Origin of the sequence: Polynucleobacter sp. es-GGE-1 (assembly GCF_018882005.1) — a bacterium.
In the GTDB taxonomy this organism is placed as follows: domain Bacteria; phylum Pseudomonadota; class Gammaproteobacteria; order Burkholderiales; family Burkholderiaceae; genus Polynucleobacter.
Map to the genome: position 1 here is coordinate 1 of NZ_JACVPE010000004.1, position 57,671 is coordinate 57,671.

Consider the following 57,671-nt stretch of genomic DNA (forward strand, 5'->3'; position numbering starts at 1 on the left):
AATTTAGTCAGACCACACTCAAGTTTGGATTATCAAACCCCAACAGAGTTTGTCGCTGGATGGCAAAAAGAATTAATAACGGGAGCCAGAGTTTCTAGATGAAATTGGTCCGATAAAACCAGACAGGTCATAAGCCATATCAATTTTCGTTATTAATAATGTGGCTCAAATAAAAAACCACCTTAAGTTTTCACTCAAAGTGGTTAAACCCGTAAGGATAGGGTATGCCGAATTATTATTTTTTTCTTAAAAAGACGGGAATATCGCCTTCATAAACATTGGCGTTTACTTTTGCTTGCTCAACACAAGGTTGCTCCTTGTAATCACTCAATTCAATATCTAAGGCTTTAGCATAAATTTGGGCGTTGGATAAGGTATTCTCTGGCACTTGCTGGTACCCCAACAGTTCTCCATTTTCTATACGAACGATCTCAAAAATTTTTAATCCGCAAGTGCTGGCTGCTGCAGACAATGTCAGGCCCCGCAACTCCCGCGCACTACGAAGATGCCTGCCAATCTGCTTAAAGGATTGAATTTCTGCTAAGTTCATAAAAAACCCATACAAATGTAGGCTCTTATGTTCGCCCTCGCTGTAGCCCTAGTCAATTAGCCCTGAGGCTAATGAGAGAGAGGTAGCTCCACAATGAATCGTGCGCCGCTACCAAAGGCGTCCTCATAATGAATAGAACCTCGATATCTAGTGACAATGTGCTTGCAAAGCCATAGGCCTAGACCCATTCCAGTCTGCTTGGTGGTACTTAACAGCTCAAATAGTTGAGGTTTAAATTCAGTAGGTACGCCCCCGCCATTATCAGAAATGCTTAATTTGACGGAATGGCCAGATCTCATGGCCTCTATAGCAATACGACGCTGGAGTGTTCCTGAATTAGCCAAAGCCTGAGTGGCATTGTTCACAAGATTCAATAACACTTGCTCAATTTCAGCTGGGTTAACCTTCACTGCTAAGTCATCATCTACCTTTAACTGAATTTGGATATTCTTTGACTTTAGCTCTGGCTTCACAATATCTAGCACCTTAGAAATGGAATCGCCTAATTGAATATCCTGAGCATTCAAATCACCCTCAGTAAATATTGACCTTAAAGATTTGACAATCGTAGCGGCTCGCTTGTTATCCTCTTCCAAGGAATCTAAAATTTCTTTACCCAACTCCGGATTGAGGACTCCTTTTTCCAATTTCATTTTGAGAAACTGGATATTCAGATTAGATGCTCCAAGAGGTTGATTGAGTTCATGAGCAATTGATGCCGATAAAGCACCAGTAGCGGCCGTTTTATTGGCTTTCATCAGCCCATAAATCAAACGCTCTTTTTCTTTTAAGAGCTCGGTGATTTTCTCGTTTTCTTCTCTTGTTTTCTCAAGCGTATTAGCAATTTGATTTTCTTTTGTGATTTGTTTTTCTAAATAAAAACTGCCTAGAGCCATATATACCAATATCGTACTGCCATAGCCAATCCATAAAAGCGTTAAAGCTACTGCATCTTGGGCATATAAAAAGAAATTAGTTTGAGTACTACCAATTAACACCCAAAGCGTTCTGACAATTTCTCCGAATAAGGTTAATACTGATAAAAAAATAAGCCACTTTACAACCACTGTTCGGTCTTTTTTGTAATACTCCCTCAACTCCCATATTTGCCAGATTAAAAATAGCTCTTGAGTAGTAGTAATTAAGGCAACGCGATGCTTAAAGGTATCTGGAATTACCCGCAAGTAATCATAGAAAAAGAAAATAAAGATCGAAATAATTGATACAAGCAAAGCTTGAAACTTAGTAAAAGGCCGTTTATTCCATGAACGATATAAAAATATCAGGAGGAGAACTGAAACAATAAATGAGCTATTTGCAATTGTGAGAAAAAACTGATGAAACCACAAGGCAATTCCAAAACAAAAGGAAGAGAGTGAAAAAAGGCCGACACTCATTGGCCAATAGATACTGAAATCACCTTTTTCATTGGCACGATATTGATACAAGGCGCTTAAAAATAATCCCAGGCCAATGAGCGAAAAAACAATAAAAAAGATTTGATTAGCGACTTCCATCACTGAATATTACAGATAGCAGACTGAAATGTCGCTTAAAAAGGGACCCCGCTTGAGGATCCTTGCAATGAAGGGCTGTTGTAACAAAGGCATAGAAGATGAGATCTGATTAGCTATAGGGCTAATATCCTCAGGCTGTACTTTGATTTAAATTGACCTAATTAGCTAAATATAAACCCTCTCTTTATGACTAAATCAGGCCATATTTTCATAATCGATGACGATGACTCAATGCGCATTTCACTCTCCAGAATGTTGAGCGAGGTAGGCTATACCGTAGATCATTACCAATCTGGCATCAATTTTTTAAAAGAATCTCTCCCAATCTCTCCAGCAGTGATTCTTTTGGATATGCAAATGCCTGATATGTCTGGAGTTGAACTGCAGCAGCAGTTGTTAGCGCTGGGTCGCATAACACCTATTATTTTTATTAGCGGACAAAGTCATCCCCATCAAATTGTTTCTAGTCTTAAAAATGGTGCCATAGATTTTTTATTTAAACCATTCAATCTCGAAGATCTATTAATTGCCTTGAGCAAGGCGCTTGAGCTAGATAAGCAACAACTGGTTCAATTATCCAAAGAGTTAGATATCAAACAATGTTTTCTCACTCTAACGCCAAGGGAAAAAGAGGTTTGCTCTTTATTGGTTAGAGGCTTATTAAACAAAGAAATTGCTGTTGAGCTAGGCACGGTTGATGCCACGATCAAAGTGCACAAGGCAAGAGTGATGGAGAAAATGCATGCGGACTCTATACAAGCCCTAGTGAGAATGTATCTTGAGGCAGATTTAGTTAATGCTTAGATAAAAAATCTGGCAAGAGTAAAAAAAGTCATTCCCAATAATATGGTTGCCAAGATACTGTTGGTTACTAAAAATCCAATCACTCCGCCGATGGCACCAAATAGTTGGGGTGAATACAGGTTTAGTTCAAATAGTTGGGTTGCTGGATCTTTTGCAAATAGTACGTCTGGCAAAACAATGGCAATGAGAGCCGCAGTAGGTGCATAGCGCAAAAACTCATGAATACTTCTGGGAATGGGAAATTTTGAGCCCACTAAAAGAATAGAGCCCCTACTCAGTATGCTCACTAGCATCAAGCCAAAAAAAGCAATCCATAAGTCCACTGTATTCATGCATTCCTCTTTTGAGATTGTTTGTCTACCAATACCGCAGCCATCACACCAGCAATCACTGAGCAAACAATCGTTAAGCGATACGGCAGATTGATAGTTAAGATACAAGTGCCAGCAGCAGCTAATGCTGAGATAACAGCAGTTTTATGTTTAATGGCAGGAATAATCAAGGCTAACAATGCTAGAGGTCCAGCAAAGCCAAGACCCCAAGAGATCGGAATATAAGACCCAAAAAAAATGGCAATTAATGCACCTATCTGCCAAAAAACCCAATGCGCTAGAACCATTCCCATGAAGTAGAGCAGCTCAACTTGGCTCCCTTGAGGGTTATCTGGCGCAGGAAACTTTTCTACAAATTTTGCGAAACTCATATCGGTGTTTAAGCTCCCGATACCCAGTCTTTGCCAGAAAGAATAACGTTTAAAGTGAGGTTGAAGGACTGCGCTAAAAATAACAAAACGCGACATCACAATCAATGCAGTCAGCCAAACAGTCCAAAAGGGATAATCTCCAGCGATCAATGGCATCACTGCTAATTGCGAAGATCCTGCATAGACGAGGATGTTGAACCAAAATGTATTTACCGGGCTCAGTCCCGCGCCCAGCAAACTAATGCTCGTGACCAAGGACCAAGCAATAATCCCCGGAGATGATTCGAGCATCACTTTTAAACCCTGAATAAAAGGGGGTCGTTGGAAAAATTTCAAGGAAGTTAAATACTGTATTTAGCGGATTGGACAGTAACTCAATCGTGAGTTTCTATTCCCACTCAATCGTTGCCGGTGGTTTGCCGCTGATATCGTAGACAACGCGATTGATGCCACGCACTTCATTGATGATGCGATTGGAAACCTTACCTAGTAACTCATGTGGCAAGTGAGCCCAATGGGCCGTCATAAAGTCTTGCGTTTGCACTGCTCTGAGTGCCACAACATATTCATAAGTTCTGCCATCACCCATGACACCAACTGATTTCACCGGCAAAAAGACGGCGAAAGCCTGACTGGTCAGGTCATACCAGGACTTCTGGCTAGCTTCATCAATCGTGCTGCGCAATTCTTCTATGAAGATCGCATCAGCGCGTTGCAGCAAGTCTGCAAACTCTGCTTTGACTTCACCCAAAATGCGCACACCCAAACCCGGTCCTGGGAAAGGGTGACGATAGACCATCTCACGCGGCAGACCTAAAGCAACGCCCAGCTCGCGTACCTCATCTTTAAATAACTCACGCAATGGCTCTAGTAATTTGAGATGCATGTCTTCAGGCAGGCCACCAACGTTATGGTGACTCTTAATCGTATGCGCGCCCTTCTTACCTTTACCGGCAGACTCAATCACGTCTGGATAAATAGTGCCCTGAGCTAACCACTGAGCATTCTTGATCTTGCCAGACTCAGTTTGGAAGATTTCAACGAATTCTTTACCGATGATTTTTCGCTTCGCTTCGGGATCAGAAACGCCTGCTAACTTACCCATGAAAGTATTTTTTGCATCGACACGAATAACTTTAACGCCCAGGTTACGTGCAAACATTTCCATGACCATGTCACCTTCGTTCAAACGAAGCAGGCCGTGATCAACAAACACGCAAGTCAGTTGATCGCCAATAGCACGATGGATTAAAGCGGCAGCAACACTCGAGTCAACGCCACCAGACAAACCAAGGATAACTTCTTCATTACCCACTTGCCTGCGAATATTCTCAACTGCCTCGGCAATATAGTCGCCCATGACCCAATCAGACTTGCACTGGCAGATCTCATGCACGAAGCGCTCAAGGATTGCGGTGCCTTGAATGGTATGGGTCACTTCTGGGTGAAACTGAAATGCATAGAAGCGGCGCTCTTCATCAGCCATACCCGCAATCGGGCAAGATTCAGTGGAAGCCATCAATTGAAAAGATGGCGGCATGTTGGTTACTGAATCACCATGACTCATCCACACCTTGAGAATGCCATGGCCTTCACTGGTAGAAAAATCCTGAATGCCCTTGAGTAAGTTAGTGTGGCCATGAGCGCGCACTTCTGAGTAACCAAACTCACGTGCCTTACCCAATGACTCAGCTGAAGCCACTGCACCTCCCAATTGGGTTGCCATGGTCTGCATGCCATAGCAAATCCCCAAAACGGGAACGTCTAATTCAAATAAGATTTGTGGAGCACGCGGACTACCATCTTCGGTCACTGAGCTAGGACCGCCAGAGAGAATGATGCCTTTGCCACCCTGCTCTTGAATAAATTTGCGAATAAATTCTGGATCGCAATCGTAGGGGTGAATCTCTGAATACACGCGGGCATCACGCACACGCCTAGCAATTAATTGAGTTACTTGTGAACCAAAGTCGAGAATCAGTATTTTGTCGTGCACGAAAGAATCAGTCTTTAATTCAGCCTTAATTTCAGCTTTTATTTAGTTATTAATCAATGTGGTAATTTGGTGCTTCCTTGGTGATCTTCACATCATGTACGTGTGACTCGCGCACACCAGCTGATGTAATTTCCACAAAATTGGCTTTTTCATGAAGCTCGGCAATCGTCTTGCACCCAAGGTAACCCATGGAAGAACGAATACCGCCAGTGAGCTGATGCAAGATTGCAAGCACACTCCCCTTATACGGCACTTGGCCTTCAATACCTTCTGGCACGAGCTTCTCAGCATTGGCAACAATATCGCTCTGGAAGTATCGGTCAGCAGAGCCATCGGCCATTGCTCCTAAAGAACCCATGCCACGATAACTCTTGTAGGAACGTCCTTGATACAAAAACACTTCGCCAGGAGCTTCTTCAGTACCGGCAAACATACCGCCCATCATCACAGAACTGGCGCCAGCTGCTAACGCTTTAGCCACATCACCAGAGTAACGGACGCCGCCGTCAGCAATCAAAGGAATGCCCGTACCTTTTAATGCAGTAGCCACATTCACAATCGCTGTAATTTGAGGAACGCCTACACCCGCAACAATCCGAGTCGTACAAATAGAGCCAGGACCAATACCAACTTTCACGCCATCAGCACCATGATCGGCCAATGCTTTAGCAGCTTCACCGGTAGCAATATTGCCGCCGATTACTTGTACATGGGGGTAATTTTTCTTAACCCATTTGACACGATCCAAAACACCTTGGCTATGGCCATGAGCGGTATCCACCACAATGACATCGACACCAGCGCGCACTAAGAGCTCAATACGCTCGTCGTTATCAGGACCTACCCCTACGGCTGCACCAACCCGCAACTTACCCTCGCCATCCTTACACGCATTAGGATGCTCGGTGGCTTTCAAAATATCTTTCACTGTGATCAAGCCGCGTAATTCAAATTGGTCATTGACTACTAAAACACGCTCTAGGCGATGCTGACTCATCAAGCGCTTGGCTTCTTCCAGCGTGCAACCTTCTTTAACAGTCACCAAACGCTCACGCGGAGTCATCTTGGTTTTGACAGGGGCATCCAAATCTTCTTCAAACCGTAAGTCGCGGTTGGTAATGATTCCAACCACTTCTTTACCGGTCAAGACAGGAAATCCAGAAAAACCATGTTCGCGTGAAAGCTGAATCACTTGACGCAGAGTGACATCAGGACCAATCGTGATGGGATCCCGAAGAACACCAGATTCATAGCGCTTCACTTTTGCCACTTCACGCGCCTGTTCTGCAGGCTTGAGGTTTTTATGAATAATGCCGATACCACCTTCACTGGCCATGGCAATCGCCAAACGACCTTCTGTGACGGTATCCATCGCAGCGGACACTAATGGTGTATTAAGTGAAATATCCCGAGTTAACTTACTTGCCAAGCTGGCATCTCGAGGGAGCACCGCAGAATAGGCCGGTACGAGGAGCACATCGTCAAAAGTGAGTGCTTTTTGAATGAGTCGCATGCAAAACCCCTAATCGCAAAAACAGATTATAGCCTCCTAGCCTTCCTTTTGGCTGCCGCTGCCTGGAATTTGGCGTCCTGGTTCTGGTTTGCCTTTTTGCGCCGGACCGCCTTAGGGTCAATTAATAAGGGGGAGTAGAGCTCTAAGCGATCTCCGGCATAAATTGGGCTATCCCACTCCTTACGTTTTCCAAAAACGCCGTAACAGCCCTTTCTAGACAAAGCCGGGTCTGCTTGATCCACCACTACGCCAGCTTTTAGGAGTGCCAAGCCCACTGTCGGGGTTTCAGTAGGGGTGAGGACCAGTTGAAAAGGACTGAGTATCGGATTGCCTTGCCTAGCATCACAAATCCAGATCTCCATCATGCGATTAGCCATACAGCTCTTCTGCGCGCTTTACAAAACAATCCACAAATGTCCCTGCAATGTGTCCAAACACAGGTCCAATGATCTTATCCAGAATCATGCTCTTAAATTCCCAATGGAGCTTAAATTCCACCTTACAAGCATCTTCTCGCAAAGGAATGAAATTCCACTGCCCTGAAAAATGTTTGAATGGACCATCCACAAAAACCATATCAATGGTCTCGGGGCGATGGTTCACATTGCGGGTATGAAAGTACTGATTAATGCCCTTGAAATTGATATTGATTTTGGCATCCAAAACGGTTTCGGTTTGCTCAAAAATTTCTACCCCACCACACCAAGGTAAAAACTCTGGGTAACGCGCTACATCAGTCACCAAACCATACATTCGGTCGGCTGATTGGCCAATTAAAACGGTCTTGTAGACGTCTGCCATAATCGATCTTGGAAGCTAAATAAATATGAGTATCGTCGATAACAAAAAAGCCTTCTTTGATTATTTTATCGAGGAGCGCTTTGAGGCAGGGCTAGTGCTAGAGGGCTGGGAAGTAAAAGCCATCCGAGCTGGTCGCGTGCACGTCAAAGAAGCCTATGTCGTCATTCGCAAAGCGGAGCTTTTTCTGATTGGTTGCCACATTACCCCCCTGCTATCAGCCTCTACCCATATCGTTCCAGACAGCACCCGCACCCGAAAGCTTCTGCTAAATGCCATTGAGATCCGCAAATTGATCGGTAAGGTTGAGCAAAAGGGTTATACCCTCGTACCACTCAATCTGCACTTTTCCAAAGGCAATGTGAAGTGCGAAATCGGTCTGGCTAGGGGTAAAAAGCAACATGACAAGCGTGCTGCTACCAAGGAACGAGAGTGGGAAGTTCAAAAAGGCCGAATCGCGAGAGGCGATTTAAACGCTTAAAAGCCCAAAAACTGGGGTAGGATAGCCTAAAAGCTAATATCCGCGCTTTTATGCACTTATATAGTGCAATACAGCACCAAGCTGCTTCAAACCCCAAAGCTTATAACTCTTAAAGGCATTAGTTTGGTAACTATGAAATTGCCTTTTGACGAAATGCTGGATGCCGCAGGCAAAGCACGCCCTCACTACCAAGTTTTTCATAACTGGTTAAAGCAACAGAGCGACACGCTTATGGGTCTTAAGCGTGCTGAAGCTGACCTGATCTTTAGGCGCGTGGGCATTACATTCGCCGTCTACGGAGATGATCTAGGTTCTGAAAGAACCATTCCCTTTGATCAAATCCCCCGAATTTTCACTGCCAAAGAATGGCATCAGCTTGAGGCAGGTTTACGTCAACGCGTCAAAGCACTCAATCGCTTTATTTATGACGTCTATCACGATGAAGACATCATCAAAGCTGGCATCGTTCCCGCTGAGCAAATTTTTAATAATGCGCAATATCGCCTAGAGATGCGTAACGTCAGTGTGCCACGGGATATCTATGCACAAATTGCGGGTATCGATATCGTGCGCGCAGGCGAAGGTGAGTTCTACGTTTTAGAAGATAACTTGCGCGTGCCTTCTGGCGTTTCTTATATGGTTGAAGATCGCAAGATGATGATGCGTCTTTTCCCGGACCTATTCCAAAAATATCGTATTGCTCCCGTAGAGCACTACCCCGACCTCTTATTGGAATGCCTCAAGTCTGTTAAACCGGATGATGTCAAGAAACCAAATGTCGTGCTACTAACCCCTGGCATGTATAACTCTGCTTACTTTGAGCATAGCTATCTCGCCCAACAAATGGGGGTAGAACTCGTCGAAGGCAAGGACCTGTTTGTGAAGAATGAGCAAGTTTTCATGCGCACCACTCAAGGACCTGAGCGGGTAGATGTGATCTATCGGCGCGTTGATGATGACTTCTTAGATCCATTAGCCTTCCGCTCAGATTCGACCCTTGGGGTTGCAGGATTACTGTCTGCGTACCGCGCTGGCAATGTCACTTTAGCTAACGCTATTGGTACCGGTGTTGCCGATGACAAATCAATTTATCCATACGTTCCAGAAATGATTGAGTTTTATCTCGGTGAAAAACCTATTCTGAATAACGTGCCTACCTTCCAGTGCCGTAAGACAGATGATTTAGCTTACACCTTAGCCAACTTGGAAAAGTTAGTAGTCAAACTGACTCATGGTGCTGGTGGCTATGGCATGCTAGTTGGCCCAGCTTCTACTAAAGCAGAGATTGAAGCATTTAGAACCCATCTCATTGCCAATCCAGATAAATATATTGCTCAACCTACGCTGGCACTTTCTACTTGCCCCACCTTTGTGGAATCAGGTGTTGCTCCCAGACATATTGATTTACGCCCTTTTGTACTCTCTGGAAAGACGATCAAGATGGTCCCGGGTGGCCTCACTAGAGTCGCCCTCAAAGAAGGTTCTTTGGTAGTGAACTCCTCCCAAGGTGGTGGCACTAAAGATACCTGGGTCTTAGAAGAATAAGAGGGATAGCAAAAAATGTTAAGTCGTACTGCAGACTGCTTATATTGGATGGCGCGTTATACAGAGCGCGCAGAAAATACTGCTCGCATGTTGGATGTGAATCACCAAACTTCTCTACTGCCACAGCCAGCAGAATTTCTAGAGCAAAGTTGGAAGAAGTTGCTCACCATCTCTAAGCTAGAAGATGCTTTCTTAAGTAAATATGATGTCGTCAATCGTGAGAATGTTTTGGATTTCATGATTTATGAAACCAGCAACTCTTCTAGCATTGTTTCTTGTTTATACGCTGCTCGTGAAAATGCTCGCGTGATTCGCGGCAAAATTACTTCTGAAGTTTGGGAAACCCAAAATACTACCTGGCTTGAGCTCCAACGCATCTTAGAGGCAAGACATCAAGCCGACTCCAGCAGATTATTAGAGTGGGTAAAACATCGCTGCCACCTCTTTAGAGGCGTGATGCACGGCACGATGCTCAAGAATGAAGCTTTCTACTTTATTAACGTTGGCACTCTATTAGAGCGCGCTGATAATACTGGTCGTATTCTAGAAACCAAATATGAGGATCAGGCCACCCTCAAAGTATTGAGCACTCAAAAGAATCCCGATGATAGTTCAGATGGTGCATTCTTTGATTTTTATCATTGGGCTGCTCTGCTGCGCTCAGTCTCTGCATTTGAGATCTACCGTCAGATCTATTCTGATCAAGTTACTCCAAAGCAAGTTGCTCAACTCTTGATTTTTAATAAACAAATGCCACGTTCATTAGTTTGCTGTGTTAATGAATTAATTCCTTTAGTTTCTGAAGTGAAGAATCAACAATCCAAAGAAATTGAACGCTTACTGGGTAAACTCAAAGCAAGCTTAGATTACTCAGACATTGATGAAGTCTTTGAACAAGGTCTTGAAGAGTTTATTGAAGTCTTCCTTGAGCGCATCAACCATATTGCCGATGAGTTTAGCAACGCTTATCTCATCCCATTGGCTGCTGCCTAAGACTTCGTAAAGAATATATGCATCTGAAAATTCGTCATCGCACTGAGTATCGCTATGAAACACCAGTGCGCTATTCCATTCAAGAGCTGCGTCTGACACCCCCGACAACTGCAGGCCAGCAAATCGATAAGTGGAAAATCAGTACGCCCATTAAGGCATCAAGCTCTATCGATACCTTTGGTAACTTCTATAGTGTATTTGTGCAGGAATCGCCTTATACGTCCATGATGATTGAAGCGGAGGGTGAAGTTCATACCCAAGATGCCTTTGAGTTTAAGGATGATGCAAAAGCGGTCTCCCCTTATTATCTGCTGCAGCAAACCAATCTCACCGAACCCACAGATGAAATGCTGGGCTACTTTGCATCAAGTCTACCTAAGAAAAATTCGGTGGATGAGGTTTTAAAACTGGCTACTGCGGTTCAACAAGCAATTGGGTATGTTCCAGGTCAAACGACCTTTGCCACTACTGCTGCCCAATCCTTTGCCCTAAAATCTGGTGTATGCCAAGATCATGCTCATGTCATGCTGAGCCTATGCAGGGCTGCACAGATTCCTGCGAGATACGTTAGTGGCTACTTCTTTGCCGAAGAATCTCCCAACTTGGCTAGCCATGCTTGGATCGATTTTTGCAGCGATATTGAAAAAGGGATTTGGATCAGCATAGATATTACCCATGCCTGCCTAATTGATGCGCGCCATATACGCCTAGCGATTGGTCGCGACTATTACTCCGCAGCACCAGTCAAAGGTGTTCGTACCGGCGGGGGTGGCGAGGAGCTCAGCGCAAACATCTCGATTCAGCAGCTACCCTAAATCCTGATCGATATTTAAGAGATAATCCTAGATAATTATTAAGAGGATATGGGTATATGACATATTGCGTTGGGCTTTGCCTCAAAGATGGTCTAGTCTTTTTATCCGACACCCGCACCAATGCTGGGGTAGATCAAATTGGTACATTCAGGAAAATGACTTTGTTCCAAAAGGACAATGATCGTTTCTTTGCCTTAATGAGTGCTGGCAATCTTGCAATTACCCAAGCCGTCAAAGAAATACTCCTGCAAGGTCAACTGCTGAATGGCAAAAATCTTTGGACTGCTGAAAATACGCATGATGCAGCAGCAGTGATTGGCGATGCCATCAAACAGGTGTATGAACGTGATCATGTAGCCCTTGAAAAAGCAGGCATTGACTTCAACTGCAACCTCATTTTTGGCGGTCAAGTCAAAGGAGAGAGGCCGCGGCTCTTTAATATTTATTCTGCTGGTAATTTTATTGAAGCTACCCCAGAAACTTTCTACTTCCAGATTGGCGAATCCAAATACGGTAAACCCATTCTCGATAGAGTCCTGAATTTTTCTACTCCGCTTAATTTAGCAACAAAGTGCGCCTTAATTTCAATGGACTCAACTCTGAATAGTAATATTTCTGTTGGTTTACCTCTAGATCTTTTGGTATACGAGAAGAACTCTCTCAAAGCCAGCAAACTGGTAACGATGGATGAATCAAACCCCTACTTCCAAATGATTCATCAGCTCTGGGGCGAAAAATTACGCGCTGCCTTCAACTCGATATCAGAACCCAGTTGGAGCGGTGCCCATAAATCGAGCGCTATCTCAGCGCCCGCCAAGAAAATGGGTGCAGTACCTATCAATCATCAACCACCAAAAGCAAAACTAGCGAAATCCTCAGCTAAACCAACGAGCAACTCCAAGAAAACTTCAAGCGCTAAAGGAAAGCCTACGAAGAAGTCGTAATCCTTTAGCTTTAGCCTGAGTAGATTTCACTGATCTCAATGAGATTGAGATCGGGATCGCGTACATATATGGAATGGATTTTTGAAATGGCCCCCGTACGCATCACAGGACCTTCAACAATGGGCCAAGCTTCTTTTTCAAGCTTTGCAATGACCTCGCCTAAGGATCGCTCAGCAATAAAACAAAGGTCTAATGCTCCTGGAGTTGGAATATTGGCTTTAGGCTCGAACTCTTTGCCTTTGATGTGCAAATTAATTTTTTGATTGCCGAATTTAAAAGCCTTACGCTCAACTGGCGGAGTGCCGCCGATGAAAGATTCGAGTGTCATCCCCATCACGCGCGTATAGAAGTCAATGCAAGCAGTTTCATTTGCTGTGGTCAGAACTAAATGGTCAAAATGATCAATCATCTTCCCTCCACATCTATTACTGACGCAGCTCTTTGACATACTCTGGCGCTTGATGCAAATCACAAGTACGCCCTGCTTTAGCAACCTGACCAGGAACAGTGTGGCCAACAATAGCAGGCAACTCCCGAGCAATCGCTAACAAGCTTGGAATATTCATGCCGGTGTCATAACCCATCGCATCTAGCATATGAATCGCATCTTCACTTGATATATTGCCGCTAGCCCCAGGTGCATATGGGCAACCCCCAAGACCACCAAGCGAGCCATCAAATCTGGTAATACCTGATTGCACTGCTGCCAGCACATTGGCTAAGCCCATACCTCTCGTATTATGAAAATGCATCGTGACCTGCATCTCTGGGAATAACTTTTGCATCGACTCCGACATACTGATCACTTGAGCAGGGTTGGCCATACCAGTGGTATCGCAAATCGTGAGGCCACGGACGCCAAGATCAGCAAAGCGCTGCGCAAACCCTTCAACAACCTTCTGCGGCACATCACCCTCCATAGGGCAACCAAAGGATGTGGATAAAGAAACATTGATCGGCGTTCTACCATCGACATATTTGATCACCTCAGCTAAGCCAGCAAAACTCTTTTCGCGTGTCATACGCAAATTGGCTAGGTTGTGGGTCTCAGAGGTAGACATCACTAGGTTAAATTCGTCAGCCTGCGATTCAAAGGCGCGCTCAGCACCTCGAAGATTGGGCACGAGCACTGTGTACTCAACACTAGGAACTCTCTTAATTCTACCCATCACCTCTTCGGCATCTCTGAGCATTGGAATCGCTTTAGGAGAAGTAAACGAAGTCACTTCGATTTTGGCAAAGCCACATTGACTAAGCTCATCGATTAAGCGAACTTTGTCATCAGTCGGAATGAAGTTGGGCTCTATCTGAAAGCCATCGCGTGTCACTACGTCATTAAAGTAAATTCTAGTCATCGTTATCTGTATTGATTCTCTGTGCTTGTTTTGCATTTATTTAGTGAAGGCGACGCCACGCTCTTTCAGTGAAGCAATTTGTGTATCACTTAATCCAATACCCCGTAATATCTCATCGGTATTTTGACCGATGTCTGGTGCCAGTGTTCTGATAGAGCCTGGCGTACGAGAAAGCTTTGGAATGACTCCTGGAACGTCAACCTTAGTACCATCATGCATCTGAATAGTTTCAATATTTCCACGGGCTTTATAGTGTGGATCTTGTGCAATATCGGCGACGGTATAAATTCTGCCGGCAGGCACTGCTACAGCATCTAGGGCTTCTAATGCTTTATCAGTCGTTAAGGTTTTGGCCCATTCACCAATCGCCTGGTCAAGCTCTACAACCCGCTTAACTCGACCTTCATTATTTTCTAATTGCGGATCATTACCTAAATCATCCCGACCAATCAACTTCATGAGTCTTTTAAAGATACTATCGCCATTGCCTGCAACCAATACATAACCACCGTCCGCACAAAGATAAGCGTTAGTGGGCGCAATCCCAGGCAATGCGCTACCAGCAGCCTGCCTAACCTCTCCAAACGCACTATATTCAGGCAGCAAGCTTTCCATACAATTAAAGACGGCCTCGTAAAGAGCAATATCAATCACTTGGCCTTCACCACTTTGATGGCGCTCTTGCAGTGCTAACAGAATTCCGATAACACCATGCAAAGAGGCCAAGGTATCGCCAATGCTAATGCCAACACGCACTGGGACTCTACCTGGTTCAGCAGTTAAATGACGTAAGCCACCCATGGCTTCTGCAACGACACCAAAGCCAGGCTTATCCCGATATGGACCAGTCTGGCCATAACCACTAATACGTAGAACAATTAAGCGCGGATTAATTTTGAGCAAATCTTGCGGATCAAGACCCCAGCCCTCTAAAGTGCCAGGACGAAAATTTTCGATGAGAACATCGGACTCTTTGACCAGAGCTCTCACAATCTCTTGCGCTTCTGTCTGCTTTAAATCCAAGGAAAGAGAACGCTTATTACGAGATTGGACTTGCCACCAAATTGAGGTGCCATCTTTTAACAAACGCCACTTACGCAAAGCATCCCCAAGTTTGGGTGGCTCAATCTTGACTACATCAGCGCCGAAGTCAGCCAATGTTTTAGCAGCAAATGGCCCAGCAATCAGCTGACCCATCTCAATCACTTTTAAACCCGATAACGGCTCCATAAGACAACCCTCTATAACTCCAAAAATAAGCTCAAGGCACCCTAATTATGCAATCAACTTCTCAGACTCACCAAAACAATAAGGCGCAACTCAATTGCGCCTTATTGTAGTTTTGGGCCTAAATTTACCCCTATTTCTTACCCAACATTTCCCAGGTCTCTACTACGCTATCTGGGTTCAGTGAGATGGAGGTGATACCTTTTTCTACCAGCCAACGGGCAAAGTCTGGATGGTCTGAAGGTCCTTGACCGCAAATACCAACATATTTATTTTGCTTGCGACAAGCATCGATTGAACGGGCGATCATAAATTCCACCGCTGGATCACGCTCATCGAAGTCAATCGCGAGCAGCTCCATACCGGAGTCACGATCCAGCCCAAGTGTTAACTGAGTCATATCGTTTGAACCAATTGAGAAGCCATCAAAATATTCAAGGAATTGATCTGCCAGAATCGCATTGGATGGAATCTCACACATCATAATCAGGCGCAAACCATTGACTCCCCTTTTGAGACCAAACTTCTCCATCATATCGATCACGCGTTTAGCCTGATTAATGGTACGCACAAATGGCACCATGATCTCGACGTTATCAAGACCCATCTCTTCACGAACGCGCTTCATTGCTGCGCACTCTAGAGCAAATGCTTCGCCAAAGTCTTCAGAGACATAACGTGATGCGCCGCGGAAGCCGAGCATTGGATTTTCTTCATCAGGCTCATAGCGTGAACCGCCAATCAACTTTTTGTACTCATTGGACTTGAAATCAGATAAGCGCACAATAACGGGTTTCGGATAGAAAGCGGCTGCAATGGTTGCCACACCTTCAACCAATTTATCCTCATAGAACTGACGTGGACTTGCATAACCACGAGCAACACTTTCTACAGCACGCTTGAGATCCGGATCGATATTAGGATACTCAAGAACTGCACGGGGATGCACGCCAATATAGTTATTGATGATGAACTCGAGACGCGCAAGACCAACGCCTGCATTAGGAATTTGGCAGAAATCAAATGCCAACTGAGGATTACCAATGTTCATAGTGATCTTCACCGGAATCTCTGGTAATACACCACGAGATATTTCAGAGACTTCGGTTTCGATCAAGCCATCATAGATATGACCTTCATCACCCTCAGCGCAAGAGACGGTAACCATCATGCCGTCTTGTAATTGCTCGGTCGCATCACCACAACCGACTACTGCAGGGACACCCAACTCACGCGCAATAATCGCAGCGTGACAGGTGCGACCACCACGATTGGTCACAATCGCAGCAGCACGCTTCATGACTGGCTCCCAGTTAGGGTCTGTCATATCAGCAACCAATACATCGCCTGGCTGAACCCGATCCATCTCGCTAGGGTCACGAATAATACGTACTGGACCCGCACCAATCTTCTGACCAATGGCGCGGCCTTTTGCTAATACCTTTGAGCTGCCTTTAAGCTTGTAGCGCATCTCTACCTGGCCAGCTGCTTGACTCTTCACGGTCTCAGGGCGAGCTTGCAAAATATAGATACGGCCATCTTGTCCATCTTTGCCCCACTCGATATCCATTGGACGACCGTAGTGTTTTTCAATAATGACGGCGTACTTCGCCAACTCAGTAATGTCAGCATCTTCCAAAGAAAAACGATTACGCTTCTCTGGAGTGACATCCACGGTTTGCACTTTCTCAGCAGAACCCTTGGGTGCAAATTGCATCTGAATTAACTTTGAACCTAAAGAGCGACGAATGATCGCTTTTTTGTTCTGCGCCAAAGTTGTCTTAAATACATAGAACTCATCAGGATTCACTGCACCCTGCACCACAGTCTCACCTAAACCATAGCTAGAGGTAATAAAGACGACATCCTCAAAACCAGACTCAGTATCTAAGGTAAACATCACACCAGCAGCGCCTAGGTCAGAGCGCACCATCCGCTGAATACCAGCAGACAAGGCTACTTCCGCATGGGCAAAGCCTTTGTGTACACGGTAAGAAATGGCACGATCGTTGTATAGGGAGGCAAATACTTCGCGGATTTTTTTGAGAACATCATCAATACCCTCGACGTTCAAGAAAGTCTCTTGCTGACCTGCAAAAGAGGCATCCGGTAAGTCTTCGGCAGTAGCAGAAGAGCGCACTGCAAACGAACCTTTGCCAGAGTCATCGAGAACTGCGAATGCTTTACGAATCTCTTCTTCCAGCTTAGGCTGAAATGGCGCAGTCTCAATCCAGTTGCGGATTTCAGCGCCAGCTTCTGCTAAGGCGCGGACATCATCAATATTGAGATTCTCTAAGCGCTTTTGAATACGCTCGGTGAGGTTGTTATGTTTTAGAAAATCGCGGAATGCTAATGCGGTAGTGGCAAAACCTGTTGGAACACGCACTCCAGTTGAGGCCAGTTGTGAGATCATTTCGCCTAAGGAGGCATTCTTACCGCCGACTGACTCAACATCTGTCATGCGAAGTTGCTCAAAAGGTAAGACATAGGCATCTGCCATACTGCTATTTTGCTGCTGTTGGTTGGACATAAAATACTCTCTAAAGATAAGGAAAGCGGTCTAGCTGTCGCCTAAAATGCGACTTACTCTAATATGACGCTATTGTAGTGCTGACCCCCCACTTTTAGGCCAAATCCATGTCTACCGAAACCCGTATTGTTTTTATTGTTTCCGATGGAACCGGCATCACCGCCGAGAACTTCAGCCAATCGATTTTGGCCCAATTTGAGGCCACTTTTAAGCAGGTTCGGCTGCCTTTTGTAGACAGCGTAGATAAGGCCCATGATGCAGTCAACAGCATCAATCAAGCGGCTAGTAAATATGGTGTCCAGCCGATTGTTTTCACCACCTTGGTGAATGCTGAACTCAATAGCATTGTCAGCAAAGCCAATGGACTCATTTTGGATATGTTCCAGACCTTCGTGGCACCACTTGAAGCCGCCTTAGGCATGAAGTCTACACATGCCATGAACCGCTTGCACCACAATGCGGATACTGAAGCCTATAAGAACCGTATTGAGGCCATTAACTATTCGTTAGCACATGATGACGGGCAGTCAAACCAGAACTTGGTCGAGGCCGACGTCATTTTGATTGGCATCTCCCGAGTCGGTAAAACCCCAACCAGTCTCTATCTAGCCATGCAGTATGGATTGAAGGCAGCCAATTACCCCCTAATTCCGGAAGATTTTGAACGGGGGCAACTACCAAAGGATTTAGTACCTTATCGTCAGAAGATTTTTGGCTTGATGATTGATGCTGAACGCCTCTCAGAGATACGCAATGAGCGTCGTCCTGGTAGTAACTACGCAAAACTAGAAAATTGTCGTTATGAAATTAACGAGGCGACTGCGATGATGAAGAAGCAATCCATTCCATGGGTGATGACTACTAGCAAATCTATCGAAGAGATAGCTACCACTGTCTTGCAAGCCATGAAGTCTGATAAGACGATTTTAGGGTAGCTTGGTTTAACTCAACTACGCCTAACGCGCATTGTTTCAAACAGGCAAACGGCAGCAGCGGTAGAAACATTCAAGGACTCCACTCGCGGGTCGATTGGTATAGCAACGCCTTTTGCTTGCGCTAAAAGATCTTCAGACACACCATGACCTTCGTTACCCATCACCCAAGCAACAGGATGCTGTAATTCTTTTTGTAGCGCAAAGAGTTCGTATTCTGCATCTACTGTAGCAGCAAGCATGGGGGCGGTGACAGCACTCAATACTTGTTGATTGGACCAACCCTCATAAAGATCTAATAAGCGATGAGCACCCATGCCCGCACGCAAGACTTTGCTTGACCATAAATGGGCGCATCCCGATAAAGTAATTACCTGAGTAAAGCCCGCTGCTGCTGCAGTACGTAAGATCGAGCCAACATTACCAGCATCTTGTATGCGATCTAATATCAGGACATCACCAGCTAATGTGCTAATTGACTGTGGGGGCATTAAGCAAGATTGAGGAAGATCAAGCAAGCCTGCAATATGAGGCGCATTGACTAACTCACCCAGCAAATCCCAGAGAGCGCTATCCAACTGGAAAACTTTAGTGTCGGGATAGATTTCAATATGAGAGTAGACCGCTTCAGAAATTTCGGGATTTTGTAAACCCACTTCCGAGGTAAGTAAGATCTTTAAGGAAGGGTCTCCCACCCAAGTCTGAACCAAATGAATGCCTTCCAATAAGGCTTGACCTCTGGCGTTTCTAGCCTTCTGCCCCTTTGATCCAGCGGCTTGCAAAAGACGAATCTCTTTGAAAAGCGGATTCTCTTTAGAGATGATGAGATCTAAATTCATATAGAGTTAGCTTGCATTCATCTCGAGTACTTTTCTGACTGGAGAAAAACTTCTACGGTGCTGCTCACAAGCGCCATACTGCTTTAACGCAGCAAAATGAGCCTCGGTCGGATAACCCATATGCTGAGCAAAACCATATTCCGGGTGACGCTCATGTAGGATTTGCATCTGATGGTCACGAGTCACTTTAGCCAAGATAGAGGCTGCTGATATTGCTGGCTCTTTAGCATCCCCTTTAATGATGGCTTCTGCAGCAATGGGTAGCTCTGGACAACGATTGCCGTCGATTAAAGCCTTATCAGGCCATTGTCCTAAACGTGAGCTCAAATCCTCAACAGCCCGTCGCATCGCCAACATAGTTGCTTGCAAAATGTTGATCTCATCAATTTCTGCAGGGCTAGCTTCGCCTATTCCCCAGGCCTTAGCCTTTTCCATAATTTGTTGATACAAAAACTCACGGCGTGCCGCAGTCAGTTTTTTTGAGTCCTTAAGACCATTAATAGGATTATGGGGATCTAGCACGACTGCACCCGCAACAACAGCACCAACAAGCGGACCTCGCCCTGCTTCATCTACGCCACAGATCCACACAATACTCATTGAGCCACCTGGCTCTTGCGACTATTGGTAATCGTTTGTACAACTGCTTGAGCAACAAGCAATCCCGTTGGTCGGCGCAGTGTTTCATGCATCTGCACAAAGCGTGCTTTTAACTCTGCGACCTGATTGGGATGATCTAGCCATTCTTGCAATGCATTGGCTAACTTTTGAGGAGTGGCATCATCTTGTAATAACTCTGGCACTACAAATTCACCGCACAAAATATTAGGTAAACCTACATAAGGCAGATAACCCTGACGCTTCATAATCTGGGCTGTGAGCCAAGGTACCTTATAAGAAATCACCATCGGCTTTTTCCACAAGGCAGCCTGCAGGGTAGCGGTACCACTAGCTATGAGGACTATGTCAGAGGCTTCCAACACCTCATCTGCCAACCCATCAAGTAAATGAATCTTAATGTCAGGATTGATATTCTTCGTTTTCAGCAATAGCTGCTCTAGTGGATCACGCAATCGCGGCGTTGCCACTGGAATTAAAAAATGGATTTTTTGATCCTTGAAACGCTCGGCCAATAATTGCATCGTTTCAAAAAAGACAGGGGCAATCAGCTCAATTTCAGAGTCACGACTTCCAGGCAATACTGCAACGACTATTCCATCCAGTGCAGTTGTTGACAGCCTTAAAGTCTCAATAATTTTTTTGCGGGCCTGAGGAACATCTGGAGTCAAAGGAATTTCAGTGGCTAATGGATGTCCAACATAAGTAGATGCTATACCTGCACGATCATAGATTTCAGTTTCAAAAGGAAAAATGCAGAGCATACGGTCAACTGCTTGTGCAATCTTTTTAATGCGCCCAGATCTCCATGCCCAAACAGAGGGAGAAACTAGATGCAACGTCGGAATACCGGCTTTACGCAATTGCAGCTCAACCCCTAAGTTAAAGTCAGGCGCATCAATCCCCAAGTAGACGTCAGGACGGCCCTCACCCAATAGATGGTTAATCAGTTCTTTACGAAGTTTCAGAATAGCTGGAAGTTGTTTGATAGCCTCAACATAGCCACGCACACTTAAGATTTCCATGGGCCAATCTGATCGCATACCTTCAGCTTGCATGCGTGATCCACCAATGCCATATACCTCTAAACCAGCCATATCCGGAATTTGATTTAATGCACTCAGAACTGGCGCAGCGAGTAAATCACCAGAGGGTTCGCCAGCTACACAAGCTAACTTTGGCAAAGTATTCCTATCGTTACCGAATAATGCCGCGAGTAGAGGCGGCAATAAAGTCATAGAACTCCGTCAGCTTTTCTACAGTGGCTACATCGGCCGAGCTTGCAGAAATCATTTTCTGAATTTCTACTTTAGCATCTTCAAAACTGAGACCATCCTTGTAGAGAACCTTATAAGCCTGACGCAATGCAGAAATCGTTTCACTGGAAAAACCGCGACGCTTTAAGCCCTCTACGTTAATGCCATGAGGTGAGGCTTTATCGCCAGCCGCAATTACAAATGGCGGAATATCCTGCACCAGCGCTGAAGCACCACCCAACATCGCATGTTGCCCAATGCGCACAAATTGATGAACCCCAGACATGCCACCCATAATGGCCCAATCATGCACATGCACATGACCCGCAATTTGCGCATTACTCGAGAAAATGGTGTGATTACCAACTTGGCAATCATGCGCAATGTGGACATAAGCCATGATCCAGTTGTCATTACCTATACGGGTAATACCTTCATCCTGAGAGGTACCTGTATGAATGGTAGTGAATTCACGAATCGTATTGCGATCACCAATCATGAGTTGCGTTGGCTCACCACGATATTTCATATCTTGGGGAGGCCCACCAATAGCAGCAAAGTGAGCAAAGTTATTGTCCTGGCCAATCGTAGTGTGACCCTCGATCACAGTATGCGATCCAATCTTGGTACCTGAGCCAATTTTGACGTGAGGACCAATCACAGAATAGGGACCAATTTCGACATCACTGGCAACCTCTGCTTTGCTGTCCACTACAGCAGATGAATGAATCTGGGTCATCATGCGCCTTTCGAACGAACCGCACAGGTGATATTGGCCTCAGCAGCTATCTCACCATCTACAGTTGCCTGGACTGCAAACTTATAAATACCAGCACGACCGCGCTCCAACTTTGCAGTCATGATGAGTTGATCTCCTGGTAATACTGGCTTTTTAAAGCGAGCGCCATCAATGCCAGCAAAGTAATAGACCGCATCTTCGGCACGCTCTTCAGAAAAGGTCAGTAAAGCAGCAGTTTGTGCCAAAGCTTCAATGATCAGTACACCAGGCATTACCGGAAAGTCCGGAAAGTGTCCTTGAAAGAAAGGTTCATTCATGGTCACATTCTTCAATGCAGTAATAGTCTCGCGTGGAGTTATTTCTAAGACACGGTCTACCAATAAGAATGGATAGCGATGTGGCAACAACTGGAGAATCTTATGGATATCGATCGCAATTGGTGTTCTCATAAATGACCTACTAAGAAGTGAATGAAATTGATCTACTAAAAAGTCCTAAGACTCAGAATTCTTATTTTTGTCTAATAAACGCAAGCGTTGACGTATTTTATCTAGACCACGCAAGATTGCAGCGTTTTTCTCCCAAGCGCTATGCAGCATCGAGGGGTAAACCCCCGTGAAATGCTGTCCTGGCTCAGTAATTGAACGAATAATGGAGGTATTACCAGAGACTGTTGTCCTATCAGCAATGGTGAGATGACCAGCAAAATTTGCAGCTCCCCCAATGATGCAAAAATTACCTATTTTTGTACTTCCGGAGATAGCAGCACAACCAGCAATAACACAACAACTACCCACAACTACGTTATGCGCAATCTGCACTTGGTTATCAATCTTAGTACCCGAACCAATCACGGTATCACTCATCGCGCCACGATCAATCGTAGTAGAGGCACCAATCTCAACATCATCGCCAATAACTACCTTACCTGTTTGTGGAATTTTGACCCACTCTCCACCAGCCGCAGAGAAGTCGGGCGCAAATCCAAAACCATCAGCACCAATCACGGCACCGCTATGAATAATACAACGCTCCCCAATTTGAGTGCCGTGATAAATCGAAACAGAAGGATAAATCAGAGTATCGCTATTGATGACACTATTTCTAGCAACCGTTGTATTGCCCAAGATAGAAACGCGTTCTCCCAGTTTTACGCCAGCCTCAATTTGGACAAAAGGTCCAATATGGCATGAGCTTGGAATATGGGCTGTCGGATCTATCGCCGCACTCGGGTGAGCCCCTGGAACATAAGTCGGCGAACTTTGTTTTGCAAAAAGTTGCGCCATCCTTGCAAAGGTAGCATAAGGATTCTTAGAAACAAAGTACGCACGCTGTGCAGTATTTTCACCAGGATTTGCATTTAGAAAATCCAAATCCGCTTTATTAACAATGAGAGCACCAGCTCTGCTATTAGAGGCCTGTTGACGATACAGTGGGTTTGACAGAAACGATATTTGATTTTTTTGGGCGAGCTCTAGTGGAGCGAGGCCAATGAATTCGCTTGAGGCCTCCCCCACCAAGCTTGCTTGAAACTGATCGGCCAGCTCAATGGCGGTAGGCATAAAACTTACTTCTGGCTATTTAAAGCCTTGATGACATCATCGGTGATATCTGCTTTTGGACTAACGAAAGCCGCTTCCTGAACGATGACATCTAATTTTCTTTGCTCGGCGATTTGACGCAGAACTGCGTTTGCTTTTTCAGCAATTTTTGCACGCTCTTCAAATGTACGCTGATTGAGATCTTCGGTAAATTCACGTTGTTTACGTTGCAACTCGCGATCCTGATCGGCCAATTCACGTTGGCGACGAACTCGTTCAGCCTCAGCCATTACCGCACCATCGCGGTCCAACTTCTCTGCAGCAGTCTGAATTTTTTGTGCGCTATCACGCAAATCATTCTGACGCTTAGTGAATTCATTCTGTAAACGAGTTTGCATCGCTTTTGCGAGATTAGACTCGTTAAAAACTTTTTCAGAATTAACCACAGCAACACGAGTTCCCGCATCTTGTGCATTTGCTTGGGAGACTCCAAATGCAATAGCTGTAACTGCCAAAGCAACTGAAATCCAATTTAAAGATTGATAAAACTTCATAAAACTTTCCTTAAGCAATTAAAACGCCGTACCCACCTGGAACTGCAAACGCTGGATATTATCCGTTGGTTGGGATTTAATCGGAATACCGTAACTAAACTTCAAAGGTCCTAATGGTGATATCCATGATAAACCCAATCCATAAGAGTATCTTAAGACTAAATTGATATTTTGCCCAAAGGCATTACCACCATCTACAAAGGTAAATACTCGCAAGGTCTTATCAACGCCAGAACCTGGGACGGGAACCGTATATTCCACATTACTTACAATCTTGGACTGTCCACCAGTAGGCTGATAAATGCCGTAGGTTGAGTTGTAGTACTGGGGGCCCAAAGAACCAGGAGCATATCCCCGCACAGAGCCAATACCACCAACATAATAGTTTTTAGTAATTGGAAAGGGGTTGCTACCATATGCATCGCCATAACCCACCTCGCCATTGAATGAGAGGATGTTGCCCTTAGAGAAAGAATGATATTTTTGGTACTGCCCAAACAGTCGATAGAAGGTCATATTCCCTACTGGAGTACCCACTTCACCAGATAGCTGTTGCAAAGAGCCATCGGAAGGAATTAAAGCGCTATCGCGTCCATCACGAGCCCAACCCACAGTCAAAGGGACGTTATACGTAGTCAAGGTTGCAGGGTAGCCAGGGGCTGCAATACCATAACTCTGTGCATAATTTAAATAGGGTATGGGAGTGTTAGCCGTTGTCTGTATCTGAAAGGCCTCAATACCACTTCCAAAAAATACTCGATCAACCTCGGTATATGGGACTCCAAATTTAATATTTGAGCCTACTGATTTAATTTGGTAATCAGGATCACCTGCATAGTACAAAGGCTTAGATGAACGATAGTACAAATCGGAGTAGCGACTAATGCCATCCTCTGTAAAGTAGGGGTCATAATTTGACAAGGTCAAGCTTTGATTAATCTTACCAACAGAGGCATTCAAGCCAACCGAAGTTCCAGTACCAAAAGCATTGTCCTGATTGATACCAGCAGACAAAATCAGTTTTTCAGTAGAAGAAAAACCAGCGCCAATCGTCACTGCACCTGTTGGTTTTTCTGTAACCTTCACATTGACATCCACCTGATCAGGTGATCCAGGCACATCTTGTGTAGTTATGTCAGTCTCAGTGAAGTACCCCAGCCTACCCAAGCGCTTTTTAGATAAATCAATTTTGTCACTATCAAACCAAGAACTTTCAAATTGACGCATCTCCCGGCGAACCACCATATCGCGAGTTTTTGCATTACCTGAAATTTCTACTTTACGAACATAGATACGACGCCCTGGATCTATCACCAAAGTAAGATCAACTTCAGATAATTCTCGGCGAATATCTGGCTGAGGATTAATGGTTGCAAAAGCATAGCCATAGGTACCCAACACCTCTGCAATAGCCTTGGTACTCTCCGTTAAACGAGCGGATGAGAATGTATCCCCCGGCTTTAATACGATCAACTGCTTAAACTCAGCCTCTTTACCCAATAACTCACCCGCCAGACGCACGTCTTTTACTGTAAATTTCTTACCCTCACGAATGCTGACGGTTAAGTAAATTCCTTTTTTATCGGGCGTAATCGAAACCTGAGTAGACTCAATCACAAACTCAAGGTAACCACGATTTAAATAATATGAGCGTATGGTTTCCAAATCAGCGGTAAGCTTTTGCTTGGAGTAGAGGTTATCTTTACTGTACCAAGAGAGCCATCCACCCGTCTTGAGTTGCATTTCACCTTTTAGAGTATTTTCGCTGAAAGCCTCAGTACCAATAAAATTAATCTCTTGGATTTTGGCAACAGGGCCTTCGTCAATATTGAAATAAACAGCAACCTGATTGCGCTCAACCGGAGTAACAGTGGCAACTACTTCGGCCGCAAACATGCCTTTGCCCACATATTGTCGCTTTAATTCTTGCTCAGCTTTATCAATTAAAGCTTTATCATAAAAACGCGCTTCAGCAACACCTACGGTCTTTAAAGATTTGCGAACAATTTCTTGATCAAACTCTTTCATTCCCGTAAATTCAATTCGAGAAATCGTTGGGCGCTCCTCAACAATCACAATCAGCACATCGCCCTGAGCCTGAATTTGTACATCTCTAAAAAATCCAGTGCTATATAGGGCTTTAATTGCTTCCGCGCCCTTTTCTTCAGTAAATGTTTCACCAACCTGAACAGATAAATAACTAAATACTGTGCCAGGTTCCACGCGCTGCAATCCTTCAACCCGAATATCTTTCACAACGAAAGAATCTGCCGCAGAAACATTAAAGCTAAGCCCAATAGTCACAATCAATAGCAATCTAGCTAAAAAACGACCAAAAAGAGAATAAAGTAGTGTTAGAAAATTCAAGGCGACAAATAGCGTTGTAAATCGTTAAACAAAGCCAGTAAGGATAACGAAATCAGCAACAGAAAGCCCACTTTTTGGAACTGTTCCTGCATCGAAATCGAAATCCGTTTTCCAGCGACCAACTCCCATGCATCATACAGGAGCTGACCCCCGTCAAGCATGGGAAAAGGGAGTAAGTTGAGGAGCCCAATGCTGATGCTAATTAATGCTAAAAATGCCAAAAAGGGTTGCCAGCCAATCTGGGCAGACCTACCAGCCATGTCAGCAATACTTAAGGGGCCTCCCAACTGCTTTATGGAGGTTTGACCGGTAAACATTCCCGCCATAAGCCTGAGAGATACCTTGCTGATTAACCAAACTCGCTGGCTTGCAAATCCCCAGGCTTGAAGGGGGTTCAATTTGAGCTCATCCCATTGAGCCAAAGGAGTGGCCTGAGGCAGTAAGCCCAGACTTTTCATGGGATCACCTTCCGGGGTGATCTTTGGCAAATCATCAGCCTTAAAAGCTTTGATAAAGCGGCTGCCACTTGAATCCTGGAGCTCCAGCGCGAACCCAGACCCTCCGGTTAGAGCATCCATGAGATTCCAGCGCAAAGCGTTCCAACTTGGAACGGAGTCAAATTCCCCAGAAATGGGCGCAGCACCCGAATCGAGAGTCTGCCATCCAGTTACCCTATCTCCCGCAGCAACACCGAATTTTGCAGCAACTGAATTTTCTGGGGGGCTTTGTAAGACTGCTGGGAGTTGTGGCACACCAGAAATATAGATGATAGAAAATAGCGTGACCGCTAAGAAGAAATTTGCAAATGGTCCTGCCGCCACAATCATAGAGCGCTGCCAAAGAGGCTTTTGATCAAAAGCCTGCATCTCATCCTCCACCGCAATATCTTGAGAACGATCTCGACCATCTAATAATTTGACGTAGCCACCTAGAGGTATTGAAGCAAGTACCCATTCAGTTTTGTTTTTTGCGTGACAAGTAAAGAGTGGTTTTCCGAAACCGACTGCAAAGCGCAGGACTTTTACGCCGCATGCACGAGCTGCTAAAAAATGGCCAAACTCATGAAAGCTCACCAATACACCAAGAGTCAGCAAAAATGCACCAAGGGTAATTAATGCTTGCAAAGAAAATCCTTAATCACCTTAATTACTTTTGTAGAACTTGAATAAACTCACGCGCCACTTTTCTGGCTTGTGCATCCGTACTCAAAATATCCTCCAATGAATCTGCATTAGTCAGAGCAATGGCGTTCAAGGTCTTCTCCACTACTGCGGGGATTTGGAGATAAGGCAAGCCCGCGTCTAAAAACACAGCGACAGCAACTTCATTGGCAGCATTCAGTACTGTAGGCGCTGTACCACCTGCTTTGGCTGCAGCAAAAGCCAAAGCAAGACACGGGAAGCGAGCAAGCTCTGGCTCTGAAAAATGGAGACTAGCCAGTTGAGTTAAGTTTAAGGGCGCTACTCCAGCCTCAATACGCTCTGGCCAGGCTAAACCATAAGCAATGGGGGTGCGCATATCCGGTTGACCTAACTGTGCCAATACTGAGCCATCACGATAGCGCACCATTGAATGCACTACGCTTTGAGGATGAATCAAGACCTTAATTTTTTCAAGCGGCAAACCAAATAACCAGAAGGCCTCAATGACTTCAAGCCCCTTATTCATCATGGTTGCAGAATCCACAGATATCTTTCTACCCATGACCCAATTTGGATGGGCGCAAGCCTGATCTGGAGTAATGCTCGCTAATTGATCTAATGGCGTATTTCTAAAAGGCCCACCTGATGCAGTGAGCCATAATTCTTCCACGCCATGATTGGAATGTGGAGCCTTAGTAAATTCATTTGGCAAGCATTGAAAAATAGCATTGTGCTCGCTATCAATTGGAAGTAATTCCCCACCTCCATCTTTCATGGCTTGCATAAACAAATTGCCAGACATCACCAGGGCTTCTTTATTTGCAAGCAGAACACGTTTTCCAGCTTTGGCTGCTGCAAGGGTTGGCACTAAGCCTGCTGCGCCGACAATGGCTGCCATCACTGTGTCACATCCAGAATCTGTTACCGCTGTTACTAAGGCTTGAGGACCATACAACACTTGAGTCTTAATATTGTTCTCAAGCAATAATTTTTCTAAGCGCACAGCATCGCTGGCTTCTGAGACAACAGCAATAGCAGGCTTAAATTCAATACACTGCTCTGCCAAGCGATCAACTTGCTTACCCGCAGTAAGTGCTGCCACCTGAAAGCGATCAGGATGCGCCCGAATCACATCCAACGTATTCACACCAATAGAGCCAGTAGAGCCCAGAACGGTAATAAGTCTCTTCATTACACCAGCCCCGCAAGTAAAGCTGCAATTGGCATAGTAGGTATCAATGCATCAACACGATCCAATACCCCACCATGCCCTGGCAACAAATGACTGCTATCTTTCACGCCAGCCAAACGCTTTAATTGGGACTCAAAGAGGTCACCAAAAATACTGAAGGCTGTTAATACTGTCACCATCAGAAACATGGCGACCCAACCAAAGCGTATCGCCCATGCACCAAATAAAGTAGCTTCGAAGGGTAAGTAAAACACGCACAAAAATGCGTATGTGTAACAGAGAGCCAGACCGCCTATTGCACCCTCAACTGATTTCCCCGGGCTAATTTGGATGGCTAATTTGTGTTTTCCAAACGCCTTACCAACAAAGTAGGCGCCAATATCGGCTACCCACACCAAAGCAATCGTGGTTAACAAAAATACGAGCCCTAACTCTCGCAAGAAAACCAAAGCGAACCAAGTTGCTGGCAGCAAAATGAGTCCGAGTACTCCGTAAAAAGGACGCAACTTTTGCAAAGAGAGATTCATGCCTTTAGCAAGCATCAATGGGGCGATAAAAAACCAAAAGAAGACTGCTAAGAGCAATAGAGCAAATTGCCAATCGACGTTTTTCATCCCTAGCAAAAATAAAATAATCATTAAGCAAAATAGAGCGTAAAGCCAGGCTGCCCGCCCTGCTTCAGGCGCAAGCAAACGACTCCACTCCCAAGCAGCAGCAAGTAGAGTCGCCAAAAAGAATGCGCCAACATACACGGATGGCAGTAAAAATAAGATTGGCAATAGAACTGCAAGTAAAACAAGGGCAGTAATCACGCGGGTTTTTAACATGTGGAGTAGTTTAGATAATTAAACTGCATCACTCATCACTTGCGATGCAAGCTGAGCGCTGGTTCGCCCGAAACGACGTTCGCGCTGACTAAACCAATCAAACGCCTTATGGAGCTCAGCTTCATCAAAGTCTGGCCATAAAACATCTGTGAAATATAACTCTGTATAAGCTAACTGCCATAATAAAAAGTTGCTGATGCGTTGTTCACCACCAGTGCGGATAAATAAATCTGGCTCTGGGGCATAAGCCATCGAAAAATGGGGTTGCAATAAATCCTCACTGACATCTTCCGGCTTCAAATTTGGATTGGCAGCCAAGCAACGACTCATCGCCTGCAAGATATCCCAGCGTCCGCCATAGTTTGCAGCGACAGTAATTGTCAGCGCCTTACATCCAGCAGTCTTTTCTGCTGAGAAATGAACCATTTCCTGAATTGCCTTATCAAAGCGACTGAGATCGCCAATCACACGCAAACAAATATCATTTTCTGCAAGACGAGAAACTTCCGCCTTGAGCGATTTTAGAAAGAGCTTCATTAAGAAACCCACCTCTTCTGGTGGGCGACGCCAGTTCTCAGAACTAAAAGCAAATATCGTCAAATACTCAACGCCGGTACGACGGCACTCTTGAACGATTTTCCGAACCGCAGCTAAGCCTTCAGTATGGCCTGTCACTCGAGGCATCATACGTTTACTCGCCCAACGCCCATTACCATCCATGATGATCGCAACATGGCGAGGAATAGCGCTTACCTCTGGAATGGCTTGAGTAGAACTGAGGTGTTGGGTCATAAAAGAATCAAACTCAATCCGGCCTTAAACCGTCATGATCTCTTTTTCTTTTTCAGTAATGATCTTGTCGATATCTACGACTGCTTTATCGGTCATCTTCTGAATCTCGTCAGTGGCACGACGCTCTTCATCTTCAGAAATCTCTTTATCTTTGGTTAAGCGCTTGAGATGTTCATTGGCATCGCGACGTAAGTTACGCACTGCAATCTTAGTGTCTTCACCCTCGCTTTTGACGACTTTAGTGAGCTCGCGACGACGCTCTTCAGTCAATGCAGGCATTGGCACGCGAATCACAGTACCTTGTGAGGCAGGATTCAAACCCAAATCCGAATCTCGAATCGCCTTCTCCACGGCAGCAACCATGGTCTTTTCAAATGGCTGAACATTAATCGTGCGAGCATCTGCTAGGCCCAAACTCGCCACTTGACTTAGTGGTGTTGGATTACCGTAATACTCCACTTGAATATGTTCCAGTATTCCTGGATTGGCACGCCCAGAACGAATCTTCGCCAAATTCGTTTTCAAAGCCTCAAGAGACTTTTCCATCTTTTGATTGGTATTGGTTTTAATTTCTGCTGCAGACATCAGGCCTCCTATTAAACGTGCACCAAAGTACCTTCAGATTCACCCTGCACTACACGCATCAATGCGCCTGGCTTGAGAATCGAAAATACTTTGATTGGTAATTTGCGGTCACGACACAATGCAAATGCAGTAGCGTCCATAACTTGTAAGTTCTTAATTAACGCCTCATCAAAGGTGATAGTCTTATAAAAAGTCGCAGTAGGATCCTTGACTGGATCGGCGCTATAGATGCCATCCACCTTAGTAGCTTTCAGCATCACTTCCACACCCATTTCAGCGCCACGCAAGGCGGCGGCAGTATCGGTTGTAAAGAACGGGTTACCTGTACCGGCTGCAAAGATCACTACTTTGCCTTCGCTCATCGCGCGAATGGCACGTGGGCGTATGTAAGGCTCAACCACTTGGTCCATTCTCAGGGCGGATTGCACGCGCGCTTCAACCCCTTTTTGACGCAAAGCATCTTGTAATGCGAGAGAGTTCATCATGGTCGCCAACATGCCCATATAATCAGCAGTTGCACGATCCATACCAGCAGCGCCACCAGCAACGCCGCGGAAAATATTCCCACCACCAATGACGATGGCGAGCTCAACACCACTATTGACCACTTGGGCGATTTCAGAAACCATGGAATCAATAGTGATCGGATTGATGCCAAAAGCATCTTCCCCCATCAGGGCTTCACCAGATAATTTGAGGAGGACGCGTTTGTAGCCTGGCATGTTTTTATTTTCCGTAATTTGCCAAGTACTTTGCATACTTAGCTTATTGATCTTTAAGTACTTTTTAATATCTCCGCCAAATTATAAAGGGCTTGGGAAAGATCAAACAAAAGGGCACAGAAACCTGAGTTTCTATGCCCTTTTGGGTATTACTGACCTACTGGGGCAAGCCCAGAGCTGGCTAATTACGCAGTAGCTTTAGAGGCGGCAGCTACCTGAGCAGCCACTTCAGCCGCAAAGTCGTCTTGACGCTTCTCAATGCCTTCACCCACAACAAACATCGTAAAACCTTTGACGTTTGTGTTGGCAGCTTTGAGCATTTGCTCAACGGTTTGCTTATCGTTCTTTACAAAAGTCTGATTCAGTAAAGAAACTTCTTTGAGGTACTTCTGAATGGAACCTTCCACCATCTTCTCAACGATTTCAGGTGGTTTACCAGATTCAGCAGCCTTTTGAACCGCGACGCTACGCTCAATCGCAATCGACTCAGCAGGAACGTCAGCCGTAGACAAAGCAACTGGCTTCATGGCAGCAACGTGCATCGCAACATCTTTAGCAGCAGTGTCGTCGCCTTCAAACTCAACCACAACACCAATGCGGGTGCCATGGAGGTAAGAAACTAACTTATTGCTACCAGTAAAACGCTTGAAGCGACGTGGCATGATGTTCTCGCCAATTTTGCCAATCAATGCGCTGCGCACTGTATCCACCGTAGATCCGTTTAAAGGCAGTGCGAGCAATGCAGCAACATCAGCTGGGTTCTTTTCAGCAACCAACTTGACGCAGTCATTTGCAAATGCCAAGAAGTCATCATTCTTAGAAACGAAGTCAGTTTCGCAATTCACCTCTAACAAAGCACCGTTAGTACCATTGATAGAAACGGCTACGATACCTTCAGCAGTAACGCGTGAAGCCGCTTTACCAGCTTTGCTACCCAGCTTTACGCGCAGAATTTCTTCTGCACGAGCCATATCACCATCAGCCTCTGTCAAAGCTTTTTTGCACTCCATCATCGGAGCATCAGTCTTGGCGCGCAATTCGCCAACCATTGCAGCGGTAATAGCGGCCATTATTCAGCTTTCCCTTCTTCAACAAACTCTTCTTCACCTTCTTTAACGGCTGTCAAGATTTCTTGAACAGAGTTCGCTTTGCCTTCGAGGATTGCGTCAGCAATGCCACGCGCATAGAGGGTTACAGCTTTGCTTGAGTCATCGTTACCAGGGATGATGTAATCAACACCTTCTGGTGAGTGATTAGTATCCACCACAGCAATCACTGGAATACCGAGCTTGTTCGCTTCAGTAATCGCAATCTTGTGATAACCAACGTCCACTACGAAAATCGCATCAGGAACGCCGTTCAAATCTTTAATACCACCTAGAGCTTTTTGTAGTTTGTCGAGATCACGGTCATTCGTCAAAGCTTCTTTCTTGGAAAGCTTTTCCCAGTCGCCAGCTTCTTTAGCAACTTCCATGTCCTTCAAACGCTTGAGGGAACCTTTAACTGTTTTGAAGTTGGTTAGTGTGCCACCCAACCAACGGCTATCGATATAAGGCATACCAGCACGAGCAGCTTCTTCAGCAATGATCTCGCGTGATTGACGCTTAGTACCAACAAACAAAATCGTGCCACGATTAGCAGCAACTTGTTTTGCAAATTTCAGGGCGTCCTGAAACATTGGCAATGTTTTTTCCAAGTTGATGATGTGGATCTTATTGCGATGACCGAAAATAAATGGGGCCATCTTTGGGGACCAGAAGCGTGTTTGGTGACCAAAATGGCAACCGGCTTCCAGCATTTGACGCATTGTTACTGACATAACATCTCCTAGGGGTTAGTTCTAAAGTTGAGTCCTAGCTGCGCTAAAAAACGCCACCCTGGAGGGCTCAACTCGCGATTTCAAGTCCAAAATAGACTTGAGTCCAAAATTATAGCTTAAATATCAAGGCTCTAGCTAGTCTTAGCCAAGTCTGTCCCAAGACCCAGTGCGATAAAACTGGCTCTGAATACCCTAAAAACTGGGTTACCGCCTATTTTTTAGGCAGTATTGGTAAGCTAAGACTGTCCAAGTCGTTGATAATCAAGGAATGAATAGTGTATTTACCGCAGAAAAAGACATCCTTGGGATGCGTGAGGCTGGTCGCTTAGCGAGTGAAGTTTTGGATTATGTAGCTCCCCATATTAAGGCTGGCGTTACCACTGGCGAACTTGATCGCATTTGCCACGAGTACATGCGGGACGTGCAAAAAACTATTCCTGCGCCACTGAACTACCAACCCCCAGGTTACCCACCATTTCCGGCGTCCATTTGCACCTCGGTCAATGATGTGATTTGCCACGGCATTCCTGGGGACAAAGTTCTCAAAATTGGTGATGTGGTTAACTTAGATATCACCGTTATTACTCCCGATGGTTATTACGGCGACACCAGTCGAATGTTTATGGTTGGTGAAGTTTCTCTGCTGGCCAAGCGTCTGACGCAAATTACTTTTGAATGCATGTGGCTGGGCATTGCTCAAGTGAAACCAGGTGCATCACTCGGTGACATTGGTCACGTGATTCAAACACATGCTGAAAAAGCAGGTTATTCCGTTGTGCGTGAGTACTGCGGGCACGGTATCGGCAAAGTGTTTCATCAAGACCCGCAAATCCTTCACTATGGTCGCCCAGGCACTGGTGAGAAATTAGAAGCTGGCATGACTTTTACCATTGAGCCGATGATCAACGCAGGTCGTCGTGAAATTAGAACCATGCCAGATCAGTGGACTGTTAAAACCAAAGATCGTAGCTTGTCTGCGCAGTGGGAACATACTCTTTTGGTGACGCAAACTGGCGTTGAGGTATTAACCTGGTCAGAGGGCAGCAATCCTCCGCCGGACTGCGTTAAAGGTCTTGCATTCAGGCCTTTAACAGCTAGCGCGTAATCACATGACTCAGTTGCAGACAGTCAATAAGATTACTGATGCGGCAGGTCTGCGTGTCGCTCGTGAAGTTGCTTATACAGAGTTTAAAAGAACACAGGCTGCCGGCAAGCTTACTAAACAACTAAGCAAACTGACTGATCAACTACTCGCTCACTTGTGGAATGACTATGACTTGAACAGCGAAGCAACCCTGGTAGCTGTTGGCGGATACGGAAGAGGCGCCCTCTTCCCTTATTCTGATATTGACATTCTGATATTGCTTCCACCCAACACAACTATGGTTGATGCTGTATCAAAAAAAGTAGAGCAATTTGTTGCAAGGTGCTGGGATACTGGCCTTGAAATTGCCTCCTCAGTAAGAACCGTTGCAGAGTGCATTTCAGAGTCAGAGCAGGACATCACGGTTCGCACTTCACTTCTTGAAGCGCGCTTAATCTGCGGGAAAAAACAACTCTTCAAAGAATTTGCCGCCGCTTATGAATCTGCAATGGATTCAAAGAGCTTCTTTCAAGCTAAACAAGCAGAGCAAATACAACGTCACTACAAATATCAAAATACACCTTACTCGCTTGAGCCTAACTGTAAAGAGAGTCCCGGTGGCTTACGTGATCTGCAGGTCATCTCTTGGGTCAGTAAGGCGGCATTATTGGGTAACACCTTTAAAGACTTAAATGAAGCCGGCTTAGTCACCCAGCGCGAGCTAACAGAACTGAATCGCAATCAACGCTTTCTGGACACCCTGAGGGCCAATTTGCATCTGCTCGCAGGACGTCGCCAAGATGTGATTGCTTTTGACTTACAGGCGCCACTGGCGAAATCGATGGGCATTGAAACCGATTCTTCACGCCAAGCCAGTGAAGCGATTATGCGTCGCTACTACTGGGCTGCTAAAGCGGTCACGCAATTAAACGATGTTCTTTTACAAAACATTGAAGCACTCCTCTTTCCGCAAGAATCTAAAACCACTCGCCCTATTCCAGGCGAAGGTAATGAGTATTTCATTGAGCGGCAAGGTGTACTCGATATCACTGATCCACAATTATTTCAGAATCATCCTGAACAAATTTTGCGAACCTTCCTGGTATTTTCGCAAACAGCTAACGTCAAAAGCCTTTCAGCAACTATTTTTCGAGCACTGTATAACGCCCGCCAAAAAATGGATGCTAAGTGGCGAGCCAACCCTATTAATCGAGCCCTCTTTATCGAGATTCTGAAGCAACCCGAAGGTGTAAGTCGAGCATTCCACTTAATGAACCGTAGTAGCGTTCTCGGTCGATACCTGCCTGCCTTCAGAAAAATTGTTGGGCAGATGCAGCATGATTTGTTTCATGTCTACACCGTTGATCAGCACATCTTGATGGTGTTGCGTAATGTGCGCCGCTTCATGGTTGTTGAACATACCCATGAGTTTCCATTTTGTAGTAGCTTAATTGCCCATTTTGAAAAGCCCTGGTTACTAGTGATTGCCGCACTTTTCCACGACATTGCCAAAGGACGTGGCGGGGATCATTCGCAACTTGGCAAAGCCGATATGCGCAAGTTTGCAAAAGACCATGGTCTTGATAAAAAAGATACTGAGCTCTTGATCTGGTTAATTGCAGAACATCTCAATATGAGCCAGGTAGCTCAAAAGCAAGACATCACAGATCCAGATATAGTACGGGCTTTTGCCAAGAAGATGGGTGATGAACGTCATCTCACCGCTTTGTACCTCTTAACCGTAGCTGATGTCCGTGGCACCAGCCCTAAAGTCTGGAATGCCTGGAAAGGCAAACTGCTTGAAGATCTCTATCGCGCCACTCTTAGAGTCTTAGGTGGAGCCAAGCCAGATGCCTCTTCAGAATTGGCGCAACACCAAGAAGAGTCTAAAGCTAAATTACGCCTGTATGGCATCAATGACGAAGCTTATGAAGAACTATGGAAACAATTAGATGTTGCCTTCTTCCTTCGCCAGGACTCATCTGATATAGCCTGGTTAACGCGTCATCTCTATAACAAGGTGAATAACGACCAGCCCATTGTGCGCGCAAGGTTGTCGCCCATTGGCGAAGGTTTGCAGGTCGCGGTGTATATCAAAGATCAAGAAGATCTATTTGCCAGAATCTGCGCGTACTTTGAAAAGCATGGTTTCTCTATCTGGGATGCACGCATTCATACCACTCGCCATGGTTACGCTTTAGATACCTTCCAAATTTCTGGTAGCACTCTGGTAGATGAAGGCAGTAGCTACCGCGACATCATTCAACTGGTAGAGTTTGAACTAACTGCTGCATTAAGCAATGCAGATCCCTTACCCACTCCAAGCATGGGTCGCCTCTCTAGACAATCTCGCACCTTCCCCATTAAGCCCCGGGTTTATATGGCTCCAGATGATCGCGGGCGCTATTACACACTTGCACTCTCTGCAAGCGATCGGACTGGACTGCTCTACACCATCTCTAGAGTGCTAGCTAAACATCAAGTATCGATTCATACCGCGCGGATCAATACTCTTGGCGAACGAGTAGAAGACGTATTACTGCTGGATGCCGCCAACTTGGGCAAAAATCCAAAGCTACAGATTCAATTAGAGACCGAGTTACTTGAAGCTTTAGGGGCTTAGATTAACTACCTAAGTAGCTAACTAAGAATCTATTTATGCAAAAGCAGACTCATGATGAGAATGCTCATACTTCTCCATCCATGCAAGGCCTGCAGCAGTGTTCTTGAGAGGCTTATATTCACAACCAATCCAGCCCTTGTATCCAATCTTATCTAAGAAGCCCAATAGGAAGTCATAGTTAATTTCGCCAGTACCAGGCTCATTACGTCCAGGATTGTCTGCTAACTGAATATGCCCAATTCTAGGGAGATATTTTTGAATCGTATTTGCTAACTCACCTTCCATGCGCTGAGCATGATAGATGTCATATTGCAAATACAAGTTATCAGCACCTACCTCATCCATGATTTCAATCGCTTGCTGAGTTCTTGATAAGTAGAACCCTGGAATATCATAAGTATTGATAGGCTCAATTAAGAGATTGAGTTTTGCTTTGCTTAACTGCTCTGCTGCGTAGCCTAAGTTACCAACAAAAGTATCGCGTAGCACTTTAGGATCAACCCCGGCAGGCGCCTTGCCTGCTAAACAATTTAACTGCTTAACATTTAAAAAAGTGGCATATTCAATCGCTTTATCTACCCCAGCACGAAACTCTGCAACGCGATCAGGGTGGCAAGCAATACCTCGCTCGCCAGCCTCCCAATCGCCTGCAGGCAGGTTATGCAAAACCAATTTCAACGCATAAGTATCCAAACAAGACTTAATTTCATCCTTAGAAAATGCATAAGGAAATAAAAATTCTACAGCCTTAAAACCACCAACTCGAGCAAGCGCAAAGCGATTTAAGAATGCATCTTCTGTAAAGAGCATGGACAAATTGGCGGCAAAACGAGGCATTGAATATTCTCTTTTCTGAATGACAAACTAGGACTGAAGAACTGCTACTGGAGCATCTTCAATAGATTTAGCAACAGGCTCAAACTCGTTAACGCTATCGATTTCTGTTCCCATCGCAATGTTAGTGACTCGCTCTAGAATCACTTCAACTACGACTGGTACTCTAAATTCAGCAATCCATGCCTCGGCTTGAGCAATTGCAGGAGCCAATTGGTCTTCACGCTCTACTCTGATGGCCTTACAGCCAAGTCCCTCAACAACCTTCACGTGATCGACGCCATAGCCCTTCACAATACCAGCGCTTTCCGGAATATTGACGTTATCGAAAGCCAATTGCACACAGTAATCCATCTCAAAGCCACGCTGTGCTTGTCGGATTAATCCAAGATAACTGTTGTTAACCAAAATTTGGATGAATGGCAACTTAAACTGTGCGCCGACAGCCAACTCTTCAATCATGAACTGGAAGTCATAGTCGCCTGAGAGGGCCACAATCTTACGGGTTGGATCAGCAGCACGTACACCTAGAGCTGCTGGAACTGTCCAGCCCAATGGACCAGCTTGACCACAGTTAATCCAATGACGAGGCTTGAATACTTTCAAGAATTGAGCGCCAGCAATTTGCGAGAGACCAATCGTACTGACATAGGTGACATCTTCGCCAAACGTTTGAACCATCTCTTGATACACGCGCTGCGGCTTCATTGGAGATTCATTAAAGTTTGTCTTGCGCTGATAGTCGATGGAATTTTTTCTACCCAAGCATTCAGCTGACCACTTAGTGCGATCTTTCAGCTTGCCAGCTTTCTTCATCTCCGTTGCAACTTCTATAAACAGGGCTAACGCAGCTTTTGCATCGGACACAATACCAAAATCAGGAGTAAAGATACGACCGATCTGAGTAGGCTCAATATCGACGTGGATAAACTTACGGCCCTTGCAATACACCTCGGTTGAACCCGTGTGGCGATTTGCCCAACGGTTACCGATGCCTAAAACAAAATCACTTGCCAACATCGTGGCATTGCCATAACGATGTGATGTTTGTAAACCAACCATACCAGCCATCAATGGATGACTATCAGGGATCGAGCCCCAACCCATGAGCGTTGGAATGACAGGAATGCCAGTGATCTCTGCAAACTGCACTAAAAGATCTGAAGCATCAGAATTAATCACGCCACCACCAGACACAATTAAGGGACGCTCAGATTCATTGAGCATTTCAAGCGCTCTTTCAATCTGCTTGCGAGTTGCCTGTGGTTTATAGGCAGGCAATGGCTCATAAGTATCGATATCAAACTCGATCTCAGCCATCTGCACGTCAATTGGCAAATCAATCAATACTGGTCCAGGACGGCCAGAGCGCATTAAGTGAAAAGCCTGTTGGAATACTCTTGGAACCAATGCTGGCTCAAGTACGGTAACTGCCATCTTGGTTAAAGGCTTAGCGATTGAAGCAATATCCACCGCCTGGAAATCTTCTTTATGCAATTTAGCGCGTGGAGCTTGACCTGTAATACATAAAATTGGAATGCTATCTGCTTGCGCTGAATACAAGCCGGTGATCATATCTGTGCCGCCGGGGCCCGATGTACCAATACAGACACCGATATTTCCTGGAGCGGCTCTTGTGTAGCCCTCTGCCATATGAGAAGCACCCTCTACGTGTCTCGCCAATACATGGGCAATCGACTGACGTTCGCGCATTTGGGCGTATAGGGGATTAATTGCAGCACCTGGTACTCCAAAGGCTTGGGTAACGCCCTCTTTTTCCATCACCAACACTGCTGCCATTGCTGCTTTCATTTTTGCCATGATTCATCTCCTCATATGGGTATGGACGAATCATCCCCAAATTCAGGTAAATAGAGAACCTCAGCAAATCTATATCTAGTATTCCACTGTGGAATAGTGTAAAAATCACCTATCTATTGCCACCAGAGAACCCTGTCATGGATCGCGTACAAGGAATATCCCTCTTTATTCGAGTCGTAGAAACGGGCTCATTTAGTAAGGCTGCTGAAGATTTAGGCATTACCCAACCCACAGCCACCAAATTTGTTGCATCCATGGAGAAGCGCTTAGGGGCATTACTGCTGCACCGCAGCACTCGTGGAGTCACCCCCACTGAGATTGGGAAAATTTATTACGAGAAATGCAAGTTGATAGCCCGTGAAATTGAAGAGGCTGATGACCTAGCTTCCTTGATGCAATCCAAAGTTCGCGGCAGGCTAACGATTAATTCATCGGTTGCTTTTGGGCGGCGGGTTCTCACACCCTCCATTCTCGAATTTATGGCACTTCATCCAGAGCTTGAAGTCAATCTCAGTATGGATGATCGATATATCAATCTTGTCGAACAAGGTGTCGATTTAGCGATTCGGATGCGACGTTTACCAGACTCTTCTTTAGGATCGAGATTTCTTGGTACCAACCCTTGGGTATTGGTTGCTACCCCTCAGTATCTCGAAAAACACTCGATCCCAAAAGCCCCAGAGGAAATCCGTAAACACCTTGCCTTAATCTACTCCACGGTGCAAGGCGACCATCGCTGGAGTTTCACAGACCAATCAGGTCATTCAGAATCTATCGAGGTGAAAGGGCCGTTTACCTCTAACAATCTCTCTTCCGTCTTATCAGCAGCTAGAGCAGGTATGGGTTTGGCTGCACTCCCCTGTTATGTAGCGCATCAATCGATGAAGGATGGAGTTCTGAGACCCATCTTGGAGGATTGGACACTACCAAGTCAAGAAATTCATGCGGTCTTCTCCTCACCAAAACATGTCCCCACCAAAGTAGTCCAATGTATTGATTGGCTGCAGGGACAATTTAAAGGGGAATGGTGGAAGGGTTTACCGGCAGGAAAGTCTGAATAAAAAAAATCCCATCATCAAGATGGGATCAAACTACAACATACTGCAGGACTTTGGTAAGACTAATGTTCAAGTACAAGCTCTGGCAGAGCCAACCTGCCTTGTGAGGTTTGAACCTTAGTGTTTAAAAGTTTAGTTAAAGCAAATACAGTGCTTAAACAAGGTGTCAGAGTATTGGTAATGCGCCCAAGCTCAATCACAGAACCAAGGAGTGCATCGATCTCTAAGTTATTGCCAGCTTCGAGATCCTGAAGCATTGAGGTTTTGTGTTTACCAACTTTTTCTGCTCCAGAAATACGTCTTTCAACATCCACCCGGAATATAACTCCTAACTTCTCAGCAATAGTTTGTGCCTCGAGCATCATATTGCGCGCCAAATCCTTAGTCAGAGGATTTCTGCAAATGCCCTCAAGATGCTCATGAGTGAGCGCACTGATAGGATTAAAAGTCATATTACCCCAGAGCTTTAACCAAATCTCTGAGCGGATATCTTCTAAGATAGGTGACTTAAATCCAGCATCTGACATCATCTGAGAAATTTTTTGGATGCGCTCGGATTGAGATCCATCAAGCTCACCAAGCGGAAAACGATTGCCCTCTACATGACGGATTACGCCAGGAGACTCTGCATAGGTGGCTGGATAGACAACACAACCAATCACATTTCGTGGATGAATCTTTTTCATAATCTGCCCACCAGCATCGACCGTCTCTACCGGGAAGTTTTCAAATGGGCCTGGTAGATTTTGGAAGTACCACCATGGAATGCCGTTTTGCATTGGGATCAATGTGGTCTCAGGGCCAACAATGCTAGCCAAATCATCAATGATTGGCTCAATTTGATGTGCCTTTACAGCCAACATGATGACATCAGGTATGCCGACATCACTAATTTTTTCCACTGCCCTAACCTGAGCAACAATAGGACGAGGCTCGCTCTCCATATAGAGTGTTAGACCATTTTTTTGGATTGTTGCAAGGGTAGCGCCCCGCGCAACTACGGTTACTTGATTACCAGCCCTGGCTAATTTAGCAGCCAAGTAACCACCAATTGCTCCACCACCTCCAATGACGCAGATTTTCATACAGCCTCCTCAGAATCTAAAAATATGATTTGAAGTATCTTGCGCAAACTATGTTCGCTTGTGAATACAAGAGATGCTATATGAGATATTCCCGGAAGGAATATCGAGTATTTAATAGCTAGGAATCACTCCACAGTTTTCCTGCTGTCGCCCAATCAGATTTTTTTACATCCTGATAAATCACATCGACTGATGCTGCAGTGCAACCCATAATTTTTACAGCAGCCTCTGTGATGGCTTTTGCATATTCCCGCTTTACATCATCACTGCGACCTTCAAATAATTGCACTTGAATTAATGGCATTGTTTTCTCCTTTTAGCTATCCATCAAAGCTCTTTCATATGCAGGCCATTCTAGCCGACCCTCATCATCCCCATCACTACATAGCTGTCCATAAGTTAATTCACAGATTTCAGCAGGTGGACAAATGAAATCCTGATCAGACCTAGATAGCACCTGAATTTTGCAGGCCTTATCCAGAACATCCATTAAATAAAATGCTTGCTGTATGGAAGCTCCACAAACAATGCTACCGTGGTTATGCAAAAGGATTGCTTTCTTATCAGCCAAATTTTCTAATAGAGTAGCCTGCTCCTTGGCAGACAATGCCAATCCCTGATAGTCGTGGTACGCCACATCACGATAAAAACGTAAAGCATGCTGCGAAATTGGCAAGAGTCCTTTTGCTTGAGCCGATACGGCAATTACTGAATCTACGTGAAGATGTAATACACACTTTGCATCAGAGCGCGCAGCATGTACTGCACCATGAATCGCAAATCCTGTCTGATTGACAGGGCCCTCCCCTGTCAATACCTGGCACTGCAGATTTACCTTTACTAAATTTTGAGGAGTCACTTCATTAAAGCGCAATCCAAATCGATTGAGTAAATAAGTACCATCTTCATCAGGCACTGAAGCTGAAATATGGGTATAGATTCCATCATCCCAATTCTTTAAATAAGCCAATTGATAAGCTGTCGCTAAATCAATGCGAACTTGTTTTTCTTGGTCAGAGATTGGCTCTAAGCCAGCCCAATCCTCAGAGTTGATATGAAATTTAGAATGCAAGGAATTCATCTGAGAATAGAGCTACTTTAATAACTGCAACATTGCTGACTCATCAATCACTGGTACACCCAACTCTTCTGCCTTAGTAAGCTTGCTGCCTGCATCCTCTCCAGCAACGACATAGTCAGTTTTTTTAGAAACTGAGCCAGCGACTTTAGCACCTGCTTTTTCCAGGAGGTCCTTAGCCTCATCGCGGGTCATGGTTGGGAAGGTACCAGTAAGGACAAAAGTTTTACCCGCTACAGCTGCGCTGATGATTTTTTCCTCGACAGAAAGCTGCATTCCTGAGGCCAGGAGTTGCTCAATGACCTCTCGGTTATGTGCTTCTTGCATAAAGCTGGTGATTGAATCTGCAACCACAGGACCCACATCTTTAACAGTCAACAAATCCTCGATACTGGCATCCATGAGTGCATGCATCGATTGATAATGATTGGCCAAGTCCTTTGCAGTGGTCTCACCAACATGACGAATACCGAGGGCGAAGATAAATCTAGCTAAGGTGGTATTTCTGGATTGATTAATCGCCTGAATGAGATTATCCGCTGACTTATCACCCATCCGCTCTAGATTCGCTAAAGCAGTGAAACCGAGGCGATAAAGATCAGCCGGCGTTCTCACGAGATTCTGATCTACCAATTGATCAACAATCTTTTCACCCAAACCTTCAATATCGAGAGCCCTTCTGTGGGCAAAGTGTATTAAAGCTTGCTTACGCTGCGCACCACAAAATAAGCCACCACTGCAGCGTGCCACTGCTTCATCGGCTAAACGCTCAATATGAGAATCACATACTGGGCAATTGACTGGCATCACAAATTCTTTCGTATCTGCAGGGCGGCGATCTTTGATCACCGAAACTACTTCGGGAATCACATCACCTGCTCTTCGTACCGAAACGGTATCCCCAATACGCACATCCTTGCGCTTGACTTCATCTTCGTTATGCAAGGTAGCATTGGTAACAGTAACACCCCCCACCTCGACTGGAGCCAGTCGTGCAACGGGAGTAATCGCACCAGTACGACCTACTTGCACATCGATTCCCAATACAGTAGTCAGCGCCTCTTGAGCTGGATACTTATGGGCTAATGCAAATCGTGGAGCTCTAGATACAAAGCCAAGTTTTGTCTGCTCTGCAAATGAATTGACTTTATAGACAACACCGTCGATGTCATAGGGCAATGCATCACGTTTGGCACCAATCTCATTGTAGAAAGCCAAGATCTCCGCAACTGAATGAAGAATCCTGCGCTCTGAGCACACTGGCAACCCAAGTTTTATATAAGCGTTGAGTAATTCTTCATGAGTTTTTGGTAGCCAAGACTGCGGCTCTAAAGCACCCAGCCCATAGGCAAAGAAAGAAAGTGGTCTTTTTGCAGTGATCTTTGAATCTAATTGACGTAAGCTTCCCGCAGCAGCATTGCGAGGGTTGGCAAATTCTTTTTCGCCACTAGCAGCTGCCTGTTGATTCATTTTTTGAAAGTCTTGAAGGTACATAAAGACCTCACCACGAACCTCTAAAACTCGTGGAATACTTTTACCCGTTAATTTCAGAGGGATGGCGCGAATTGTTTTGATGTTCGCAGTAACGTCCTCACCACTAGCCCCATCACCACGAGTAGCGGCTCTGACTAGAGAGCCATTTTCATAACGCAGAGAAATGGCCAGACCATCAAACTTCAACTCGCCTGCATAAGCTACATGATCCGCGTGCAAGCCTTCACGACAACGACGATCAAAAGCGCTTAGCTCAGCTTCTTCAAATGCATTATTGAGCGAGAGCATGGGTACTTCATGAGTCACTGAATCAAACTCTTTTAAGGCAGTACCACCGACCCGTTGAGATAAGGACTCTGGTGTAATCCACTCTGGATGAGCCGCTTCAATATCTAATAACTCTCGATAGAGGCGGTCATATTCAATATCAGGTAATAGTGGATTATCTAGAACATAGTAAGCATGCTCTAGGCGGGCAAGCTCAGCCTGTAAGAATGCGTAACGCTCCGCTGTATTTATCGGACTATTCGACGACAAAGTGATGTCCTAGCTAAAGAGTCTGTTAGCTGTGGAAGATCCAGCAGGGATGCCAGATTTCTCAAGATTGGCATAAAGGCCATCAAGATGCTGACGAATACTGATCACAGCTGCTTCGCTCAAATTAATACCATTGTCATCTACTAAACGACCATGAGCAGCTTGTGCAATCTCCACGCCCTCAGCCAACATTCTTTCAAAGGCGCGCTCTTCTTGCGCAACCAGAGGAACTTCTAAGAGTAAGGTCAATTGCATTACCGGCTTATTTGGATCTAAACCTGCGCTGGTAAAGATCAATGCCCCACTACTATAGAACTCATATTCACGGCCGTTACGCGCTAACTTGAAGCCACGTTGACGCATCAGTGCATCAAAATTACCCCAAGGGCAAGCTTCATCAAAGAGTACGTTGATGCTGAGTTGAATATCACTATCTGCCGCCATCACATCCAACTCCTTAGCGCTCTCTAGCATGGAGTTGACGCTAGGCATGTCGATTTGGGAACCCAGGGTATCGGCGAGCGCTTGAGCGCGAGAACAGAAATCAGATAATTCCAAGACGCCAATAGCACCTCGGCGACTTGCTAATTGAATAGCTAATTGGAGTTCAGAGTATGAAGATTGCGGGTTTAACTCTTCCCACCCCTGATCAATATTCAAACCTTCGCACATCCACTTTGCAGCAGATTGCGTTTGTAAGTCTGTCCATGTATTAATTTCTTCAAGAATCTCTGCCCCGCTGATACCCTCATCAAAGCGTAGCATAATGACGCAGTCAATGCGAGGATCGATGGCAAACTTCTCAGGAGAAGAAGTCGTTGCTAAAAGCGCGCTACCAAAACTAGGTTCATTACGCTCACTTGAGTCAGCATCTGCAAAACCCTGACCAAAACTAGGCTCGCGTGCAAAGCGATCATCAAGAGCATATTCACTCTGCTCTCTTGCTTTACGACGTGCCCGGGAGTACTTAAGGTTGAGGATGGCTACCAATATCAAAATCAGTAGCCCAATAACTGCTAAGGCAAACTGCAAATCAGACAAACCCAACATTGTCATGATTTGTTCTACGTACACTTAAGCAGCCTCTACCATTGAAACCGCTGAAGAGATATCCACGGCAACAATGCGTGATACGCCTTGCTCTTGCATCGTGACACCAATCAACTGATGGGCAATTTCCATGGTGATTTTGTTGTGGGAAATAAACAAAAACTGTGTTTTATCTGACATTTTGGCGACCAGTTGAGAATAGCGCAGGGTATTGGCATCGTCTAACGGTGCATCAACCTCATCAAGTAAGCAGAATGGAGCTGGATTCAACAAGAAAAGAGAGAAAACCAGTGCGATCGCCGTCAAAGCCTTTTCACCACCGGAGAGCAAGTAGATGCTGCTATTTTTCTTGCCTGGAGGTTGGGCCATTACTTGAACGCCCGCGTCCAAAATCTCTTCACCAGTCATCACCAATTCAGCATGACCACCGCCGAACAGTTCTGGGAATAATTTTCCAAAGTGACCATTGACTTGATCAAAGGTGCCTTGCAATAAATCACGAGTCTCTGCATCAATCTTGGCAATCGCATCAGTCAGAGTCTGCATTGCTTCATTCAAGTCAGCAGATTGTGCATCTAAAAACTGCTTACGCTCACGTGAGCTGGATAACTCATCAAGCGCAGCCATATTCACTGGACCCAATGATTGAATCTCAGTATTTAAACGATTGACTTCAGTCTGCAAGGCACCCACCTTTAGGTCAGGACTAAAGTTTGCTTCCAAGGCAGTTAAGTCAGCTTCTGCATCGGTCAACAAAGTCGCAAATTGCTCATAGTTCAAGCGGGCAGCCTGCTCACGCAATTGCAAATCCACCACCTTATCGCGCATTGGCTGCAAGCTACGCTCTATCTGCATACGGGCTTCATCAGCCTCACGCAATTGATGTAATAAAGCATCTTGCTCAGTACGAGCGTTTGCCAAAGCCGCTTCACGCGCGCTACGAGCTAACAAGAGTCCCTGTAATTTTTCTTGCGCTTCTTCGTCACTTAAGGAAACTAACTCTTGAGTGGCCTGATCAAACTTATCCTGAATCTCCATGATCTGAGTGCGAGCAGTACTTTGATCACGTTGCAAGTCTGCTATACGCTGTTGCAGTGAGCGAGTTGCAAAGGCAGCCTCTTGTGCAGACATTTCTGCTGCGCGTAAAGATTCACGCAAACGATCACGTTCTTGCGTGGCAGCCTCTAATTTTTCTTGAGCAGATGCTAAAGCATCTTGGAGGCCCTGCTTAGATTCTTCTGCTTGACTTAACTCTGCCGCAGATTGCTCTTGTGTATTACCTAATTGCTCACCTTGCAGACGCAACTCACCCAATTCATCCTGAATTTGGGCAGCGCGCTGGCTATATTGTTCTTCAGCCTGAGTTAACTGCATTCTCTCTACTTCAAAGCCATGAGCTTCTTGCACTGCCTGCTCAGCATTGATACGAGCTTGCTCTGCTGCTTGATGAGCCGCTTGATAGTTAGCAACGCATTGATCTAGTTCACCTTGCAATTCGCTCTGCATCAATTTTTGAGCGCGTAACTGTTTCTCAAGACTTTCCATCTCTTGCGCACGGGCCAACATACCAGCCTGCTCAGAATCTGCTGCATATAACTGCACGCTTACACGACTCACTAAATGGCCTTGCTGAGTAACAAATGCACCACCAGCTGGTAATTTTTCACGGCGATGCAAAGCATCTTCGAGACTGGAGGCAATATAAATATTGTCTAACCACTCTTGCAACACAGAGGTAAGCCTTGGGGCACCAGCACTTTGCACACGACTTAATAAAGGTGTGAAATCCGCTGGAGCTGATGTATGTGCTGGGCTAATTTCTTCTGTCAGCAAAATCGCCAAACGACTTGGAGGCGCATCATTGGCTAAAGCGAGAGTTTCTTGCACACTCTTTGCAGTCACTGCAGCCAAACGCTCACGCAATACCGACTCCAAAGCGGCTTCCCAACCGCTCTCTACTTTGAGCTCTTGCCAGAGACGCTTACTTTCTTTAAGACCTTTACTTTCAAGCCATGGACCAATCTTGCCTTGCGCTTGCACGCTGGCTTGTAAGGCGGTCAAAGCAGTTAACTTAGCCTCAGTTTGAGCCAAATCTTGATTGGCTGTCTGAATTTTTTGTTGGGCAGCATTACGTGCCTCATCTGCAGCAGGCACGCGTTGCTGTGTTTCACCTGCGCGTTGTTTTGACTCTTCAACTTTGCGCTGCGCCATAGCTTGACGATCAATCGCCATTTGCAAAGCTTCTGCATCTGGCCTACGCATACCATCAAGCTCACCTCTTAAGCGGGCTTCACGCCCTTTGAGCTCATCGGATTGAGCTGACATGGCACGAATACGCTCACCCAAACTCGCAAGACGTTGTTCAATAGAGGCTAAGCTTTCGCGGGCGTTATTGAGATCACGTGCAGCAGTTTGATAAGCCTCTTCACGACTTGGCATCTGCCCTTGTAAGCCAGTGAGGTCTGCCAAGAGAGTTTGTTCTTTTTCTGAAGCTTCATTTAGTTCATGCTCAGCAGTGCGTTGCGCTTGAGCAGCATCAGTTTCTTGCACGGTCCAGCGCTGCAATTGTGCCTGCAAATCTTGAGTTTGTTGTTGTAAGCGTTGGCGCGCTTCTTGTACATAATGAATCTGTGATTCAACCTGACTCACATCAGAGTTGGTTTCATATAACTCACCTTGCGCCTCAGAGACTTTATCTTGCAATGCGTATTGTTGAGTACGCATGGTTTCCAGTTCAGACTCAGCATGACGCAGCTTAGCAGTCTGCTCTTCCAAGTTCACTTGGGTATCACGGATAGCATTGGCATGACGCTCTTGCTCTTTTCCAGCCTCGGTCTGACGCACAAACCAGAGTAACTGTTGCTGGGATTTCATTTGCGCAGAGAGCTCTGCATGACGCTCGGCAACTGTTGCTTGTTTTTCTAAGCGAGTGAGTTGTTGATCAAGCTCACGCAAAATGTCTTCAACACGGGTTAAATTTTCGACAGTGTCCTCTAAACGAGAAGCAGTTTCTTTACGACGCTCTTTGTATTTAGAAACCCCAGCTGCCTCTTCCAAGAACACACGCAACTCTTCTGGTTTTGCCTCTAAGATGCGATTAATTGTTCCTTGACCAATAATGGCGTAACCTCTTGGACCCATACCGGTACCCAAGAAAATATCTTGAATATCTTTGCGGCGGACCACTTGGTTGTTGACGTAATAACTAGAATTACCGTCACGAGTCAAAACACGTTTGATACCTAATTCTGTAAAAGCACTCCACTGACCTTGAGCACGTCCTTCAGAATTATCAAAAATGAGTTCTACGCTGGCACGACCAGATGGTTTGCGTAAACCTGAGCCATTAAAAATAACGTCTTGCATGGACTCACCACGCAACTCACTGGCGCGGGATTCACCCAAAACCCAACGTACAGCGTCAATAATGTTCGACTTTCCGCAACCGTTAGGGCCTACAACACCAATTAATTGGCCAGGCATTTCAAAATGGGTTGGGTCAACGAAAGACTTAAAGCCGGAAAGTTTGATGGATTTCAGTTGCACGGCGTACTTTGCAGGGAAAAAAGAGGTTCAAAAAAGGGGTAAAAATTTACATCTAAAGTGGGAAGATGATAGCAAGCTTAAGGCTACTTAGACGCGTTTTTGCCCCATCGATATAATGGTAGATCTACCTCCAGGGACAAAATCCCTTAACAATCTGATAGTTAACTGAAAAGCATGAGCCAATCACCACAAAGCATCATTGAACAAGCCTGGGAAAACCGCGCAGACCTCTCACCCAACAGCGCCCCTGGAAGCGTCCAGAGCGCTGTAAATGCGGTCTTGGAAGGCCTCAATGCGGGCGCCATTCGAGTCGCCGAGCGTCGCGATGTCGGTAAGTGGGAAGTAAATCAGTGGGTTAAGAAAGCCGTACTGCTTTCTTTCCGACTAGAGGACAACGTTCCAATGAGTGCTGGTGGTTACACCCAGTTCTACGATAAGGTTCCTAGCAAATTTGAAGGTTATACGGCTGCTGACTTTGCAGCGGGCGGATTCCGCGTGGTTCCCCCTGCTATGGCTCGGCGAGGCTCTTTTATTGGCAAAAATGCTGTTTTGATGCCTTCTTACGTCAATATTGGTGCTTATGTTGGTGAAGGCACTATGGTCGACACTTGGGCAACCGTTGGTTCTTGCGCTCAAATTGGTAAAAACGTTCACCTTTCTGGTGGCGTTGGCATTGGCGGTGTTTTAGAGCCAATTCAAGCCGGCCCAGTGATTATTGAAGATAACTGCTTTATTGGCGCCCGCTCTGAAGTAGTTGAAGGGGTCGTCATTGAAGAGAATTCGGTTCTCTCCATGGGTGTCTATATTGGTCAAAGTACCAAAATTTATGATCGTGAAACTGGTGAAGTGCATTACGGTCGTGTTCCTGCTGGCTCAGTAGTAGTTCCAGGCTCATTGCCTTCTGCTTGCGGTAAGTACAGTTTGTATGCCGCAATCATTGTAAAAAAAGTGGATGCACAAACCAGAGCCAAGACTGCCATCAACGAACTGCTGCGCGACTAAAAATCTATGAGCGCCACGCTTGAGCTTACTGAAGCTCTGATCGCTTGCCATTCCGTAACACCGGCAGATGGTGGCTGCCAGGATTTAATTGCTCAACGCTTACAAGCAATTGGCTTTCATACTGAGAGCGTTATTAGTGGGCCTGAGAATTTTCAGGTCACCAATCTTTGGGCCATCAAAAAAGGGAAAGCGGGCGATCAAGGCAAAGTGCTGATGTTTGCTGGTCATACCGATGTAGTGCCCACTGGCCCGCTTGAAAAATGGACCAGCAACCCATTTACGCCAACGATTCGTGATGGCTTACTCTACGGTCGTGGTGCAGCTGATATGAAAACCTCTCTAGCTGGATTTGTAGTTGCCACAGAAGAATTTGTTACTACCCATCCTGATCATCAAGGTTCCATTGCCTTCTTAATTACTAGCGATGAAGAGGGTCCCGCCAATGATGGCACTGTCATCATGTGTGAGCGTTTACAACAACATGGTCAACGCTTGGATTACTGCGTGATTGGCGAACCAACCTCTGTTGATCAGTTGGGTGACATGATTAAAAATGGTCGTCGCGGCTCTTTATCCGGCAAAGTGAAGATCAAAGGTATACAGGCGCATATTGCCTACCCTCATTTAGGTGCGAATCCCATTCACTTGTCTGCGCCAGCCATTACAGCATTGGTAGAGACTGAGTGGGATAAGGGCAATCAATATTTTCAGCCAACCAGTTTTCAGATTTCGAATGTTCATGCGGGCACTGGTGCCAATAATGTGATTCCTGGTGAGCTAGTAATCGACTTTAATTTCCGCTTCTCTACCGAGAGCAAACCAGAACAATTGCGCGAACGTCTTGAAAACATTCTCAAAAACGCTGGTCTTGATTTTGAGATCGACTGGGTATTAGGTGGCAGCCCATTCATTACTGGTGATGGCGATTTAGCAGGTGCCTTACGCAAAGCCATTAAAGCCGAGACACGAGTGGATACCGAACTCTCCACTACTGGGGGTACTAGCGATGGTCGCTTTATCGCCAAGATCTGCAAAGAGGTTGTGGAATTTGGGCCGCTCAATGCGACTAGCCACAAAATCGATGAGTGCGTCATCATTGATGATGTTGAGCCCCTCAAAAATATCTATCGCAAAACGCTTGAGCAGCTCATAGCTTAATCTCACCCCACTGCTTTTCTTTTTTAATACACAATTCATCCATCATGGACCCTGAGCCTTCACAAGCCTTTACAGTCAATCAGTGCATTGATCAAGTCGCACTCAAACTAAAGGCCGCAAAATTGCATTATGGGCATGGCGCTAGCGATGCGCAGAGTGAAGCCTTGTGGATTACCAGCAAACAATTGGAACTCAGTCCTGCAGAAGCACTAGATCATCTAGAGCGAACACTAACGAGCGATCAATACCAAATGGCATTCGCTATCGCTGAGCAAAGAATTGCAACTCGTAAACCACTGGCCTACATTTTGGGTGAAGCTTGGTTAATGGGTGTGCCATTTTTCTGTAGCGAACAAAGTATTGTTCCCCGTTCATGGATTGCGGAGCTGATTGTGGATGGATCATTGGAGCCATGGTTACCGGCCGATGGCAAAGCATTAGATCTTTGCACTGGCAATGGCTCTTTGGCTATCTTGCTTGCTCTTTCTTGTCCTGATATTCATGTGAGCGCTTGTGATATCAGCATGCCAGCCTTATCTGTTGCAGCACGCAATGTGGATCGCCATAGCTTAAGCTCTCAAGTGGAATTATTAGATGGCGATCTTTGGGATGCACTACCCGAGCCCAATGAAGACAACCTCTTTGATCTGATTATTTGCAACCCACCTTATGTCAATGCCACTTCAATGAGCGCTCTACCAGCTGAATATCAAGCTGAACCAGCCTTGGCCCTTGCGGGTGGTGATGACGGTATGGATTTAATTCGCAGGATTATTGCTCAAGCGCTAGATTATCTCTCTGAACGTGGCGCTATTCTGCTTGAAATTGGTAATGAGTATGAGAACTTTAAAAAGGCGTTCCCACAAATTCCTGTGATTTGGATGGAAGTGTCCGCTGGCGAAGAGCAAGTACTCTTAATACAAGCAGAAGATCTGCGTTAAAAAATAAAACGATTTACTGAAAATTAACTGAGTTCTGCAGCAGCTGCGATCGCTTGATCAATTCGCTCTACAGGAATTACTTTTAAGCCCGGGATCTTGGTCTTGGGCATATTCGCCTTTGGAATAATGGCCACTGTAAAGCCTAACTTAGCAGCCTCTTTCAAACGCTCTTGACCGCGCGGACAAGGACGAATCTCTCCAGCCAATCCTACCTCACCAAAAACGATGAGCTCCTTAGGTAAGGCGCGATTACGAATCGATGACTGAATTGCTAGCAGCACTGCCAAGTCTGCCGCTGGTTCTGAAATCTTGACACCGCCAACAGCATTTAAAAATACATCTTGATCAAAACACGCCACGCCCGCATGGCGATGCAATACCGCTAAGAGCATTGCTAAACGGGCTTGCTCTAAGCCAACTGCAAGACGCCGTGGGTTAGGAACATGTGCTGTATTTACCAATGCCTGAATTTCTACCAAGAGTGGTCTACTGCCCTCTTGAGTGACTAATACGCAAGCGCCGGGAACCATTTGCTCATGCTGCGATAAGAAGATTGCCGAGGGGTTGGTGACACCTCGTAGACCTTTTTCAGTCATTGCAAATACACCAAGCTCGTTAACGGCACCAAAACGATTCTTAATCGAGCGCACTAAACGAAATGAAGAATGGGTATCACCCTCAAAATACAATACCGTATCCACAATGTGCTCCAGCACCCGTGGGCCAGCCAAGTGGCCATCTTTAGTCACATGACCCACCATCAATACACAGATCCCACTGGATTTTGCAGCTCTGGTGAGTTGGGCAGCGCACTCACGCACTTGGGCGACGGAACCTGGCGCTGAACTTAACACCTCAGAATACAAAGTCTGAATAGAGTCCACCACCAATACCTGTGGCTTGACAGTATCCATGATGGAGATGAGTTTTTCTAACTGAATTTCTGCTAAGACCTCTAGTTGTGGCGCATTGAGCGCGATGCGTTTTGCACGCAATGCTATTTGTGCAGCCGATTCTTCACCACTGCTATAGAGCACATTCATACCTGCAGAGCTCATCTCAGCCAAAGCTTGCAGTAGGAGTGTTGATTTACCAATTCCTGGATCGCCACCCAATAAAACTACGCCACCAGGTACTAGCCCACCACCTAATACGCGATCAAACTCTTCAACACCAGTACTAAAACGTGGCAAATCTTCGGCAGTAATTGCAGAGAGTTTTTGTCTTGGTAATGATTGCGCTAAACCCTGAAACCGCGAGTTAGACGTGGTCTCGGGCAAGCCCTCTTCCATAGTGTTCCACGCCTGACACGATGGGCACTGGCCCTGCCACTTTGCAGAAGTGCCGCCACAAGATTGGCAGATATAAACCGTTTTGACTTTAGCCAAGGGATTCCTAGTAATTGAAGCTAATAAATTCAGTGTTAATCGAGTTGCGTGCCAGCTTTATTTTCTTGGGCACGCTTAGGGGCGTCCTTGCGACGCTGCTCCAGATCGGCCGCTCTTGCAGCCGCAGCTTTTTGCTTATCTTCAAACTCGCGTTGATTATCAACCCGTTCTGCAGCCTTGACAGGCGAGGCCCGCTCAGCGGCACGCTTTTGATCTTCCTGATCTTTAATACTCTTACGTAAATTGCGTTGTACTTCATGCAAAGCACGTTCTTGCTCGCTAATGGGATCAATTTCTTTACGATATTCTGCTCTAGCGCTACGCAAGCAATAGTTCACCCAATAGTTTTGATAGCAATCTGATGAAGCTTTGCCCCAGCGGTACTTAGCCCAGTCTCTTTGCAACTCTAGCTCTGACTCGATCTTATCCAATTTAGCTAACTCAGCCTCTTCAGCAGGCGTTGCTAAAGTAATACCGCTAATGGAGCTCAGTAATAAAAATATCCCAATGAATATTTTGGATCGCCGAGAAAAATTCTTTCTCAAATTTCCACCTTTGCGCCCAACTCAACCAAGCGATTTGCAGGAATTTTGAAAAAGTCTGATTGACGACCGGCATTTTGATACATCCAGCAAAACAAGCGTTCACGCCACAATGCCATACCCGGAATCTCCGTAGAGACAATGGTGTCACGTGACAGGAAGAATGAGGTATTCATTAAATCAAACTTCAAGTCAGAAGACTTCTGCAGTAATTCGATGATCTGGCCCATGTCCGGAGTTTCATTAAACCCATACACAGTGCGAACTACGTAAACACCATTACCAAGATCTCGCAAGGTAATGCGCTCATCATCCTTAACATAAGGGACATCCCAAATACTGACCTTTAAGAAAAAAACTCTTTCATGAAGCACGTGGTTGTGTTTGAGGTTATGTAAAAAAGATACCGGTAAATAATCGACGTGAGCCGTTAAGAAAATGGCTGTACCTTCAACTCGATGCGGTGGATGCATCATCAAGGCTTCGATAAAACTCTTTAACTCAATGCCATTATTGATCGCCTTCTGACGTAAGATCTTGCGGCCTTGATACCAAGTCATCAAGAAAATGAAGCAGACTGCGCCCAATAACAGCGGAAACCAACCGCCTTCCATAATCTTCAATAAATTAGCCGTTAAGAATGCGAGATCAACAGCTAAGAATGCACTGATTACCAAGGTTACTAGGATAGTATTCCAGCGCCACACTACACGCATCACAATCGCTGCCAAGAAGGTGGTGACGATCATAGTGGTAGTCACCGCAATGCCGTAGGCTGCAGCTAAGTTTTCAGACTTCTTAAACGCTAACACCACCACAATAACCAAAACCAATAAAGCCCAATTAACTAATGGCATATAAATCTGACCGATTTCCCGTTCAGACGTGTGACGCACTTTCATACGAGGTAAAAAACCTAACAAGATGGCTTGGCTAGTCATTGAAAAAGCACCGGATATTACCGCTTGGGATGCAATCACGGTTGCGGCAGTAGCTAAGATCACCAATGGGAAAACAAACGCTTCGGGCACCATCAAGAAAAATGGGTTGCTAATAGTTTCTGGGTTATTCAAAAACATTGCACCCTGTCCAAAGTAATTTAAAAGCAAACAAGGCATCACGATAAAGAACCAACCCATCCGAATAGGCTTCACTCCGAAGTGGCCCATATCGGCATAAAGCGCTTCAGCACCAGTCAGCACTAGGAACACCGCGCCCAGCACAATAAAGCCTTGCAGAGCATGCTCATCCATAAAGTGAATGGCATACATTGGATTGATAGCAGCAAAGATAGCTGGATGCTGTACGACCTGATATATACCCATTAGGCCAATCACTGCAAACCACAGCACCATAATGGGTCCAAATAATTTTCCAACTACATCGGTACCAGTCTTTTGAATCACAAATAGGATAACTAAGATCACTACTGTAATCGGCAACACAAAACGAGTGAGATCACTAGATATCACCTCCAGACCCTCGACTGCAGACAGAACTGATATTGCAGGTGTAATGATTGCATCACCGTAAAACATACAGGCCCCAAAAACACCGGCCATGATGATTAACAATGAGCGCTTGGAACCGCTTGGTGCCGTCCTTAAGGCCAATGCCATCAGCGCCAAAATACCACCCTCACCATGATTATTGGCGCGCATCACAAACAAAACATATTTCAACGACACCACAATTGCAAAAGCCCAAAAGACCATGGAGATCACACCATAAACAGCATCGGCTGAAAAAGGAATACCATGCTCAGGACTAAAACACTCTTTCAGTGCATATAGAGGGCTGGTACCAATGTCCCCAAAGACCACGCCAATCGCAGCAAACATTAAAGCAATCGAAGCGCCTTTTTTGTGAGGATGATCCTCTCGTGAAATTTCTACCGGCCTCAATAGAGATGATTCAGAAAACTCCGGATTACTCACTGACATGAATTGTTCCTAGCGTGTTGTTGCGTGGCAATATATTACTCCTTATGTCAGATCATTAAATCTGGAATTTTTGGCAGAAAACCGCATATTTACGCGTCTTTTGAAGGTTTACCTCGACAGAGGGGTCCAAAAAATGGTAGAGTCTATGTCTTCAGACGCGGGGTGGAGCAGTCTGGCAGCTCGTCGGGCTCATAACCCGAAGGTCGTAGGTTCAAATCCTGCCCCCGCAACCAAATAAGCAAAAAGGCTTCTTCGTCGATCGACTAGGAAGCCTTTTTTGGTTTTAACTCATGCCATCAATGCAAGGTTGGCTATGAAAGCTGATCTATTCTCCCCAGCACTCTTGGCTTTGGCATCCAACCTAGCCAACACTCTTTTGGGTAGTGTGATGTTGATCCTCTCAATATCATCCGACAGTAGAGCGGGATCAATCTCCACAATTGCCCAGACATAACCCTTAAATTCTTTTCGCTTTTGAAGCTCCCTCAACGAGCTGGGCTTTGGTATTTCTTGACCTTCATCTAAGGCCACCTCAATCCATAGTTCTATCGCTTCTTTTACTTTTTCAATAGCTTCGTCAATTCCGCTATCAGCAGCAGAAAAACAGCCCGGCAAATCTGGAACGATGACGCCCCATGCCTCTGACTTACTGCCCGGCTCAATTGCAACTGGATATTTCATTCACCCTCCCCCATTAAGCCTGCTTGTTTAAATATTACCTTTAATAAACCGGTTGGCATATCTTTTCTTGGATGTGTAACAACAATATGACCTTGCTTCAAGGGATGAAC

54 protein-coding genes and 1 tRNA gene (1 of these 55 running past the window's edge) are annotated in these 57,671 nt (G+C 45.4%); 14 read left to right on the top strand and 41 right to left on the bottom strand.

Annotated features, from left to right (window positions below; all coding sequences use genetic code 11):
• Positions 1-235 precede the first annotated feature (235 nt).
• Entirely contained in the window at positions 236-550 is a 315-nt protein-coding gene (locus tag ICN35_RS03215; protein WP_216124259.1) for a RodZ family helix-turn-helix domain-containing protein, read from the bottom strand.
• A gap of 68 nt (positions 551-618) precedes the next feature.
• Entirely contained in the window at positions 619-2,067 is a 1,449-nt protein-coding gene (locus ICN35_RS03220) for a sensor histidine kinase (protein ID WP_216124260.1), read from the bottom strand.
• A 186-nt stretch (positions 2,068-2,253) separates the two neighbouring features.
• Between ICN35_RS03220 and ICN35_RS03225 the strand changes: the two genes are divergently transcribed.
• The gene (locus tag ICN35_RS03225) at positions 2,254-2,871 is read left to right on the top strand and encodes a response regulator transcription factor (RefSeq protein WP_216124261.1); all 618 of its coding nucleotides are present in this window, start codon (positions 2,254-2,256) and stop codon (positions 2,869-2,871) included.
• Here the strand turns inward: ICN35_RS03225 and ICN35_RS03230 are convergent.
• The 6 genes from ICN35_RS03230 to ICN35_RS03255 all read right to left on the bottom strand — a co-directional run bounded on the left by ICN35_RS03230 (position 2,868) and on the right by ICN35_RS03255 (position 7,884).
• Positions 2,868-3,203, bottom strand: coding sequence for an AzlD domain-containing protein (locus ICN35_RS03230; protein ID WP_215296552.1), 336 nt, complete (start codon positions 3,201-3,203; stop codon positions 2,868-2,870). The genes ICN35_RS03225 and ICN35_RS03230 overlap by 4 nt on opposite strands.
• Positions 3,200-3,865, bottom strand: a complete 666-nt coding sequence (locus ICN35_RS03235; RefSeq protein WP_216124262.1) for an AzlC family ABC transporter permease — start codon at positions 3,863-3,865, stop codon at positions 3,200-3,202. The genes ICN35_RS03230 and ICN35_RS03235 overlap by 4 nt, the downstream gene beginning before the upstream one ends.
• 97 nt (positions 3,866-3,962) lie before the next feature.
• On the bottom strand, positions 3,963-5,570 hold the full coding sequence (gene guaA, locus ICN35_RS03240; RefSeq protein ID WP_216124263.1) for a glutamine-hydrolyzing GMP synthase: 1,608 nt from the start codon (positions 5,568-5,570) through the stop codon (positions 3,963-3,965).
• 49 nt (positions 5,571-5,619) lie between these two features.
• Complete coding sequence (gene guaB / locus ICN35_RS03245) at positions 5,620-7,083, bottom strand: IMP dehydrogenase (RefSeq protein WP_215296549.1); 1,464 nt, start codon at positions 7,081-7,083, stop codon at positions 5,620-5,622.
• Between the two features lie 26 nt (positions 7,084-7,109).
• On the bottom strand, positions 7,110-7,460 hold the full coding sequence (locus ICN35_RS03250) for an RnfH family protein (protein WP_216124264.1): 351 nt from the start codon (positions 7,458-7,460) through the stop codon (positions 7,110-7,112).
• On the bottom strand, positions 7,453-7,884 hold the full coding sequence (locus ICN35_RS03255) for a type II toxin-antitoxin system RatA family toxin (protein WP_216124265.1): 432 nt from the start codon (positions 7,882-7,884) through the stop codon (positions 7,453-7,455). Before ICN35_RS03255 ends, ICN35_RS03250 begins: the two co-directional genes overlap by 8 nt.
• 25 nt (positions 7,885-7,909) lie before the next feature.
• Between ICN35_RS03255 and smpB the strand changes: the two genes are divergently transcribed.
• From smpB to ICN35_RS03280, 5 genes are all read left to right on the top strand, one after another.
• A complete protein-coding gene (smpB, locus tag ICN35_RS03260; protein ID WP_071465370.1) occupies positions 7,910-8,362 on the top strand; it encodes an SsrA-binding protein SmpB in 453 nt (150 codons plus the stop codon).
• A 132-nt stretch (positions 8,363-8,494) separates the two neighbouring features.
• A complete protein-coding gene (locus tag ICN35_RS03265; RefSeq protein ID WP_216124266.1) occupies positions 8,495-9,907 on the top strand; it encodes a circularly permuted type 2 ATP-grasp protein in 1,413 nt (470 codons plus the stop codon).
• Between the two features lie 15 nt (positions 9,908-9,922).
• A complete protein-coding gene (locus tag ICN35_RS03270) occupies positions 9,923-10,900 on the top strand; it encodes an alpha-E domain-containing protein (RefSeq protein ID WP_216124267.1) in 978 nt (325 codons plus the stop codon).
• A 17-nt stretch (positions 10,901-10,917) separates the two neighbouring features.
• The gene (locus ICN35_RS03275; protein WP_216124268.1) at positions 10,918-11,715 is read left to right on the top strand and encodes a transglutaminase family protein; all 798 of its coding nucleotides are present in this window, start codon (positions 10,918-10,920) and stop codon (positions 11,713-11,715) included.
• Between the two features lie 56 nt (positions 11,716-11,771).
• Positions 11,772-12,659, top strand: a complete 888-nt coding sequence (locus ICN35_RS03280) for a peptidase (protein ID WP_216124270.1) — start codon at positions 11,772-11,774, stop codon at positions 12,657-12,659.
• A 10-nt stretch (positions 12,660-12,669) separates the two neighbouring features.
• Here the strand turns inward: ICN35_RS03280 and ICN35_RS03285 are convergent, their stop codons facing one another.
• From ICN35_RS03285 to ppsA, 4 genes are all read right to left on the bottom strand, one after another.
• Entirely contained in the window at positions 12,670-13,068 is a 399-nt protein-coding gene (locus ICN35_RS03285; RefSeq protein WP_216124275.1) for a VOC family protein, read from the bottom strand.
• Between the two features lie 16 nt (positions 13,069-13,084).
• Positions 13,085-14,014: a hydroxymethylglutaryl-CoA lyase gene (locus ICN35_RS03290; protein ID WP_216124276.1), complete on the bottom strand. Its 930-nt coding sequence runs from the start codon at positions 14,012-14,014 to the stop codon at positions 13,085-13,087.
• 36 nt (positions 14,015-14,050) lie between these two features.
• A complete protein-coding gene (locus ICN35_RS03295; RefSeq protein ID WP_216124279.1) occupies positions 14,051-15,244 on the bottom strand; it encodes a CaiB/BaiF CoA-transferase family protein in 1,194 nt (397 codons plus the stop codon).
• Between the two features lie 130 nt (positions 15,245-15,374).
• A complete protein-coding gene (ppsA, locus tag ICN35_RS03300; RefSeq protein WP_255534287.1) occupies positions 15,375-17,771 on the bottom strand; it encodes a phosphoenolpyruvate synthase in 2,397 nt (798 codons plus the stop codon).
• Positions 17,772-17,878: 107 nt separating this feature from the next.
• On the opposite strand from ppsA, the gene ICN35_RS03305 reads away from it, so the two are divergent.
• Entirely contained in the window at positions 17,879-18,706 is an 828-nt protein-coding gene (locus tag ICN35_RS03305; protein ID WP_216124280.1) for a pyruvate, water dikinase regulatory protein, read from the top strand.
• 11 nt (positions 18,707-18,717) lie between these two features.
• Here the strand turns inward: ICN35_RS03305 and ICN35_RS03310 are convergent, their stop codons facing one another.
• The 16 genes from ICN35_RS03310 to rpsB form a co-directional block, all read right to left on the bottom strand.
• On the bottom strand, positions 18,718-19,542 hold the full coding sequence (locus ICN35_RS03310) for an RNA methyltransferase (RefSeq protein ID WP_216124281.1): 825 nt from the start codon (positions 19,540-19,542) through the stop codon (positions 18,718-18,720).
• Between the two features lie 6 nt (positions 19,543-19,548).
• The gene (gene rnhB, locus ICN35_RS03315) at positions 19,549-20,142 is read right to left on the bottom strand and encodes a ribonuclease HII (RefSeq protein WP_216124283.1); all 594 of its coding nucleotides are present in this window, start codon (positions 20,140-20,142) and stop codon (positions 19,549-19,551) included.
• Positions 20,139-21,398: a lipid-A-disaccharide synthase gene (gene lpxB / locus ICN35_RS03320; RefSeq protein ID WP_216124285.1), complete on the bottom strand. Its 1,260-nt coding sequence runs from the start codon at positions 21,396-21,398 to the stop codon at positions 20,139-20,141. Before lpxB ends, rnhB begins: the two co-directional genes overlap by 4 nt.
• Complete coding sequence (lpxA, locus tag ICN35_RS03325; protein ID WP_216124287.1) at positions 21,358-22,155, bottom strand: acyl-ACP--UDP-N-acetylglucosamine O-acyltransferase; 798 nt, start codon at positions 22,153-22,155, stop codon at positions 21,358-21,360. Before lpxA ends, lpxB begins: the two co-directional genes overlap by 41 nt.
• A complete protein-coding gene (gene fabZ, locus ICN35_RS03330) occupies positions 22,155-22,604 on the bottom strand; it encodes a 3-hydroxyacyl-ACP dehydratase FabZ (RefSeq protein ID WP_216124289.1) in 450 nt (149 codons plus the stop codon). The genes lpxA and fabZ overlap by 1 nt, the downstream gene beginning before the upstream one ends.
• 45 nt (positions 22,605-22,649) lie before the next feature.
• On the bottom strand, positions 22,650-23,717 hold the full coding sequence (gene lpxD, locus ICN35_RS03335; RefSeq protein ID WP_216124291.1) for a UDP-3-O-(3-hydroxymyristoyl)glucosamine N-acyltransferase: 1,068 nt from the start codon (positions 23,715-23,717) through the stop codon (positions 22,650-22,652).
• A 5-nt stretch (positions 23,718-23,722) separates the two neighbouring features.
• Entirely contained in the window at positions 23,723-24,250 is a 528-nt protein-coding gene (locus ICN35_RS03340; protein ID WP_216124293.1) for an OmpH family outer membrane protein, read from the bottom strand.
• A gap of 18 nt (positions 24,251-24,268) precedes the next feature.
• On the bottom strand, positions 24,269-26,560 hold the full coding sequence (gene bamA / locus ICN35_RS03345; RefSeq protein ID WP_255535702.1) for an outer membrane protein assembly factor BamA: 2,292 nt from the start codon (positions 26,558-26,560) through the stop codon (positions 24,269-24,271).
• Positions 26,561-26,613: 53 nt separating this feature from the next.
• Positions 26,614-27,741, bottom strand: a complete 1,128-nt coding sequence (locus tag ICN35_RS03350) for an RIP metalloprotease (RefSeq protein ID WP_216124297.1) — start codon at positions 27,739-27,741, stop codon at positions 26,614-26,616.
• 22 nt (positions 27,742-27,763) lie between these two features.
• The gene (gene ispC / locus ICN35_RS03355; protein WP_216124299.1) at positions 27,764-28,951 is read right to left on the bottom strand and encodes a 1-deoxy-D-xylulose-5-phosphate reductoisomerase; all 1,188 of its coding nucleotides are present in this window, start codon (positions 28,949-28,951) and stop codon (positions 27,764-27,766) included.
• Entirely contained in the window at positions 28,951-29,778 is an 828-nt protein-coding gene (locus tag ICN35_RS03360) for a phosphatidate cytidylyltransferase (protein WP_216124301.1), read from the bottom strand. The genes ispC and ICN35_RS03360 overlap by 1 nt, the downstream gene beginning before the upstream one ends.
• A gap of 18 nt (positions 29,779-29,796) precedes the next feature.
• Positions 29,797-30,570 (bottom strand): polyprenyl diphosphate synthase, encoded by a 774-nt coding sequence (gene uppS / locus ICN35_RS03365; RefSeq protein WP_215296529.1) that lies wholly within the window; start codon positions 30,568-30,570, stop codon positions 29,797-29,799.
• A gap of 24 nt (positions 30,571-30,594) precedes the next feature.
• Positions 30,595-31,155, bottom strand: coding sequence for a ribosome recycling factor (gene frr / locus ICN35_RS03370; protein WP_215296528.1), 561 nt, complete (start codon positions 31,153-31,155; stop codon positions 30,595-30,597).
• 11 nt (positions 31,156-31,166) lie between these two features.
• Entirely contained in the window at positions 31,167-31,877 is a 711-nt protein-coding gene (gene pyrH / locus ICN35_RS03375) for a UMP kinase (protein WP_216124517.1), read from the bottom strand.
• A gap of 185 nt (positions 31,878-32,062) precedes the next feature.
• On the bottom strand, positions 32,063-32,947 hold the full coding sequence (tsf, locus tag ICN35_RS03380) for a translation elongation factor Ts (RefSeq protein WP_215296526.1): 885 nt from the start codon (positions 32,945-32,947) through the stop codon (positions 32,063-32,065).
• Complete coding sequence (gene rpsB / locus ICN35_RS03385; RefSeq protein ID WP_071467757.1) at positions 32,947-33,696, bottom strand: 30S ribosomal protein S2; 750 nt, start codon at positions 33,694-33,696, stop codon at positions 32,947-32,949. The genes tsf and rpsB overlap by 1 nt, the downstream gene beginning before the upstream one ends.
• A 268-nt stretch (positions 33,697-33,964) precedes the next feature.
• Between rpsB and map the strand changes: the two genes are divergently transcribed.
• Together map and ICN35_RS03395 are read left to right on the top strand one after the other, a co-directional pair.
• A complete protein-coding gene (gene map / locus ICN35_RS03390; RefSeq protein WP_216124303.1) occupies positions 33,965-34,801 on the top strand; it encodes a type I methionyl aminopeptidase in 837 nt (278 codons plus the stop codon).
• Positions 34,802-34,805: 4 nt separating this feature from the next.
• The gene (locus tag ICN35_RS03395; protein WP_216124305.1) at positions 34,806-37,403 is read left to right on the top strand and encodes a [protein-PII] uridylyltransferase; all 2,598 of its coding nucleotides are present in this window, start codon (positions 34,806-34,808) and stop codon (positions 37,401-37,403) included.
• A 33-nt stretch (positions 37,404-37,436) separates the two neighbouring features.
• Here the strand turns inward: ICN35_RS03395 and hyi are convergent, their stop codons facing one another.
• Both hyi and gcl read right to left on the bottom strand, forming a co-directional pair.
• Positions 37,437-38,240, bottom strand: a complete 804-nt coding sequence (gene hyi, locus ICN35_RS03400) for a hydroxypyruvate isomerase (RefSeq protein WP_216124307.1) — start codon at positions 38,238-38,240, stop codon at positions 37,437-37,439.
• Positions 38,241-38,267: 27 nt separating this feature from the next.
• Positions 38,268-40,058, bottom strand: a complete 1,791-nt coding sequence (gene gcl, locus ICN35_RS03405) for a glyoxylate carboligase (RefSeq protein ID WP_215296519.1) — start codon at positions 40,056-40,058, stop codon at positions 38,268-38,270.
• Positions 40,059-40,195: 137 nt separating this feature from the next.
• Here gcl and ICN35_RS03410 point away from each other — a divergent pair, with 137 nt between their 5' ends.
• On the top strand, positions 40,196-41,119 hold the full coding sequence (locus ICN35_RS03410) for a LysR family transcriptional regulator (protein WP_215296518.1): 924 nt from the start codon (positions 40,196-40,198) through the stop codon (positions 41,117-41,119).
• 59 nt (positions 41,120-41,178) lie between these two features.
• Here the strand turns inward: ICN35_RS03410 and ICN35_RS03415 are convergent, their stop codons facing one another.
• From ICN35_RS03415 to smc, 6 genes are all read right to left on the bottom strand, one after another.
• Positions 41,179-42,201, bottom strand: coding sequence for a 2-dehydropantoate 2-reductase (locus ICN35_RS03415; RefSeq protein WP_216124314.1), 1,023 nt, complete (start codon positions 42,199-42,201; stop codon positions 41,179-41,181).
• 118 nt (positions 42,202-42,319) lie between these two features.
• Positions 42,320-42,505 (bottom strand): 4-oxalocrotonate tautomerase, encoded by a 186-nt coding sequence (locus ICN35_RS03420; protein ID WP_215296516.1) that lies wholly within the window; start codon positions 42,503-42,505, stop codon positions 42,320-42,322.
• A 12-nt stretch (positions 42,506-42,517) separates the two neighbouring features.
• Positions 42,518-43,282, bottom strand: coding sequence for a class II aldolase/adducin family protein (locus ICN35_RS03425; RefSeq protein WP_216124317.1), 765 nt, complete (start codon positions 43,280-43,282; stop codon positions 42,518-42,520).
• A 12-nt stretch (positions 43,283-43,294) separates the two neighbouring features.
• Positions 43,295-45,310: an NAD-dependent DNA ligase LigA gene (gene ligA, locus ICN35_RS03430; protein ID WP_216124319.1), complete on the bottom strand. Its 2,016-nt coding sequence runs from the start codon at positions 45,308-45,310 to the stop codon at positions 43,295-43,297.
• A gap of 9 nt (positions 45,311-45,319) precedes the next feature.
• Positions 45,320-46,384: a cell division protein ZipA C-terminal FtsZ-binding domain-containing protein gene (locus tag ICN35_RS03435; protein WP_370625654.1), complete on the bottom strand. Its 1,065-nt coding sequence runs from the start codon at positions 46,382-46,384 to the stop codon at positions 45,320-45,322.
• Entirely contained in the window at positions 46,385-49,906 is a 3,522-nt protein-coding gene (smc, locus tag ICN35_RS03440; RefSeq protein ID WP_216124320.1) for a chromosome segregation protein SMC, read from the bottom strand. It lies immediately after the preceding gene.
• A gap of 174 nt (positions 49,907-50,080) precedes the next feature.
• On the opposite strand from smc, the gene dapD reads away from it, so the two are divergent.
• Genes dapD through prmB form a run of 3 tightly spaced genes read left to right on the top strand, consistent with a single transcriptional unit; the run spans position 50,081 to position 53,007 of the window.
• Positions 50,081-50,908 carry a 2,3,4,5-tetrahydropyridine-2,6-dicarboxylate N-succinyltransferase gene (gene dapD, locus ICN35_RS03445; RefSeq protein WP_216124322.1) on the top strand — a complete coding sequence of 276 codons (828 nt, stop codon included), beginning with the start codon at positions 50,081-50,083 and terminating at the stop codon, positions 50,906-50,908.
• Positions 50,909-50,914: 6 nt separating this feature from the next.
• Positions 50,915-52,066 carry a succinyl-diaminopimelate desuccinylase gene (dapE, locus tag ICN35_RS03450; protein WP_215296511.1) on the top strand — a complete coding sequence of 384 codons (1,152 nt, stop codon included), beginning with the start codon at positions 50,915-50,917 and terminating at the stop codon, positions 52,064-52,066.
• Positions 52,067-52,110: 44 nt separating this feature from the next.
• Positions 52,111-53,007 (top strand): 50S ribosomal protein L3 N(5)-glutamine methyltransferase, encoded by an 897-nt coding sequence (gene prmB, locus ICN35_RS03455; protein ID WP_216124324.1) that lies wholly within the window; start codon positions 52,111-52,113, stop codon positions 53,005-53,007.
• 23 nt (positions 53,008-53,030) lie between these two features.
• Here the strand turns inward: prmB and radA are convergent, their stop codons facing one another.
• The 3 genes from radA to ICN35_RS03470 are packed head-to-tail and all read right to left on the bottom strand — an operon-like array spanning position 53,031 to position 56,778.
• Positions 53,031-54,395, bottom strand: a complete 1,365-nt coding sequence (gene radA, locus ICN35_RS03460; RefSeq protein ID WP_216124326.1) for a DNA repair protein RadA — start codon at positions 54,393-54,395, stop codon at positions 53,031-53,033.
• A gap of 35 nt (positions 54,396-54,430) precedes the next feature.
• Positions 54,431-54,940, bottom strand: a complete 510-nt coding sequence (locus ICN35_RS03465) for a hypothetical protein (protein ID WP_216124334.1) — start codon at positions 54,938-54,940, stop codon at positions 54,431-54,433.
• Entirely contained in the window at positions 54,937-56,778 is a 1,842-nt protein-coding gene (locus tag ICN35_RS03470; protein WP_216124519.1) for a potassium transporter Kup, read from the bottom strand. Before ICN35_RS03470 ends, ICN35_RS03465 begins: the two co-directional genes overlap by 4 nt.
• 258 nt (positions 56,779-57,036) lie before the next feature.
• Between ICN35_RS03470 and ICN35_RS03475 the strand changes: the two genes are divergently transcribed.
• A tRNA-Met gene (locus ICN35_RS03475) sits at positions 57,037-57,113 on the top strand.
• Between the two features lie 55 nt (positions 57,114-57,168).
• On the opposite strand, the gene ICN35_RS03480 is transcribed toward ICN35_RS03475, so the two are convergent.
• Together ICN35_RS03480 and ICN35_RS03485 are read right to left on the bottom strand one after the other, a co-directional pair.
• On the bottom strand, positions 57,169-57,561 hold the full coding sequence (locus ICN35_RS03480) for a type II toxin-antitoxin system HicB family antitoxin (protein WP_216124336.1): 393 nt from the start codon (positions 57,559-57,561) through the stop codon (positions 57,169-57,171).
• A protein-coding gene (locus ICN35_RS03485; protein WP_216124338.1) for a type II toxin-antitoxin system HicA family toxin crosses the window boundary here: on the bottom strand, positions 57,558-57,671 show its 3' portion. 81 nt of this gene lie beyond the right edge of the window; 114 of the gene's 195 nt are visible here — the last part of the coding sequence; the start codon falls outside the window, past its right edge; the stop codon is at positions 57,558-57,560. Before ICN35_RS03485 ends, ICN35_RS03480 begins: the two co-directional genes overlap by 4 nt.

Bases quoted from the DNA above. Each gene is read 5' to 3' on its own strand.
- ICN35_RS03215 (WP_216124259.1), bottom strand. From the start codon at position 550: ATGAACTTAGCAGAAATTCAATCCTTTAAGCAGATTGGCAGGCATCTT.
- ICN35_RS03220 (WP_216124260.1), bottom strand. From the start codon at position 2,067: ATGGAAGTCGCTAATCAAATCTTTTTTATTGTTTTTTCGCTCATTGGC.
- ICN35_RS03225 (WP_216124261.1), top strand. From the start codon at position 2,254: ATGACTAAATCAGGCCATATTTTCATAATCGATGACGATGACTCAATG.
- ICN35_RS03230 (WP_215296552.1), bottom strand. From the start codon at position 3,203: ATGAATACAGTGGACTTATGGATTGCTTTTTTTGGCTTGATGCTAGTG.
- ICN35_RS03235 (WP_216124262.1), bottom strand. From the start codon at position 3,865: ATGCTCGAATCATCTCCGGGGATTATTGCTTGGTCCTTGGTCACGAGC.
- guaB (WP_215296549.1), bottom strand. From the start codon at position 7,083: ATGCGACTCATTCAAAAAGCACTCACTTTTGACGATGTGCTCCTCGTA.
- ICN35_RS03250 (WP_216124264.1), bottom strand. From the start codon at position 7,460: ATGGCTAATCGCATGATGGAGATCTGGATTTGTGATGCTAGGCAAGGC.
- ICN35_RS03255 (WP_216124265.1), bottom strand. From the start codon at position 7,884: ATGGCAGACGTCTACAAGACCGTTTTAATTGGCCAATCAGCCGACCGA.
- smpB (WP_071465370.1), top strand. From the start codon at position 7,910: ATGAGTATCGTCGATAACAAAAAAGCCTTCTTTGATTATTTTATCGAG.
- ICN35_RS03265 (WP_216124266.1), top strand. From the start codon at position 8,495: ATGAAATTGCCTTTTGACGAAATGCTGGATGCCGCAGGCAAAGCACGC.
- ICN35_RS03270 (WP_216124267.1), top strand. From the start codon at position 9,923: ATGTTAAGTCGTACTGCAGACTGCTTATATTGGATGGCGCGTTATACA.
- ICN35_RS03275 (WP_216124268.1), top strand. From the start codon at position 10,918: ATGCATCTGAAAATTCGTCATCGCACTGAGTATCGCTATGAAACACCA.
- ICN35_RS03280 (WP_216124270.1), top strand. From the start codon at position 11,772: ATGACATATTGCGTTGGGCTTTGCCTCAAAGATGGTCTAGTCTTTTTA.
- ICN35_RS03285 (WP_216124275.1), bottom strand. From the start codon at position 13,068: ATGATTGATCATTTTGACCATTTAGTTCTGACCACAGCAAATGAAACT.
- ICN35_RS03290 (WP_216124276.1), bottom strand. From the start codon at position 14,014: ATGACTAGAATTTACTTTAATGACGTAGTGACACGCGATGGCTTTCAG.
- ICN35_RS03295 (WP_216124279.1), bottom strand. From the start codon at position 15,244: ATGGAGCCGTTATCGGGTTTAAAAGTGATTGAGATGGGTCAGCTGATT.
- ppsA (WP_255534287.1), bottom strand. From the start codon at position 17,771: ATGTCCAACCAACAGCAGCAAAATAGCAGTATGGCAGATGCCTATGTC.
- ICN35_RS03305 (WP_216124280.1), top strand. From the start codon at position 17,879: ATGTCTACCGAAACCCGTATTGTTTTTATTGTTTCCGATGGAACCGGC.
- ICN35_RS03310 (WP_216124281.1), bottom strand. From the start codon at position 19,542: ATGAATTTAGATCTCATCATCTCTAAAGAGAATCCGCTTTTCAAAGAG.
- rnhB (WP_216124283.1), bottom strand. From the start codon at position 20,142: ATGAGTATTGTGTGGATCTGTGGCGTAGATGAAGCAGGGCGAGGTCCG.
- lpxB (WP_216124285.1), bottom strand. From the start codon at position 21,398: ATGACTTTATTGCCGCCTCTACTCGCGGCATTATTCGGTAACGATAGG.
- lpxA (WP_216124287.1), bottom strand. From the start codon at position 22,155: ATGACCCAGATTCATTCATCTGCTGTAGTGGACAGCAAAGCAGAGGTT.
- fabZ (WP_216124289.1), bottom strand. From the start codon at position 22,604: ATGAGAACACCAATTGCGATCGATATCCATAAGATTCTCCAGTTGTTG.
- lpxD (WP_216124291.1), bottom strand. From the start codon at position 23,717: ATGCCTACCGCCATTGAGCTGGCCGATCAGTTTCAAGCAAGCTTGGTG.
- ICN35_RS03340 (WP_216124293.1), bottom strand. From the start codon at position 24,250: ATGAAGTTTTATCAATCTTTAAATTGGATTTCAGTTGCTTTGGCAGTT.
- ispC (WP_216124299.1), bottom strand. From the start codon at position 28,951: ATGAAGAGACTTATTACCGTTCTGGGCTCTACTGGCTCTATTGGTGTG.
- ICN35_RS03360 (WP_216124301.1), bottom strand. From the start codon at position 29,778: ATGTTAAAAACCCGCGTGATTACTGCCCTTGTTTTACTTGCAGTTCTA.
- uppS (WP_215296529.1), bottom strand. From the start codon at position 30,570: ATGACCCAACACCTCAGTTCTACTCAAGCCATTCCAGAGGTAAGCGCT.
- frr (WP_215296528.1), bottom strand. From the start codon at position 31,155: ATGTCTGCAGCAGAAATTAAAACCAATACCAATCAAAAGATGGAAAAG.
- pyrH (WP_216124517.1), bottom strand. From the start codon at position 31,877: ATGCCAGGCTACAAACGCGTCCTCCTCAAATTATCTGGTGAAGCCCTG.
- tsf (WP_215296526.1), bottom strand. From the start codon at position 32,947: ATGGCCGCTATTACCGCTGCAATGGTTGGCGAATTGCGCGCCAAGACT.
- rpsB (WP_071467757.1), bottom strand. From the start codon at position 33,696: ATGTCAGTAACAATGCGTCAAATGCTGGAAGCCGGTTGCCATTTTGGT.
- map (WP_216124303.1), top strand. From the start codon at position 33,965: ATGAATAGTGTATTTACCGCAGAAAAAGACATCCTTGGGATGCGTGAG.
- ICN35_RS03395 (WP_216124305.1), top strand. From the start codon at position 34,806: ATGACTCAGTTGCAGACAGTCAATAAGATTACTGATGCGGCAGGTCTG.
- hyi (WP_216124307.1), bottom strand. From the start codon at position 38,240: ATGCCTCGTTTTGCCGCCAATTTGTCCATGCTCTTTACAGAAGATGCA.
- gcl (WP_215296519.1), bottom strand. From the start codon at position 40,058: ATGGCAAAAATGAAAGCAGCAATGGCAGCAGTGTTGGTGATGGAAAAA.
- ICN35_RS03410 (WP_215296518.1), top strand. From the start codon at position 40,196: ATGGATCGCGTACAAGGAATATCCCTCTTTATTCGAGTCGTAGAAACG.
- ICN35_RS03415 (WP_216124314.1), bottom strand. From the start codon at position 42,201: ATGAAAATCTGCGTCATTGGAGGTGGTGGAGCAATTGGTGGTTACTTG.
- ICN35_RS03420 (WP_215296516.1), bottom strand. From the start codon at position 42,505: ATGCCATTAATTCAAGTGCAATTATTTGAAGGTCGCAGTGATGATGTA.
- ICN35_RS03425 (WP_216124317.1), bottom strand. From the start codon at position 43,282: ATGAATTCCTTGCATTCTAAATTTCATATCAACTCTGAGGATTGGGCT.
- dapD (WP_216124322.1), top strand. From the start codon at position 50,081: ATGAGCCAATCACCACAAAGCATCATTGAACAAGCCTGGGAAAACCGC.
- dapE (WP_215296511.1), top strand. From the start codon at position 50,915: ATGAGCGCCACGCTTGAGCTTACTGAAGCTCTGATCGCTTGCCATTCC.
- prmB (WP_216124324.1), top strand. From the start codon at position 52,111: ATGGACCCTGAGCCTTCACAAGCCTTTACAGTCAATCAGTGCATTGAT.
- ICN35_RS03470 (WP_216124519.1), bottom strand. From the start codon at position 56,778: ATGTTTGCTGCGATTGGCGTGGTCTTTGGGGACATTGGTACCAGCCCT.
- ICN35_RS03480 (WP_216124336.1), bottom strand. From the start codon at position 57,561: ATGAAATATCCAGTTGCAATTGAGCCGGGCAGTAAGTCAGAGGCATGG.